A 57,671-nucleotide genomic window follows, 5' to 3' on the forward strand; every position below is an offset into this window, starting at 1 on the left:
TATATTGCTCGTGATGCAAGCGGGGCTCCGTAGTTGGCCCCGTTTTTTCATTGAAAGGTGAGTGGCCAAGCGATTGCTAACACAATGTTAGCCCGCTGGATGCGTTTATTGGTTCTATCGTCGTATCTATAGTGCTTCAGCTTTCGTTGGGGTATATATATTTTCTGTTTATCTTGCTGGTGCGTACGAAACATTCCTTTGAAAGTTCGCATGTCGTATAGCCGTCCGTTTATTATCGGCCTCTTAACTTCGAGCTCGCTTCATGCAGGCCAGGTGGCGATCGTTAACACGATTGGCGAACCAGGCTGTTGTCAAATTACGCGTGATCTTAGGACTTTCAAGGCGGATGCCAGGCAAGACTGCGCGAGGCAAGGACTTGCCTGATCGCTTTTCAGCCAGGGCAAACACTCGGATATACAGTTCGGTTTTTTCGAACCCATGTGTGTCGCCTCGCTCAAGGGCGTTCCGGATAGCCGTTTCACTCATGTCCAATTTGCTCGCCAGCGAGCGAACAGCCCGTTCGGTCTGGCCAGCTTTGCTGCTGCCATGAATGATCAGATCGCCGTCGAGTGCCAGTTTGGTGCCGCTAGCGCGGCTGACCGCATTCTGAAACGCAGCATTGCGGCTCGCATACCAGCCTGCGTTGAAGTCTGCGAAACGATACAGCGGTTCCGTATAACTGGCCGGATAGTCGAGCAGGTGGGCGATGCCGAAGTACATACCGCCACGCCGGGTGAAAACTTCGTCGCGGATCGTGCCCTTGCGCTCATAGGGATACTCCCATCGGCGGTCTTCGGCAAAGGCGATGCTGACCTGCATGGGCCCGCCGGTCTTGACCGGGTTCAGCGTGCCGAATAGCTGTTTGCCTAGCGGCATGATGCCGAGGAAGTCATCGAAGATCGCGCTCAGCTGTTCTTCAGTACGCACGGCTGCAAGCCGTTGGCTATAAGTCTTGCCGTTTGGCGACTTCACATCGAGTGCCGCATCCACAACGAAGCGCGGTACATGTAGCCGGGAGGCACGGCGGTAGATTTCCTCACGAGCGATCTTCGCCAGCCCCGGAACGGGCGGTGTCGCCTGGAACGTGGATTCCTGGACCGTTACTGCGAGTACCGAGCAGATATTTTCGTTGCTTGGGGGAATATCCAGTGCGTCGAATGCCGAATAGATATCGGTAGCCCAGCCTTGGCGATCGGGGATGGTGCTGGGTATCAACCTGACGATCTTCGCCCGAACCTCATCCGGCCGAGGCGCTGGGACGTCCGGCTGCTGAGTGCCGCAGCCAGCCAGCCCGAGCAGTAATGCGCTCAGCACTGCGGCGCCCATTGAGCGAGAGGCCGCGGTGCTGTTTGCTGCGTTGGGCGTAACCTTGAGTACCAGCGTCTGGAGATTTGATGTCTGAAAAATCATGAGGTCCCGAATGTCGTGGGCAAGTAGGCATCGGACATTAAAACAGACGAAGCCGTTCTACGGCGTGCGGAGCACGCAAGCGCTAAAGGTATGAAGTTGGCCTCGAACTTCTTATTAGCGTCGCTCGGCTGCTGGACATCGGATGCCCCGGTGCTTGCCCTGCGCAATAGGCATTACCGGAGCGAAACGCGGCTAGTTGAAGGGCAGATGTGGGGTGAAACACTCAAAGAACGCTAACCTTACCCCGTCAGGTATACGGCCAAGGTGCTGCCATGCGTCATCCAACGTCGATCGATCATCCCATTCGCGCTACGTCTCGCTTCTGGCGCGATGCTGCGTTGCCCTTTATCGAGGCGCGCACGGTGTTTGACGGCCGTCTCGTCTGTTATGCCCGGCACAGTCATGAGACCTTTTCCATCGGGGTGATCGACAGTGGCGTCAGCAGCTACATCAACGGCGATCATGAGTGCCGCATCGACGCGGGTACGCTGGTGCTGATGAACCCCGGCGACGTCCATGCCTGCAATCCGATCCAGAACCAGCAATGGGCATATCGCATGCTTTATGTCGACGCAGGCTGGCTGAGCGATCTGCAGGATAGTCTGGGCATGGCTGGCGCCGGCTTTCGACGTTTTTCCCCAATACTGACGCGTGATCCGCAGTTGCAGGCAGGCTTCAATCGCTTCCATTCGGTGCTCATCGACGAAGGAGCCGAATTACTGCAAAAGGAACGCGCGGCCGTATCCTTTTTCTCTCGCCTGCATGAGCGGCTGGGATTCGAAAAGGATGCCTCGGTAAGCGATGTGAAGCTGCAGCGCGCAGCCAGTTTCATCGCTGACAATTACCCACGCTCGCTCAAGCTGCATGAGATCAGCCATACGGCGGGCGTGTCGCCCTCAAGCCTGATTCGCGCGTTCAAGAAACACTTCGGTATGACCCCGCACGCTTATCTTATCAACCGACGCGTGCAGTTCGCGCGCGCCGAATTGCGTCGTGGTCAGCCCATCGCCGATGTCGCCCTGGCAGCAGGTTTTGCCGATCAAGCTCATCTGCAGCGTGCCTTCAAGCAATTGCTGGCGGCGACGCCGGGGCATTATCGGGACGCCCGACGCGACGGGCATCAGGTCATCAGCAAGTAAAGCGCACAGCCCGCCAGCAATGCAGCCATCAGCCGGTTGAAGAGCCGCAGCCGCGCAGGCTCCTGCAGGTGGTGTCGCAGAAAGGTGCCGGCATAGGCCCAGCACGCCAAAGATGCATAGCAGATGACGAAATAGATCACTGCAAAACGCCCCACAGACAGCACGTCACCAGCAGCAGCGAATAGGCCCATGCCTGCCACGGAAGCCAGCCATGCCTTCGGGTTGAGCCATTGCATCGCCGCACCATGAAGCCATGTAGGCGCGCGCGCGGGCACTTCAGTGTTCAACCGCCCGTCATCGGCCGCCAGGCGGTACGCCATGTAAAACAAGAACGCGACGCCTGCCAACCTGATGGACTCGGTAAGCCAGGGCCAGCGCTCCAGCAATTCGTTGAGCCCAAGGCCTATCAACAGCAACAGCACGGTAAAGCCGATGGTCGCACCGCTGACATGGCGCATGGCTGGACGCAGACCGAACTGCGCACCCGCGCTGAGCGCAACGATATTGACCGGGCCAGGCGTGATGGAAGAGGCCAGCGCGAAGGCAGCCATTGAAAGCAAGAGGCTCATCGGAACTCCTGAAACGTAAGCGGGGGACACTTGCGCGAAGATAGGAGTGGGGGCGGAATCGGTATTGAAGAAAATGCGCAGATCCCGGTGATGGGGCGCATCACTCTGTTAAGGATTGGGGCGCTGGGTGAGTCCTTTCTGCGCATAAAACTCAGCGCACCCGTTGCAGTCCAAGCCCTGCCTCCTTTCATGGAGTCACCGCGCAGCCACTGCGCATCAATCAATGGGAGACCTGATGGCCACAATCGATCTGCTGATCAGTGACTGCGACGGCGTGATCGTCGACAGTGAAATCATCAGCCACCGCGTGCTGTTCGAGGCTTTGAGCCTTCACGTCCCGGGCGAGCGGCTACACGAGGCGCTGGAGGGCACGTTTGGCCTGACCGTGCCGAGCATCATCGATCTGATAGAAAAGCGATTCGACCTGACCCTGCCGAAGACCTTTGACGAGGATCTGCGCAGGCAATCGGAAAAGGTCGTTGCCGATGAAGTCCAGGCGATACCGGGCGTTCGCGACGCGCTGCTGGCGATAGAACTGCCGCTAGCCGTGGCGTCCAACAGCCGGCTGCACAATGTCGAATCATCCTTGCGCCGGGCCGGCCTTACCGAGCGTGTCGCGGGCAACATCTTCTGCGCCGAGATGGTGCCTTCGCCCAAGCCTGCTCCGGATGTGTATCTCCTGGCCGCCGAACGAATGGGCGTTGCGCCCGGGCATTGCCTGGTGGTTGAAGACAGCCCGACCGGCGTATTGGCGGCACGAACCGCCGGCATGCAGGTTATCGGTTTCACCGGTGCAAGCCATATTCCGGCTGGCCATGACGTGGCCCTGCGCGAACTGGGCGTATCGGCCGTTATCAGCGACATGCGTGACCTGCCGAAGACGGTCGAGTGGTTTCTCTCACGTTGAGGAGGTGCGAAAGGTCGTTTATCCGCGGTTCTGTCGCTTACGTAGCTTCGCTGCGTAACCTTACTTTCCCTTTACGTACGCTACACACGAAGCTGACTTTCTTCGGCGTAGAGTCTGTATCAGGCTGATGGAACAGCCGGCTCCCTTGGGTGGGTTTGCCGCGAACAGGCTGTCGGCTATAGAGTCAGCTTTCGTGCACGCGGCAACCCGCTGCTTTTTTATCCGGATCGGCTGCGATACGAAACCGGTTGCTTCAACCCCAATTTTTCCATCGTGGAGAGACTCGTCACCATGATTCCTCGCAAGAACTTTCTGGCTGCAGTGGCCGGCCTGGCGCTGTTCGGACAGACGCTGATCGCCCATGCCGACCTGCCGGACTTCACCCCGTTGGTCGAAGATGCATCACCTGCGGTCGTGAATATCAGCACCAAACAGAACCAGCCCGTGCGTGGCGCGCAAGCGCAGATGCCCGATCTGGAAGGCATACCGCCGATGTTTCGCGAGTTTTTCGAACGCGGTATGCCCCAGCAGCCTGACCGGCGTCGCGAGGCACAGTCGCTTGGCTCTGGCTTCATCATCTCCGAAGACGGCTACGTTCTGACCAACAACCATGTTGTCGCAGACGCGGACGAAATCATCGTCCGCTTGCCCGATCGCAGCGAGATGCAGGCCAAGCTGGTCGGCGCCGACCCACGCAGCGACGTGGCCTTGTTGAAGATCGAGGGCGATGACCTGCCAATCGTCAAGATCGGCTCCTCCGAAGCGCTGAAGGCAGGCGAGTGGGTTGTAGCCATTGGCTCGCCGTTCGGCTTCGACCATACCGTGACGGCTGGTGTAGTCAGCGCAACGGGCCGCAGCCTGCCGAACGAGAGCTATGTGCCTTTCATTCAGACTGACGTGGCGATCAATCCCGGCAACTCGGGTGGCCCGTTGTTCAACCTCCAAGGTGAGGTCGTCGGGATCAACTCGCAGATTTTCACGCGTTCTGGTGGGTTCATGGGCCTCTCGTTCGCCATCCCGATCGACGTCGCCATGGACGTCGCCAATCAGCTGCGTGAAGACGGCAAGGTCAGCCGCGGTTGGCTCGGCGTCGTGATCCAGGAAGTGAACAAGGATCTGGCTGAATCGTTTGGTCTGGAGCGTCCTGCCGGTGCGCTGGTGGCACAGGTAATGGACGGCGGCCCGGCAGCCAAGGGCGGATTGCAGGTTGGCGACGTGATCCTGAATGTCGATGGTAAATCCATTGATATGTCGGGCGACTTGCCGCATCTGGTCGGTGCGATGAAGCCAGGCAGCAAAGCGAAGCTCGACGTGGTACGTGACGGCAAGCGCAAGACGCTGAACATCGAGATCGGTGCGCTGCCGGAGGATGGTGATCAAGTAGCTTCCGCTGGTGGTCCGAGCAGCAGCACGAAAAGCAATAACCGTCTGGGCGTTGCGGTGACCGAGCTGACCGACGCACAGCGCCAGGCGCTGGAAATCACTGGGGGTGTGGCAATCACCGAAGTCAGTCAAGGTCCGGCGGCAATGATCGGGATGCGCCCTGGCGACGTCATCACGCATCTGAACAACGAGGCGATCGACTCGGTGAAGAAATTCACCCAGGTGGTCAATGATCTGCCGAAGAACCGCTCGGTCTCGATGCGGGTACTTCGCGAAGGCCGCGCCAGCTTCATCACCTTCAAGTTACCGAAGTAACTTCGGCAAAAAGCAACAGAAGGCCCGCCATGCGCGGGCCTTCCTGGTTCTGGGAGCTGTGAAGTCTCGTTGCCTGGACGTCGAACGGCTCAGGCACAGTGAACGCGGCGGGCGGTCTGGTGAGGCCCTTTCATATAGAGCACCTGAATTCTGGTCTGCGGGATTGACATCACAATGCGGTCAATCGACCACGAACAGCTTTGCTCCCACCTTGGTTGACGAACGATGGGCTTCGGCATTGTCGGCTACCTGATAGCTCATGCCCGGGCTTAGCGTGAAGCTTCGGCCATCTTCCAGTTCAGTGTGCAGCTCGCCCTCCAGGCAGAACAGGATATGGCCTTTGCTGCACCAGTGATCAGCCAGGTAGCCGGGACTGTACTCGACGATTCGCACCCGAATGTCGCCGAACTGCCGACTGCGCCAGATCGCCGTACCGGTTTCGCCGGGGTGCTCGGTGGGCTCCACCGATTCCCAGTCGGTAATGCCGAAGGGGATATCGTTCAACTGCATGGTTTTCGCTCCGTTGGTTTGGCATCAGATTACAGCGTCACAGCCCTGCGGCTTGTAAACGCGGTTGATCGAGGGCGGGTTGTCCGCCAGCTTGGCGGCGGGACGGCGCGGCCGTGAGACAAGCTCACCTGCGCAGTTCGGGCAGACGAGCGCCAGTTTCGTGTTCGCGCAATGCGCGCAGAAGGTGCACTCGAACGAGCAAATCAATGCCTGATCGGAATCGGGAGGCAGATCGGTATCGCAGCATTCACAGCCTGGGCGGAGTTCCAGCATGCGGATGTCCTTCGTCATGTTTGGGGTGGATGAGCTTGGCAAGGCGCAACGTTGTCCGAACGTTGCCGCGACTGAACCCGGCCTGCTTCAGACTCTCCAAGTACGCATGTTTGTATCTTTCGGATCGCTTAAGCTAACGCCTTTCAGGCAACCCTGCATTCATTCCCATTCAGCAAGTTCACGACCGCTCTAGTCGGGTCGCGTGAGGTCATCTTGAACCAGGTAAACGGAGCCAAACCGCGCCGCTCGGTGCCGTTGCGTAGTCGGTTGCTGACGATTGCGATGGCCGGCATCTTGCCGCTGGCTCTGGTTGCCGGGCTTGGCATGGTCTCGATCGTCAATGAGCAGAAGGAGCTTGCCAAGCAGCGCAGCATTGAAGTCACCCGCCTGGCCGCAACGGCGGTCGAGGTCGAGTTGAGCAGATCCCTCAACGTACTACAGGCGCTGTCGCAATCGCCTCTGCTCGATGTCGACGATATAGATGGGTTCGCCGATATGGTTCGTCGCGTACTGCCTTCGGTACCTAGCTGGTATGCGTTGCTGATCATCAGCCCCGAGGGCGAGGTGCTGAGGCGTGTCTCGATGCACACCCCGCCGGCCTCAAGCGCGATGGCCGAGCCGCGGAGCTTTGCTGAGCTGATGCGCACTGGGACGCCTCAGATCGGCAGCATGAGTAAGGGGCCTGGAAACGTATGGGGCATCCCTCTACGCGTGCCGGTGCATCTCGAATCCGATACCCGCTACGTGCTTACCGCCGTACTCAAGCCGCAGGCCATTGCTGATGTGATCAGTAATCGCAGGCTTCCAGAAGGTTGGGTCAATACTGTGCTGGATGCCAATGGCGTGCGCATTGCCCGTTCGTTGCGCCACGAGGAAACGATGGGTGGCACGGCCGCGCCCATGCTTCAGAAAATGCTGCAAGAAAATCTCAGCGATGAGGGCAGCGGTCGCTCCGAATCTGTGGAGGGAAAGGCGCTCTACACTTCATTCGTGCGCTTGCAGCCCACGGGGTGGGTGGTTGCAACGGGCATTCCCAGTGACCTCGTGGAAGCGGGAGCCGCGCGGGCTTATACGCTCTACGGCGGCGGGCTTTTGCTGTCGTTGTTATTTGCCGTTGCGGCGGCGCTGTTCGCGACGCGCCGGATCAACGTACCAATGGAGCAGTTACGCAACGCGGCTCAGGATATTGGGGAGGGGCAGCTGGTTCAGGCGCCCGATAGCGAAATCGAGGAGATCCGCGATGTAGGCTGGGCACTGGCGGGCGCGGCACAGGCGCGCCGGACGAGTGAGGCTGAGCGCGACAGTATGCTGTCCCGTTTGGCACTGGCGCAGCAGGACCTGACTCAACAGGTCAGTGATCTTCAGCTGATACAGGAACTGAGCAATCGCCTGTTGCAGATGCCTACTCTCAACGAGCAGCTGCAGGCGATCATCGATGCCCTTTGCACACTGCATGGGGCCGAGCACGGATTGCTGGCGCTCAGTGACGGTACCCAGCCATTGCGCATCCATGCGTCAAGAGGTTTTTCCCTCGCCTCGCTGGCGATCATGGACAACGTTAAGCCGGGCCTGGGCGCGTGCGGAATAGCAGTTCAAGAGGGCGCGCGGGTGATCGTGGCGGATACCGAGACCGACGCCCGTTTCAGCGAATTCGTGATGGTGGCACGCAGCGAAGGCTTCCGCTCGGTTCATAGCACGCCCATCCGGCACAGCGATGACAGTGTTCTGGGAACTCTGACGGTGCAGCTCAAGGAGCCTCGGCCGCCGACCGAGCGAGAGATCCGTCTGGCAGATCTTGCCGCAGGCATTGCGGCGGTATTCATCGACCGAGCGCGAGCGCAGTCCAAGGTCGGCATGCTCGAACAGCGGCTGCAGGTTGCGCTGGATTCCTCGACCGTGCCTTTTGCAATCGTCTCTCCGCATCACGACGAGCGCGGTGAGCTGACCGATTTCATCCTCGAGTTCATCAACCCGACCGGGGCTGCCAGCCTTCGCGGAACAGCGACCAGTCTGGTTGGCCGCCGGCTGCGAGAGGTACTTGGCCCGAATGCCAATCCGCAAGCACTCAGTACTCTCGTGGAGGTGGTTCTGTTTCAGCAGCCCCGTGATCTGGAGATGCGCAGCACCGCCTTCGACAGGGAGCGATGGGTTCGCCTCATTGCCACGCCATTCGACTCGGCCGTAGCAGTCTGGTTTGCCGATGTCACGGACGCCAAGCATCAGGAGCAGGCGATACTCGAATCAGATCGTCGCAAGGACGAATTTCTTGCCACCCTGGCTCACGAATTGCGGAATCCTCTCGCGCCGATTCGTCTGGCCGCGGGTATTTTCGGCTCTGTCGCCGCCTCCGACGCGCAGAAGCAGCGCAGTCAGCAGATCATCGAACGTCAGGTACGGCACATGGCATTACTGCTTGATGACCTGTTCGACATTTCCCGCATCACGCTTGGCAAGCTGATCTTGCGCAAGGAGCAACTGGATCTGCGCAGCGTGGTGGAAGCAGCAATCGAAACCGCGCGGGCGAAAATCGAGGCGAAGCAACATGAACTGCAGGTCACTCTGCCGCCGGAGCCCATTCTGCTGGAGGGTGACCCGCTTCGGCTCGAACAGATTCTGACCAATCTTCTGAACAACGCGGCTAAGTTCACGCCGAACGGCGGGCGTATCCGGGTGACCGCTGAGCGCGATCAGGAATCCGCCACCGTTATCGTTGCGGATAACGGATTGGGCATTGCGCGGGAGAATCTTAAGCTGATCTTCGAGCGCTTCGCCCAGGTGCCGGTGGCGGGCACTCACGTCAACACTGGGCTTGGAATCGGGCTCGCCCTGGCCAAGGGTCTCGCGAAGCTGCATGACGCAGAATTGCGCGTGCAGAGCGAGGGGCTTGGGAAAGGTGCTGAGTTCAGCCTGTGCTTGCCTGTACTACCGGTGAGCGCGCCTGGAGAAAGTGGCGGGACAGACGAAAGTGTGACCCTTAACAAGCGACGCATTCTGGTGGCTGACGACAACCGCGACATCGCCGAAACCATGGCCGAAATACTGCGTCTCGAAGGCCATGAGGTGCACCTTGCGTTCGATGGGCTGGAGGCCTTCGAGCAATATCAGCAGCTAGATCCTGAAGTGGTTCTGCTGGACATCGGGATGCCCGGCCTGCGTGGGGATGAAGTGGCGCGAATGATCCGCGCGCACTCGTTGAATCCCAACATCAAGCTGGTCGCCATCACCGGATGGGGTCAGCCAAGCGACAAGGAAAACGCAATGGAGGCCGGTTTCGATATCCATATGACCAAGCCCGTCGATATAGGCCGGCTTATCGCTGTGGTGGGGGAGTAAGAGACGTATTCGACCATAGGCGGGCTTTCTTATGGCGCGAACATGGGGTAGAAACGTGCATCGTGCTGGTGCGTGTCCCGCAAGCGGGGCGCTGTTTTAGATCGAATTGAGAACGGCTGTCGCCGGATTAGCCTGCCCAGCGCTGGCGCGTTAACTGGCACGCTGTGTGCCTTTGATTCAACTGCCCTGAGCGATGCTCGTGGCAGTGATGTGATATCGGGAGAGACTGCAATGGCGTCGCCATCTGCAGCGCCGAAGGAGCAACCGCCCCGGAAACTCTCAGGCAAAAGGACCGATATCACCGGTGAACTCTGAAGAGCCGCCGGGTCGTTCGTCGCCCGTCGCACCGAAGGAGCAAGCGAGCCTCGCTCGTGAAACTCTCAGGTCCAGAACAGAGGGGGCGCCTGATCCGCATGCCGCGGACGGGCTCTAACCCTTGACGTTCTGGAGCGGCATCGTGAAAAAAACAATCGCTGTGGTCGGTGGTGGCATCACCGGCATTACTACCGCCTATGCGCTGGCTAAACGTGGCTTCGCTGTCACGCTGTTCGAAAAGCATCGCTACGCAGCCATGGAAACGTCTTTCGCCAATGGCGGCCAGTTGTCCGCATCCAATGCGGAGGTCTGGACGCACTGGTCGACGATCCTCAAGGGCATCAAGTGGATGCTCAAGAGCGACGCGCCGCTACTGGTCAATCCCAAGCCGAGTTGGCACAAATTGTCCTGGTTCGCTGAATTCATCGGCTCGATTCCCCAATACCGTCACAACACCATCGAAACCGCACGCATGGCCATCGCTGCACGTGAGCACCTGTTCGCCTGGGCCGAAGAGGAGGGTATCGACTTCGATCTCAAGAAAGCCGGCATCCTTCACATCTACCGCGACAAGGCGGGATTCGATCACGCGGGTACGGTGTCGACCCTGCTGGCCGAGGGCGGGTTGCCGCGACGCAGCGTGACGCCAGATGAGATGCGTGCCATCGAACCGACGCTTGCGGGTAAATACTACGGCGGTTATTACACCGAATGCGATTCCACCGGCGACATTCACTTGTTCACCAACGGCCTCGCTGCGGCGGCGATTCGCCTGGGCGTCGAGTGCCGCTACGGTCAGGAAGTAAAAGGCGTATCGACCGATGGTAAGCAGGCCCGCATCATCCTGGGCACACCGGGTGGCGACGAAACATTCCAGTTCGACGGAATGGTCATCTGCGCCGGCACGGCGAGCCGGGCATTGGCCTCGCAGCTCGGTGATCGCGTAAACATTTATCCGGTCAAGGGCTATTCCATTACGGTCAACCTCAATGATGAGGCCAGTCGCGCTGCTGCCCCCACGGTAAGCCTGCTGGACGACGAGACCAAGCTGGTGACCAGCCGTCTTGGTGATAGCCGACTGCGTGTGGCCGGCACCGCCGAGTTCAATGGCTACAACCGAGACATCCGTGCCGACCGGATTCGCCCGCTGGTGGACTGGGTTGCAGAGTGCTTCCCGGGCGTTAGCACTCAGAGCGTGGTGCCCTGGGCCGGACTTCGTCCGATGATGCCGAACATGATGCCCAAGGTCGGTCGCGGCAGCTCGCCCTGCGTGTTCTATAACACCGGACACGGGCATCTGGGCTGGACGCTCTGCGCCATCACCGCGGATATGGTGGGCGACGTGGTAAAGGAGTCGATGGGCACTACGACTTCAGTCGCGCCAGCAGCCGCCCAACCGGCTCACGCGTGAGGTTTGCGGCGGCTGCGACGAGCGTTGCAGCCGCTGCGATTACATTTAGGGATAGGGTCGACACTAAAGCTGTTCGGCAGCCATTTGCATTCGTCAGTCGCCGCGCGTCACCGCGACGATGGCTTCAATAAGGTCGGCCTGAGAAAAGGGTTTGGCCAGCAGCGGGATTTTTGTCGCAGCGGTACCCGCAGGAATTTCTGCGTACCCGCTGACGAGCAGAATCGGCAGATCAGGTTGCATGTTGCGCACTTCGAGCGCGAGCTGGGCGCCGGTCATCTTCGGCATCGCGTGGTCTGTGATCAGCAGGTCGAATCGGGAAGCTTGCAGCTGCTCCAGCGCCTGGGCAGCTGAATGCGCAGTGAATACCTGGTGGCCCTCGTCGCGCAGCATCTCCGCGGTGTTGAACAGCACCAGAACGTCGTCGTCCACGGCAAGAATGTTCAGTCGGCTTGGATCACGCGAGCGATGGCTATGCGTTGCTTCAGCCACTTGGGCAACAACGCTTTCCTGTATGGCCGGAAGCCATATCTGTGCTGTGGTGCCGATGCCAACACCACTGCGTAGCGCCAGCATTCCGCCCGACTGTTCTGCGAACCCATGGACAATGGAAAGGCCCAGTCCGGTGCCTTTCCCGACTCCCTTCGTGGTGTAGAAAGGCTCAGTGGCCCGCTGAAGGGTCGCTTCATCCATACCATCACCTTCATCGGTGACGGCAAGGCAGAGGTAGGTTCCGGGCGCCAGGCCTGGTTTGTCTTTTATTTGTTCACTGTGAGCGCTGATGACGATGCGGCCCTGGCCGTTGATCGCGTCACGCGCGTTGAGTGCGAGATTGAGGAGGGCGGTTTGCAGCTGATTGGGGTCGGCCTCGATGTTGGGCAGATTGGCTTCGATCTGCATTTCGATGATCACCGCCGGATCCAGCGAGCGCTCCAGCAGCTCGCTCATTTCATCGATCAATCGACCTGGCTGTATGCGTTCGGCCAGCAGGTCCTGTTTACGAGCAAAGGCCAGCATCCGCCGCGTCAGTGAAGCGCCACGCTCGGCGCCGATGCGGGCGTTGTCGATCAGCCGTAGCAAGGGCGAGTCTGCTGGCACACGTTTGCGCAGCAGTTCGAGATTGCCCATCACAGCGGTCAGCAGGTTGTTGAAGTCATGTGCGATTCCGCCGGTGAGGTTGCCCAGCGCTTCCATTTTCTGGGCTTGCTGCAAGGCTCGTTCGGCCTGCATTCGGGCAGTGCTGTCCACGGCCTCAGGCACGATGCCGACCACCGCCCCCGCCTCGTCGAGCACCGGCCGGATGGAAAAGTCGAACGAGCGTATAGCGTCTGGTAACTGCAGCTGCATGCTCAGGTTGTCGCTGCCGCCCGCTGCGGCTGTTGCGACACTGGCCTTGATGATTGAGAGCATTCCGGGCGTAGCGCTGAACCAGGGTGTCTCCCAGAAGGGGACGCCCAGTACTTTATCCAGCTGCGAGCCAGCACCAGCGAGTGATGTGGGATTGGCGTAGAGCAGCAGGCCGTCGGTGCCTAGCAGCCATTGATACAGGTGTGAACTGGCGGCCACGGTGCGAATCTGCGCTTCGCTCTGAGCGAGTGCGGCAGTCCGTTCGGCTACCTGTCGCTCCAGCTCCTCGCGGAAGCGTTGCTCAGCGAGCCGCACGGCCAATTCGGAGCGCACGCGCTCTATATGGGCCCATGAACGTTCCGTCACTTCAGTCAGTAACGCCAGCTCTTCGAGCTTCCATTTGCGCGGAACCCTGTCGTGGATCGCCATGAGCGCGGTAAGCTTGCCTTCCTTGATCAACGGCATGCAGATGGTGGCGGCCAGGCCTAGGCCAAGAAAGGTCGCCGCTTCATGGGCAGGCAACTGCTCCGCGTTGTCATCGAGGATCAGCGGCAGGCCGGCATGCAGGTTGTTCTGCGCGAGCTGGCCAAAGGCGGCGAGGCTGTAGTGGCCGACGATGCCGTTCGCACCGGGCGCCGCCCAGTTGCCGCGAATGGTGAAGCCGTCCTCGTCCGGGTCCATGTCGGCGTACGCGCACACGGTGACGCCCAGATGCTCGCCGAGCAACCGGGTCGTGATGCTCAGAATCGTATCGGCATCGGTGTTGGCTGCGGTCGCCTTGCCCAGAGCATCGAGAAAGCCGGTCCGCCGCTCCGCCTGCGCGCGCTGGGTGACGTCATGGCCCTGGATAAATATGCCGCCGACGTGACCTTGACTGTCGAAAACCGGCTGGAAAACGAAGTCGAGGATGTATGTCTCTTCGGGTCGACCGTGGATGCGCTGAATGTTCAACTCCACCGAGGTGCCCACATACGCAGTGCCGCTCTGATAGACCTCATCCAGCACTTCGATGAAGCCTTGGCGTGCGATTTCGGGAAGCGCATCGCGAACGGTAAGGCCGATCAATTGGCGGTCGCCGAGCAGATTGGCGTAAGCGGGGTTGGCCATCTCGAAGCGATGTTCGGGCCCGCTGAGCATTGCCATGATTCCCGGCGCCTGCTCGAACAGCTGAGTCAGACGATGCTTTTCAGCCAGCAAGTGGCGCTCGGCCCTGACGCGCTCGGTGGTTTCCACGACAAAAGCGATGACCCCGACGGGAATGCCTGTCTCGTCCAGCACGGGGGAGTAGTCGAGGTTCATCCAGACCTGTTCGGGCCGCCCGTTGCGGTGCAGCGTTAGCTCCTGATTCTTATAGGCGAGCGTGCCGCCAGCCAGGCACACACGCATGACGTGGTCGTTGAAATCCGCTACCTCCGGCCAGCCCTTGCGTACTTCCGAGCCAAGCAGCTGTGGATGCCTGCCAGCGGCAAACACCGAATAGGCATCGTTGTAGAGCATGATCCCCAGTTCGCCCCAAAGCAGCACGATGGGCACCGGCGATAACAGCAGCATGGAGGTTACCGTCTTCAGGCTCTGCGGCCAGTGCTCCGCTGGGCCTAGCGCCGTATCAGACCAGTCGTGCCCGCGTATGAGTTCGCCCAGCTCACCGCCTCCCATGGGGAACGCGGGTGGGCTAACGGCGTCGGGCGCCGAGGGTGCTTCTGCTGTCATCGAGAAATACTTACTGACTTGGATGAAACGAGTGATGGCAAATCGCCTGCAGTGTACGCGGTCGCCGATAAGTCCGCCCGGTCAACATGCTCGGCACCGGGGACTAACGATGCTTTGATTACAGTGACGCGACAAAGTTGGGCTGCAAGGCGCTGATCGTGCACTCCGTCACATCTAGTCGTCGCGGGTGAGTACTTCCAGCAGTTCGATCTCGAACAGAAGGTTCGAGTTCGGCTTGATGTACTCGCCGATCTGCCGCTCGCCGTACGCAAGATGAGCAGGGACGAAGAGCTTGCGCTTGCCGCCCACGCGCATGCCCATCAGGCCGATATCCCAGCCCTTGATGACGCGTCCGGTGCCGATCACGCACTGGAAAGGCTTGCCGCGCTCGTAAGACGAATCGAAGGTGGTGCCGTCTTCGAGCTGGCCACGGTATTGAGTGGTGATCAACGCGCCCTTGGACACGGCTTTGCCGTCGCCGAGCTGGATGTCGTCAATCTGCAGTTCGATGCTCATCTGTTCTCCATGTCATGTGTAAATGCGCCTAGACCAAAACCTGGCGGGTGCTGGCGATGAGGCGATGTACCTGTTTTTCCACGTGCGCCTTGGTCGGCGTTTCCGGACCTCGCCCACGGGGGCAGGGCAGAGTTGCGGTGGTTCCGAACAAACGGCATATCAGAGGCCGCTCTTCATAAGCCTCACAGCCGTTTGGTCCGAGATGCACGCAGTTCCAGTGCGCTAGCGCCGCGTCGTGCTGTGCAACGCTTTTACGTGGCAGGCGTGCCATTTCTTCGGACGAGGCGGTGACCGGGCCGCAACAGTCATGGCAGCCGGGTTCGCAGGCAAAGCCTGGAATCTGTCGTCGCAGGTGTTCGATCTTTCGCTGGGTACAGGTCATGCGGGGGTACTTGCTATCGGGGGCGGCATGGTACCTGTCTGCACGTGTAATGCCTGCCCCTGTCGCCGCGCTTATTGCGTATCGACGATGTCACTCCACTCGTCATGCTTCTTGACGTAAGCCGCGACGAATTCGCACTGAGGCACGATCCGCTTGCCGCGCTTGCGGACATCGGCCAGTGATTCACGGATCAGCTTGCTGCCCATGCCCTGGCCCTCGAGGCTCGGGTCGACTTCGGTATGAGTGAACACCTGCCGCTCGCCGTCTCTCTGGTAGCTGGCGACGCCGAGTGCCTTGCCGTCCACTTCAAGGACGTAGCGCTGCTGTTGTTCGTCATGTCGCACGGTCGCGTTCGTGGCGTTCATATCAATAGCCTCCGGATTGTCTGTGGGCGTGTCATCGCCGTGAATGGACGTCGTCTAGTGATGGAGCGAATCGACCAGGCCTCTGCCCAGAATGGTTCCGCGCTCAAGGGCATCGTCAAAGCTGCGGTAGTGCTGCGTCTGATCAACCTCTACCGGAACCACGATTTCGAGATCCTTGACGACCTCAGCGCCAACCGCCCATAGGGTCTCGCCGAAGGTTTCGTACTCATAGCCGGTGAGGTGCACGATCACGTCATGGTCACGGTAAACCAGGCGGTGGCTGTGCGGGATCTGATGATCACTGCCGCTGGGGATATGGGCAGGGGTGTCGAAGTAGGGCTGTTCGGCGTCCGGTTTGACTGCCTTGGTCATCTCTGGGCCTCCCGTGATTGGTTTAGCTTGGGCCTGGTAAGCGCGCGCATCGTTCCGTTGCGATTGGAGTCTGCGACGGGCGCATCTAACGCGTTCGTCATTGCGGCACGCATCGCGCGTGACCGGGCTAGCACTGAAGTACTGCTCTTTCACTGCGCAAGTGCAATGGTGGTGAGTTGTGCGCTGGATAGCATGGGTGCATTACAACAAGCCCTGAGGCGTCCATGACACGCACCGCCCGCCTATTGTCGCGCGTGCTAATGCTGATTATCGCGCTCATCAGCCCGACCCTCTTTGCTCGAACGCTGGACGCCCAGATCCAGCAGCTGTTCCCCAAGGCCACACGTATCGAGCCGAAGCAGGCGGATCCGCCTGTCCACAACGTGTATCAACTCGATGAACTGCTTGGTTATGCCTTCGAATCCACTGATTACTCGAATCTGCAGGGGTTCTCCGGCAAGCCGATTCGCCTGCTGATCGGTATGGATACCCAGGGCGTGCTCGCTGGGGTGACCGTTCTGGAGCACCACGAACCGGTGTTTCTTCACGGGCTTGGCGAGCAATCGCTGTTCGACTTTGTTGATCAATATCGGCACGTGACCATCAACAAGCCGATCCTGGTGGGAGGGCGGGAGGCCCGCGGAGGCGATGCGGATCCAGTCACCCGTATCGATGGCGTGAGCAAGGCGACGGTATCGGTGGTGATCCTCAATGAAACCGTGCTGTTGTCGGCGCTAAGCGTCGCCCGCAAGTTGCTCGAAGGTTTCAGTAGCAGCCCATTGGCGATCGCCAGGCCCGACCTTTACGAGGCACTGGATTGGTCGCAGCTCCTTGAGCGCGGTTACGTCCAACGCTGGATGATCGATCGCAACGAGGTGGAAGCAGCGCTTGGCGAATCGCTCGACGACCATCTGGACCTCGAGCCGGAGTACGACACCCAGCCATTCACCGAACTCTACTTCGCCTATTTGAATACCCCGACAACTGGCCGCAATTTGCTCGGCGAAGCGGGCTTCGCCCGGCTCAATGAGGAGCTGAAAGCTAACGAGCAGGCGGTGCTGGTGCTGTCATCCGGCATGTACCCTCATGTGCCGTCTGATTTTGTCCCGGCGACTTCGCCCGATCGGCTGGTGCTAATGCAGAACGGTCATGCCATCGAACTGCATGACATGAATTTTAACAACGGCGCGGCGATGGAATTGCTCGACGTGCCGCTGGATGGCTTCGAAGCCAATGTCTTTCGCATCAAGCCGCACAATGCTTTCAATCCCGCTGAGGCGGCTGATTTGCGCCTGAACGTAAAGCTGCGCCGCAACCATTTGGTGGAAAGCAACACATCGCTCGACCGGCGATTTCAGCTCGACGCAGATCTATTCAACATCGAGCAGGCGCGGGAAGTTGTCGAGCCGGTGCCGATCTGGCTTCGCATGTGGCAGGAACGCTGGTGGCAGATCAGTCTGCTCGGGGCGTCTCTGCTCCTGCTGGCCGGCGTGTTCATCTGGCAGCACCGTATCAGTCAGCATAGCCGGGGCTTTCATCTGTTTCGCGCGGGCTTTCTCGTGTTCACGCTGGTGTTCATCGGTCTGTACGCCCAGGGTCAGCTGTCTGTGGTGAACATCTTTACGCTGCTGCTGGCGCTCTGGAAGGACTTCGATATCCGGGTGTTCCTGATGGACCCGGTGATCTTCATCCTCTGGAGCTTTACCTTCCTCAGCCTGTTCATCTGGGGACGGGGCGTATTCTGCGGCTGGCTCTGTCCCTTCGGCGCGCTGCAGGAAATGCTCGGCTGGGTCGCCAAGCACCTGCGCATCCGCCAATGGAGGATCTCCGACCGCAACCATCAGCGTCTGCAGTGGGTGAAATATCTGATCCTCATCGGCCTGTTGCCGACCGCGTTCTACTCGCTGACATTGGCCGAGCGGCTTGCCGAGGTGGAGCCGTTCAAGACCAGCATCACCCTGTTCTTCATGCGCTCATGGCCTTTCGTACTTTACGCCGTGATCCTGCTAGGGCTCGGCCTGTTCGTGCACAAGTTCTATTGCCGCTACGTCTGCCCGCTGGGGGCGGGGCTGGCGATCCTGGGCAAGCTACGCCTGTTTTCCTGGCTCAAACGCATCGATGCCTGCGGCCAGCCCTGCCAACATTGCAAGAATCATTGCGAGATCGGTGCGATCAAGCGTGACGGCCGTGTCGACTATGACGAATGCATCCAGTGTCTGGAATGCATCGTCATCCTCAACAATGACGACCAATGCGTAGCGACCATCAGCGCGCGGAAGAAGGCCGGAAAAGGCGTGTGCCATGTCAGTGGCAAGCTGATCGTTACCGATGCGGCGGTTGAGCTGGGCATCGGCCTCATGAACGCCAAAAAATGACCGATGCGTTCTGCAGATATGCAGAGCGGGTGTGCGAGTTTTCGAGTTGTGCTTCGCGGTCATCCCGCTAGGATCGTGCCCACCTGCGCGGGCCAGCACCTCACGCGGCTCCGAAATCAGTAGAGAGAACTCCCATGGCAGAACGTGAAGTCGTCATCGTTGGCGCCGCCCGAACGGCAATCGGCTCCTTTGGCGGAGCGCTGAAAGACGTCGACCTGATCTCCCTGGCAACCACCGCCTGCCGCGGCGCGCTTGAGCGCTCCGGAACGCCGCCTGACGCCGTTGGGCATGTGGTGATGGGTAATGTGATCCCCACCGAACCGCGCGACGGGTATCTGGCTCGGGTCGCGGCGGTGGATGCGGGCATCCCGCTGGAGACCCCGGCGTTCAACGTCAACCGCTTGTGCGGTTCGGGGCTGCAGGCGGTGATTTCGGGGGCGCAATCCATCCTGCTCGGCGATACCGATGTGGCCATTGGCGGTGGCGCCGAAAGCATGAGCCGAGGGCCCTTCATCCTGCCCAACATGCGTTGGGGCGCGCGTCTGGGCGACAGCCAGGCGATCGACTATATGAACACCTTGCTGCACGACCCCTGGGGCAAATTCCACATGGGCGTGACCGCGGAGAATGTTGCAGAACGCTATGGCATCAGCCGCGAACGGCAGGACGCGCTGGCCCTGGAAAGCCAGCAGCGAGCGGCCCGAGCGTTGAAGCAGCGTTATTTCCGTGAGCAGATCGTTCCTGTGGAAATCAGCAGCCGTAAGGGCGTCAGCTATTTCGATACGGACGAGCACCTGCGTGCAGATCTCACCGCCGAGCGCCTTGCCGCCCTGAAGCCAGTATTCAAGAAGGAAAACGGCACCGTGACAGCCGGTAACGCGTCGGGCCTGAACGACGGTGCCGCTGCGCTGGTGCTGGCCGAAGCGGGGCGGGCAATGGCGCTTGGCTTGAAGCCTATGGCACGGCTGGTCGGGTACGCCCACGCTGGGGTAGATCCGGCATTCATGGGTATCGGTCCGGTGCCGGCGGTGCGCAAAGTGCTTGAGCGCACCGGCATCAGCCTGGAGCAGATCGACGTGATCGAAGCCAACGAAGCCTTCGCCGCACAAGCCTGCGCGGTGATGCAGGAGCTGGGTCTGGATCCAGCGAAGGTCAATCCCAATGGTTCGGGGATTTCACTCGGGCATCCGGTCGGCGCGACCGGCGCGATCATAACGGTCAAGGCGGTCCACGAATTGCAACGCATTCAGGGGCGCTACGCGCTGGTGACCATGTGCATTGGCGGCGGGCAGGGTATCGCGGCGATCTTCGAACGGTGTTGACTCGCCGGTGCGGTAATTCGTCGGAAGCCGTTCGAGCGACTGAAGATTCTGTCGCGCCAGCCGACAAGCTTTGGCGAGGGTGATATCTACGCTAAGAGACCGGCTTTCCCACAGGACTATTCATGAACAATGCATCCGCCACCGACGCCTTATCGCTACTGCTGTTCACGCTGCGCAGCGGCAAACAGATGGCGATCAACCTGCTGAAGGTCAGCGAGATCATCCCGACGCCTTCGCTGACGCGCCTGCCTGAATCGCACCCGCATGTGCGCGGTGTCGCCACCCTGCGTGGCCAGCCGTTATCGGTCATCGACCTGAGCATGGCCATCGGCATGGCTCCGTTGCTGGACCCGAAAGGGGGCTGCCTGATCGTCACGGAAATCAGCCGCTCCAAGCAGGGTTTGCATGTGCAGGCGGTGGTCAAGATCGTCCACATACAGTCTTCAAAGATTCTGCCTCCGCCTTACGGCGCGCGGAACAGTTCATTCATCACCGGCACCGCCGAGGTGGACGGCGAACTAATCCAGATCCTCGACGTGGAGAAGGTCATCCACAACATCTCGCCGGTTCCAGGTGAGGCCGACATTTCTCACCTCGATGACCAGGACGCACAACTGCTGACCGAAACCCGCGCACTGATCGTCGATGACAGCCAGGTAGCCATCCATATGTCGGTCTCGGCGCTGACCAAGATGGGTGTCACCTGTCATGCCGTGCGCAGTGCCCGCGAAGCTTTTGAAAAGCTCGATAGCCTCAAGGACAGTTACGAGGCGATCAACGTGGTGGTGTCTGATATCGAAATGCCGGAGATGGACGGCTATTCGTTCACCCAAGCGCTGCGCAAGCATCCGGACTACGCGTCCATCTACGTGCTGCTGCATACCTCCCTGGACAGCACCATCAGCACCGACAAGGCCAAGGCAGCCGGCGCCAACGACATCCTCACCAAGTTTTCTCCGCCGGAAATGGCCAAGTGCATGCTGCGTGCGGCGCGGGTGATTCACCTCGGCGAGGATGCCTCGGTTGCTTGAGCGATCAGCTGATCGAAAGACCGAGAGGCGGGGGCTGAATGAGCTTGTGCCGGCGAGCTTGCTCACTCTGCACCGGGAATCGTGCAGCGCCTGAGTGCAGTGGGAGGGCCTTGATCGCCAGCAAGCTGGCTCCTACGGAAAGCAGTTCGTGGTGGTTGAGGATCAATACCCCTGAATCTGCTCAGCCCCCGCCACGCTGCTATCGACGCTCAAGAAACCTGTAGGAGCGAGCGTGCTCGCGATCACCTCACCAAGTTTTTCCCCGCCGGAAATGGCCAGGTGCATGCTGCGCGCGGCGCGGGTGATTCACCTCGGCGAGGATGCCTCGGTCGCTTGAGCGATCCAGCTGATCGAAACGCACCAGAGGTGTGGGGCAGCTGAATGAGCCCGTGCTGGCGGGCTTGCTCACCCTGCACCTGGAACCGTGCAGCGCCTGAGTGCAATGGGCGGCCCTTGATCGCTAGCAAGCTGGCTCCTACGAAAAGCGGTTCGTGGTGGTTGAGGATCAATACCCCCGAAATTGCTCAGTCCCCGCCACGCTGCTATCGACGCTCAACAAACCTGTAGGAGCGAGCTTGCTCGCGATCGCTTTTAGTGCTGGGCAATCAAGCTGGCCCTTTGCCAAAACTCGCATCACGCGTGTTGACGTACAGCGCGTAAATCGAATGGCTGCTGGCCATGAACAGTCGGTTGCCTTTCGCGCCGCCGAAGCACAGGTTGGCGCAGCGTTCCGGCAGCCTGATCTTGCCGATTGCCTTGCCCTCCGGGTTGAAGACCAGCACGCCATCCAAATCGGCGGTCACCGCTTCGGGTGAGCCCGAGCTACCCCAGCCGCACCACAAGTTGCCGTCTGCGTCGCACTTGATTCCGTCGATTGCGCCGTGTGTTGGTGCTTCGATGTGCTTGCGGCGCTCGCCGAGGGTGCCATCGTCATTGACCGGATACGCCCAGATCAATCGGTTCGGTTTCGCGCGACCCTCGACGACGTAGAGCGTCTTCTGATCCGGCGAGAAGCACAGCCCGTTGGGGCCAGAGATCGAGTCGATCACTCGGGTCACAGCACCGTTCTCGCCATCGATGCGGTAGACCCCGTCGGACAGCTGCGTCTCGATCTTGTGGCCTTCATAGAAATTGCCGGTCTGGAAGGGCGGATCGGTGAACCAGATGGAACCGTCCTGGCGCACGGCCAGGTCGTTGGGTGAGTTGAAGCGTTTGCCGTCGAACTCATGGGCCAGCACGGTGATGCTGCCATCGGGTTCAGTGCGGGTAACGCGGCGGCCCAGATCGTTGGTAGTCGAGCCTTCGCACACCAGCAGCCGCCCCTGGAGATCGCGCGCGAGGCCGTTGGAGTGATTTGAATGCTCGCGATAGACGTCGAAGGAGCCGGTGATTTCGTCCCAGCGCATGATGCGATTTTCCGGAATATCACTGACCAGCAGATAGCGACCATCGCCCACCCAGACCGGACCTTCTGCCCAGCGCATGCCGGTTGCAAGCCGTTCGACGCTGGCATTGAACAGCCGGTACTGGGTGAAGCTCTCATCGAGAATTTCCACCAGCTCATCCGGATAGCGCTGGGTCAGTGGCTCGGCGATGGCGAGTCGGGACAACCCCAGGCCACCCATGGAGGCGACGCCAGCTGAAACCATCAGCGAATTCTTCAGAAAGGCACGTCTTGCGGCCTGTGGTTCTTCAGCGATTGGCGCATCGATATTGTTGTTCATCATGGAGCGTCCTTTTGGATAGCTGATCTTTCGGGCGAGCGAATCCGTTCCGCCTGGAACTTAGGCGGAGGAGAGGTGTAGCTGTCTCAGTGGGTCGATCGAGGCGGGCTGTGGGCTGGAGGCAAGGCTGACAGGGTGTGCGCGAGGCAAGGCCGTAGAGATCTGTACATGGCGTTATCCGTTGTTATTGTTGGTATGGTCATCGTACAACCGTGCTGAGTATTGTCAGCGTTTTGTAGGATGTCAAAGACGAATTCCCGCTGTTGCTGAGTTTCTGTTCCAGAGCTATAGCCATGGTCATCGTATGACGCGCGATTAACAGCCCGCCGCGCTTGCTAAGCCAATGCCACGTAGAATGGTCCGCTCGGGCATGGGCTGGACGGCAAGAACGGTGGAATTGCAGCAAGGGTTTGTTCTGACTCGGCATTGGCGCGACACCGCGGCTGGCACCGAGGTGGAGTTCTGGTTGGCGACCGACGCCGGGCCGCGTCGCCTTCGCGTGCCGTATCAACCCTCGGTTGCCTTTGTTCCGGCAGAGCAACGGTCGAAGGTCGAGCTGCTGCTCAAGGGCGAGCGCGACGTCGAACTGCGCCCGTTGGAGCTGACTGACTTCCGCCATCGGCCGGTACTCGGTCTGTATTGCAGTCAGCATCGCCAACTGATGAATCTGGAAAAGCGCCTGCGCGCTGCCGGGCTTGACGTTTACGAGGGCGACATCCGGCCGCCGGAGCGCTATCTGATGGAGCGTTTCATCACCGCGCCGGTCAGCTTCGCCGGCCAGGCAGACGCAGAGGGTGTGCTGGCCGGTGCGCAGATCAAGCCCGCGCCCGATTACCGACCACAACTGCGGCTGGTCTCGCTGGATATCGAAACCACCATGCGCGGTGAGCTGTATTCCATTGGCCTGGAAGGCTGTGGGCAACGTCAGGTGTACATGCTCGGGCCGGCCAATGGTGATGCTGAGACGGTAGATTTCCAGCTGGACTATTGTGACAGCCGCAAGCAGTTGATCGAGCGGCTCAATGACTGGATGGCGCTGCACGACCCCGACGCAATCATCGGCTGGAATGTGGTGCAGTTCGACCTGCGCGTGTTGCGCGATCAGGCGCAGCGCTATCAGGTGCCGTTGCGCCTGGGCCGGGGCGGCGAAGAGATGGCTTGGCGCGAGCATGGCAGCCGCGGCAATCACTTCTTCGCCGCGGCCGCGGGACGGCTGATCATCGATGGCATCGAAGCGCTGCGTTCGGCGACCTGGAGCTTTCCCTCGTTCAGCCTGGAAAACGTGGCTCAAACGCTCCTAGGTGAAGGCAAGGCGATCAGCACGCCATACCAGCGTATGGACGAGATCAACCGCATGTTCGCCGAGGACAAGCCGGCGCTGGCGCGCTACAACCTCAAGGATTGCGAGCTGGTCACACGGATCTTCCACAAGACCGAGCTGCTGACCTTTTTGCTCGAACGTGCCACGGTCACCGGGCTCCCGGCTGATCGTATGGGCGGCTCGGTGGCCGCTTTTGAACACCTCTACATTCCGCTAATGCACCGCCAGGGCTTCGTCGCGCCCAACCTCGGCGAGCGCCCACCCGAGGCGAGCCCCGGCGGCTTCGTGATGAACTCGCAGCCGGGCCTGTACGAATCCGTGCTGGTACTGGATTACAAGAGTCTCTACCCCTCGATCATCCGTACCTTTCTCATCGATCCGGTTGGGCTGGTCGAGGGTATGCGTCATCCCGACGATAAACATTCGGTGCCGGGTTTTCGGGGCGCGCGCTTCTCACGGACACGGCACTGTCTGCCGGCCATCGTCGAGCGCGTCTGGGAAGGCCGAGAGGCCGCCAAGCGTGAGGACAACAAGCCGCTGTCCCAGGCGCTGAAGATCATCATGAATGCGTTTTACGGCGTGCTCGGCTCCAGTGGTTGCCGCTTTTTCGATACGCGGCTGGCCTCATCGATTACGTTACGCGGCCACGAGATCATGCGCCGCACGCGCGAGTTGATCGAGGCCGAGGGCTACAGCGTGATCTACGGTGACACGGATTCGACTTTCGTCTGGCTCAAGCGCGCTCACAGTGATGAGGATGCAGCGCGTATCGGCAAGCGATTGGTGCAACAGATCAACCTGTGGTGGCGCGAGCAGCTGCAACAGGAGTTCGGCCTGCAGAGCGCACTGGAATTGCAGTACGAGAGTCACTTCAAGCGCTTCCTGATGCCTACCATCCGCGGCGCGGAAGAGGGTAGCAAGAAGCGCTACGCCGGACTGGTCACAAGGCCCGACGGCAGTGACGGCCTTGTCTTCAAGGGACTGGAAACGGTACGTACCGACTGGTCGCCATTGGCCCAGCAGTTCCAGCAGGAGCTGTACCGGCGCATCTTCAGCCGTGAACCCTATCGGGATTACGTGCGCGATTATGTGCGCCGAACCCTGGCCGGCGAACTGGACGAGCTGCTGATCCTGCGCAAGCGCCTTCGTCGTCGCCTGGATGATTACGAACGCAATGTCCCGCCACACGTGCGGGCCGCGCGCATCGCCGATGAGTACAACTTGCAGCAGGGCCGGCAGCGGCAATATCAGAATGGCGGCTGGATCAGCTACTTGATCACCGTCGCCGGCCCGGAGCCTCTCGAAGTGCGCCGCGCGCCGATCGATTACGACCACTACGTCAGCCGGCAGCTGCAGCCGATTGCGGATGCCATCCTGCCGTTCGTGAACGACAGTTTCAGCGCCCTGATCGATGAGCAGCTCGGGCTGTTTTGATTTATGTCCACGCCATCGCTCCGCTATCGACCTCAGGGAAGACATGAGGTAGTCGCGATCGCAAGCGCTTGCGGGCGTTGTGACGGGAGGGCTGCCGACATGGCATTCATTGATATAGGCCGGATAGGCACCTGGTATCAGCCGCATCAAACTTCTTATAGCGCGACCTACACTGATCATGCTAGTTCGTATATGAATTAAATACTTGAATATATACATATGCGGAGTAATCTATGGTTAGTTTAACTACCCAGCCGGAGTCCAAATGAAGCTCGAACAGGCGGTCAGCAAGCCCGACATAAACTCGCCCGATGCGGGCCGAGTGGCGCTGACGTTCTTCTTCAATCTCATGGGATTGTGGAAGTGCAGCGCCGAACAGCAGCGCGTACTTCTGGGGTCGGTTGGTAATACCACGTACTTCAAATACAAGAAGTTGCCGGAGGTGCGTTTACCGCGGGACACCCTGGAGCGCATCTCCTACCTGATGGGTATTCACAAAGCGCTGCGGATCATCTTCAGCAACCAGACCGAACGTGCCTACGAGTGGGTGCGTAAACCCAACGACGCCGCGCCCTTCAATGGCAAGAGTGCCCTCGACTACATGTTGGGTGGCCAGGTAGTGGATCTTGCAGATGTGCGTCGCTACCTGGATGGAGTGCGGGGCTGATGCCGCCGCAAGAGGTGCTGCCGGGGTGGCGAAAGGCGTATCGGCTGATCAACAGCTCATTTCCGCCGCTGGGCGTGTTCGAGGACACACTCGATCCGGATGATCTGGACATGGCATTCGCCATCGAGGCGATGACCAATGATCGCCTGCGCGAGGAGGCGGGCATGTTGCAGCGAGTGGCACCTGGAGATCGTGTGAGCGGGCCGGGGTCTACGGCGGTAATGGCCGCCTTCACCCATATCGGCAATCTCAGCCGCTTTACCGATGGCACCTATGGCGTCTACTACTGCGCCAGCTCGGTCGATGCCGCCATTGCCGAAACCAAGTTTCATCAGGAGCGATTTCTCGCCGCAACCCGCGAGGCGAACGTCGAGATCACCATGCGGGCTTATGTGAACAGAGTGGTCAAGCCGCTGCTGGACGTACGCGAAAGGCCGGAGCTTCATCAGCCCGATCTCACGACCTATGCCGTCAGCCAGGCCTTTGCGCGCGAGCAGCGCGACGGCAAGACCTGGGGGTTGCTCTACCGAAGCGTTCGGCTCGAAGGTCATGAATGCGTTGCGGCGTTTCGCCCCCAGGCGGTTTCACTGCCGGTACAGGGCGCTCATTTTCGTTACGTATGGGATGCCAAGGCGGGGGCCATCACTCATGTCATGGAACTTACCGAGGTGAAGGTCTGAGTCTTTCGGGTCGGTTGATCTTGAGTCTGATCAAGTTTATCGAGGGCGTCGGTGGTTAGCCTGAGAGCTCATTCACCACCAGACGTCCGAGGCCGCCATGGCCAAGAAATTTCCGCTGAATCCGCCACATCCTGAGCGCATCTGCTGGGGCTGCGATCGCTATTGTCCGGCCGACTCGCTGGCCTGCGGCAATGGTGCTGGCCGTACGCAGCATCCAGCAGAGATGATGGGGGATGACTGGTACGAGTACGGTGATTGGGGTGATCTGATCACCACCGACAAGGCAGCCAAAACCCGCGACTAAGCCTTGGAACGGGGCGTTTTAGTGCCCCGTCTCGCTAGACGCCTGGTCCAGCATCGCGCGGACTTTCACCAGCAGATCGTTGATCTGGAACGGTTTGACCACCATGTCCATCCCCTCGGCGAGAAATCGGTCGCGGCGGACGGCATTCTCGGCATAGCCGGTCATGAACAGCACCGGCAAGGCCGGGCGGTGCACCCGCGCCATGTCGGCTAGCTCTCGCCCGGAGAGTTGCGGCAGCCCTACGTCGGTCAGGAGCAAATCAACGCTGGGATCGTTCTGCAGCACGGTCAGTGCGGTGGCAACGTCGCCGGCCTCGCTGCAACGATAACCAGCTTCCCCCAGCATTTCGGCGACCAGCATGCGTACGGCGGGCATATCCTCGACGATCAAGATGTGCTCGCCGTTACCCAGTGGCAGGTCGCTAACCGTTGTCGAGACGGTGTCCAGGGCGAGCGCCGCTGGGAGCACCAGCGACACTTCGGTGCCCCGGCCGACCTCGCTGCTCAGCCTCGCTTCACCGCCTGACTGGCGGGCGAATCCGTATATCGACGACAGCCCAAGGCCCGTGCCTTGCCCAAGCGGTTTGGTTGTAAAGAAGGGGTCGAAAACCTTACTGAGTATCTCCGGGGGGATGCCGGCGCCGTCATCCTTCACAGTTAGCACCACATAGTTGCCGTCGGCCAGGTCCAGGTCACCTTGGGACTGCAGAGCAGCGGTGCTGATTGTGATGCTGCCGCCGCGGGGTAGGGCGTCTCGAGCGTTGATCACCAGATTGAGAATGGCGCTTTCGAGCTGGCTGGCATCCACCTGCGCAACGGCAGGCTCATCGCTGAGCCGCAGGTTCAATAAAATCTGCTCGCCGATGGTTCGCTGCAAAAGCTCTTCGAGCGAACGTACCTGCTCGTTGAGGTCAGCCGGGCGGGCATCCAGCGGCTGCTGGCGGGCGAACGCCAGTAGCCGATTGGTCATCGAAGCGGCGCTGCGCGCGGAATTCAGCGCGGTGTCGGCGAATCGCAGGACCGCATCGGTGCGGCCCTCGTGAACGCGCCTTTTGAGAAGTTCGATGCCGGTAATGATCCCGGTCAGCAGGTTGTTGAAATCGTGTGCGATGCCACCGGTCAACTTGCCCAGCGCATCCATCTTCTGGGCCTGCATCAGCTGCTCTTCGGTGCGGACGCGCTCTGCGACCTCGCGGGCGAGTTCGGTGTTCGCGTTGTCCAGCTGTTGCCGCTGCGAGCGTTCGCGCTGACGCTGCTCGGTGACGTCCTCGATCACTACCAGGCCGAGTTCAGCAGCGCGATAGGGCGATACCTGCCACTTGGTTTCACGCCGCTGGCCTGCGACTTTCATGATCAACATGCCCTGCCAACGAATGCCACTGGCAAGACTTTCACGCAGTGCGATCAGTTTGGCGTCCTGACCCTCCGCGAGGCTGGCGGTCAGCGCCGACGAGTCAGGCTGATCGCCCAGCAACAATGAAAGCGCAGGGTTTCGCTCGTGAATGCCGAGTTGTGGGTCGATCACGGCAATCGGTGCTGCAACCTGGGAAAAGATGTCACGAAAGCGCGCTTCGCTCTCACGCAGCGCGTGTTCGGTATCACGAACGCGCAACAGGGTTCGCAGCGTCGCGAGCAGAACATCCGGATCGACCGGATGGATCAGATAGGCGTCTGCGCCTGCGTCCAGGCCGGTGATGATGTCGCCGGTCTGGATCGATGCGGCCGATACGTGAATGACTGGCAGCAGGCGCGTGCTGTCGTCTCTACGCAGCTGGCGCACGATGTCGAACCCGCTCATGTCCGGCAGATTCACATCCAGAATCAGCGCGTCGATGTCCTCATTGGCGATCAGTCCCAACCCTTCGGTCCCGGTCCCGGCTTCAAGCGCCTCGTATCCGTGCCGCTCCAGCACCCGGCGAATTGCGTAACGGGTCGCGGCATTATCATCGACGATTAGCAGCCTGTTATTTGTCTCCATCAACCGGCTCCGTGGAAATGGCGACGGGAATGATCACAAAAAACGTCGAGCCGGAGCCCGGCGTACTCTCGACACCGACGCGGCCACCCAGCAACTCCGCGAAGCGTTTGCAGAGTGACAAGCCAAGCCCTGTCCCTCGCAGACGTTTCTGCAATGGGCTGTCGATCTGGACGAAGTCCTCGAACAGATTGCCGTGCAGCTCTTCGGGTATACCGATGCCGGTATCGGACACTGCGAAACGGACCTCCCCGCTGCCTTCGGGATGAACCGAGACACGAACCTCGCCCTGCTGGGTGAACTTGAGGGCGTTGGAGATGAAGTTTCGCAGAATTTGCGCGAGCTTCTTGTCGTCGGTGTAGAGCCGTGGCATGTCCTGCGGCTCTTCGAAGATCAGGTCGACCGCATTGCCATCGACGATGGGGCGAAACATGCCACGAAGCGCCGAGAACAGGTCCAGCATGTCGAACCAGGCCGGCGAGATCGTGATGCGCCCGGCCTCGATTTTCGCCAAATCGAGCAGGTCGTCGACCATGTCGCTGAGTTCACCGGCGGCACTGCTGATGAACAGGACCTGCTTGTGCTGCTCGGAACTGAGCGGGCCATCCAGCTCGTCACTGAGCAAGCGGGTGATGCTGCGAATCGAACCCAGCGGTGTGCGGAATTCGTGGCTCATGTACGACAGGAACCGGCTTTTCAGATCCGACGCCTGGCGCAGTTGCTCCGCCTGGGTATCGAGCTCGGCATAAAGGGCAAGCACGCCCTGATTGGTTTCATCGAGTTCGGCGCGCAGCGACTCGTTCTCACGGCGAAGCCGCTCCAGGTCGCTCAAGGTCGGATCAGTCACGAACTGTCTCCAGCGAAATCACCATTACGGTCACGTCATCGCGTCCGCGACAGAAATCGCGGTGCAGCAGGGTTGAAATAATCGCCGGGTGACGATGCACCAGGCCAGGGTAGTCGCGCAGGTTCCAGCGCGATTGCAGTCCATCGCTGTACATGATCAGCAACTGACCTTCCTCGACCAGATAATCGAATACCTGCGCCTTGCGAAATTGTGAGCCGACGATGCCGGGATGTGATGCGAGCCCGCGGCTCTTTTCGGCCGTAATCAGGCAGGCGCCGATATTGCCGATGCCTGCAAAACGCAGATTGCTCGATGCTGCATCGTAGAGTGCAATGGCTACCGCGCCGCCTCGGGTTCCGTTCATGGCCTGATGCATGTCTTGCAGACTGCTTGCGGGGTCGGCAAAGGGTTCGACTGCGAAGGCCGCAGCGCCCGCCAAGCCAGCACGTTCGGCATCCTCGCCATGTCCGATACCGTCTATGACCAGCGCGCTGAGCTGCGAGCCGTTGACGGCAAGGTGCCAGACATCCCCACAGGCGGGATCGTCTTTCAGCGAATGCTGGCTGACGCCGAAGCGAAGTGAGCAAGGCGAGACATGGCGCGGAAACAGCTGCGCCATTACCACAGCGCCTCTGCTATCGGAGTAGATGTCGAATACCTGTGACTGACGCGTCAGTGCGCCAAGGCCGGTTCCCGGAGTGCCGCCGGTAGAAAAGCCATCGGCGAGACAGCGTGCCGCGTCGAAGCCCGGCCCGCGATCCACAGCGATCAGTTCGATGCCGCTTCCGGTCTGCGCCGGTATTGCGCGCAGGTGCAAAGCCCCGTGACGAGCGTGCTTCAGCAGATTGGTCGACAGCTCCGTGGCGACAATCGCTACGCGCCCGGCATCGACCTCGCTGAAACCCAACTTCGATGCCAGCCCCAGGGCCACCCGGCGCGCATGGCCCACCTGACTGTCATCTTCGATGGCCAGCGCGGTGGTCATTGACCCGCTAAGATTCATGACCATTTGGTAATGCTGATTTGAGTGCCTACGCCGGGGGTACTGTCGAGTTCGAACTCATCGACCAGGCGCCGGGCTCCGGTCAGCCCAAGCCCGAGGCCGCCACCGGACGTCCAGCCATCGGTCAGCGCCAGTTTGATGTCGGCAATGCCGGGGCCCTGATCGCGGAACGTCAGGCGGATGCCAGTGCGTGGACCCTCGTCGATAACTTCCCAATCCATATCGCCGCCGCCGCCGTAGACCACGGTGTTGCGCGCCAGCTCACTGACTGCGGTGACCAGCTTGGTCTGATCGATCAGGCGCATGCCACCGTCCTGCGCCAGCTTGCGGACCGCCTGACGAGCAATCACCACATCCTGTTCGATGCGTACCGCAATGCTGCCGCTGGAGCGAATGGTCATTTAGCAGCCATCCGCTTGTGCAGCAGCTGCATACCACGCTCGACGTTCAGCGCGGTACTCACGCCCTGAAGTGTCAGGCCGAGTTCAACCAGTGTGATCGCGACAGCCGGCTGCATGCCAACGACCACGGTTTCGGCGTCCATGATGCTGGAGAGCCCGGAGATCGAGCTGATCATCCGGCCAATGAACGAATCGACCATGTCCAGCGCGGAAATGTCGATCAGCACGGCCCGAGCCGAAGTGGCGCTGATGCGCTCGGCCAGATCATCCTGCAGCGTCATTGCCAGTTGGTCGTGCATATCGACCTGAATGGTGACGAGTAGAAACTCGCCCATCTGCAATATGGGGATGCGCTCCATTACACGGCCTTGCTGACAGTCAGCCCCGAACGGCGCAGCGCGAGCGCCAGCGCGTCAGCCAGCGTGGCTTTGGTGACGATGCCCTGCAAATCGAGACCCAGATGCACGATGGTTTGCGCGATCTGTGGGCGTACGCCGCTGATGATGGCGTCTGCGCCCATCAGGCGGATTGCCGTGACGGTCTTGAGCAGGTGCTGGGCTACCAGGGTGTCGACGGTCGGCACGCCGGTGATGTCGATGATGGCGATTTCCGAACCCGTATCGACGATGCGCTGGAGCAGCGACTCCATCACCACCTGGGTACGCTGCGAGTCGAGTGTGCCGATCATCGGCAGTGCCAGAACGCCGTCCCAGAGTTTGACGACGGGCGTCGACAGTTCCAGCAGTTCTTCCTGCTGGCGCTTGATGACCGATTCCCGTGACTTCTGGAAGGCACGTACGGTCTCCAGGCCGAGTTGATCGATCAGTTCGGACAGCGCCCAGAGCTGTTCGGCCAGGATGGCCGGCTCATCGGCATATTCCTTCTGCAACATCAGCATCAGCGGACGCTTGACGGAGAAGATGAAGCCCGCTGTCTGCTGCGAGTCGAAGCCCAGCAACACGCGGCTGTGCGAGAGCTGGTCCAGGAACTGACGCATGTCGTCCCATGTTGTCGACCGGAGGTTGGTCGATTCCGTCTGGCTGGCACCGGAAACCAGCAGCCGGATGAAGTCAGCAGTCTGCTGGCGGAACTCATCGACCTTCACGTTACGGTACATACCGCTCGCTTCGAGCTCGCTGGACCAGTTGGCCAGTAGTTCCTGTTCATTATTTGCAATGACATTGAAAGTGCGTTGTTGCAATGAAGCCATTAGCGCTATTCCTTATGGCGATGCAGCGATAGTCGGATTTGATTCAGATTGCGTAGCGACGTTCCAGCCTGCCAACAAAAGTAACGCCGGCTAAAACTTACGAAATGGAGGGAAACGTGCCTTGACCATGATGGATGAGGTCAACACTGGTCTGCTTGCAGGATACGCCAAGGATCTCGGCTTGGCAGCCGTGATACGTGCGTCTCTTTTCAGGCTATCAGTGCTTTGATAAAGCGATGGCATTTCGCCTTAACTGATGGAAACGGTCAAGCACTGTTCCATCCGCGCCTCGTGCTCAATAGAGCGGCCTGCGGCACGCGAAAATCTCGCAACGGCGGCTCGCAGCTACGGCTCAAAACGCGCCTCTAGTTGGCACGTTGAGTGGGGATAAAAGCAAGTCAGCAGCGATGCGGCTTGCTACGCGTGACTTGGGAGGTACGCCATGGCAGTCCTGACGATCGCGTCAGTCCCGGCTGGAACTTTGAACAGGCTCGGCTGCGAGACGATTCTGGGCACAGGGCGCCCGCGCCATCGCATCCGACGCGCCTAGGGCAGGCGCAACCGGCGCATTCGACATTTCAACGCAAACAAGCCACCGCACAGGCGCGAGACGTTACCAGGCAGGCCTCAGAACCAGCGGTCGTTGCGCTTGCGGCCACGGGTCATGGCAGGAAGGATCAGGCCCGCCAGCAGGCCCGCACCGGCGATGCTGCCGCCGTAGACCATGTAGCGCATCAGCACCTGGTTGTTCTCATCGCCTAGCCGCGCTTCGGCGTCGCGCAGGTCCGATTCAGTGGCGGTCAGCGCTTCGTCCAGCGCTTTGCGACGTGCTTCCAGCTCATCGATCAACGCCTTGCGGGAGTCTAGAGTTTCCTGCATGCCCTGAACGCGCGCTTTCCAGCTGTCGTCGATGGTCTTCAGCTCTTCGCTCAACTCGGTGACCTGCTGCTCGAGCTGCGGCAGGCGCTCAGCCTGACCAGGCACTTCCTGTAGATCGCTACTGCGGATCCACACGCGATCTCCGTTCTCACCGCGCACCTGGCTGTAGTCGCCTTGGGTTTCGAGCAGTTCGACCTTCTGACCGGATATCAAGCTGCCAACGATGCGGTATCCGTCGGTGGGACCGCTGCGTACGTAAGTGCTCAAACTGTCGCTGACCCAGCGTTCGCTGGTCGCTTGCTGTGCCTGCGCCGGCACGATGACGGCCAACAAGGTGCCGAACAGGCCAGCACGAAAAGCGCTGCGCTGAGAGGAGGACCAGGAAAAACGGGATAAGAGGGCGACAAGGTGGCGAGATAAGGACATGGTGTTCTTCGCGTTGACTGGATGAAGGCCCAGATGAACGGGCCGAAACATAAGCGGATCCGGAGCTGGCGAATGCCAACAGCCTGCTGTAACTGACTCGAATGGCAGGCGCGCCGGATACGGCTGGTCGTGAGCGGGAGGATGTAATCTCCCTACAGCAGGCAAAAGGCCTGGGTGTTGTTGCAGATTGGAATGACAGCGCAAATGTGCCGGGGTTCATTAAATGTTCATTATTTTCTGAACCGCTGACCGGGTGCTCTGACGTCTCGCCCATCGTCCCGCATAGGTGAGTCCTGGCGGACGGGCTAAAGCGTCTCGACCTGCTGCGCACGGATCAATACCTGCTCCTGACGAAAACGGACTTCCAACGAAGTCCGATAGGCCTTCCACCATTCGCGATCGAGTGCCGGGGCCATTACCTCATGAATGATCAAGTCGTCGCGTACGGTCTGGTCATTGTCCTCGCACCAGAGCCCACGTGCCGGCGCGCGGGTGTAGGCGGTCAGGCCGCCGAACTGTTGGACCAGCTCATCACGAATCTCAGCGAACAAGCACTTCGGCAAAGCCGCTCCATCATTGTCATAAAGGGGGAGCAACAGCTGGATCAGATACATGGCAGATTCCTGCAAAGTCGAACGCTAGTAGATGGACCCTCAAGCGCGGCACTCATCGTCGCTGCGCGGATCAACGGCGCGGCGTAGTGGTTGATAGCAGAAGGTACTCGCCCCGAGTCCGGACAGACCGGCGATGGTGGTTCGGACTCATCGACCTGATGGGCCAGCGCGGTTCCGGTTGCGCCGTGGCTGCTGCATGGGTCAGCTGGCTCCCGCTCTGGCGAGCGCCTGGCTATCGCTTGGCGTGCTGTTGCCTGTCTGCTCCGCCAGTGTGGACCCCCAGCAGAGTGGCGCAGGACAGGCCTACGGCGCATGCACCTGCAATCGGCAACTGCCTACCAAGTGGATGATCCGTAATCCTGCCCACGATAAGGGCCGTCGAATGGATATGAACGTATACAAGCGATCCGGGGCGGGCGGCAGGCGCTCACGTCTGGCTTGCTGATCGGCGGAGGCGAATTCATAGACGCCGCCGAACTCAAATCCAGACAAGAACCCGCTGGAGGTAGTCCAAGATGGAAGCGTCGAATCCCACTATAAGCGCCCTGCAGAAAGCGCAGGACATCACCTCACGCTGGGCGGACGGTGAGATGGGTGCAGAGGAAGGGCAGCATGCGCTCAAGTCCGTATTCGATCAGTGGCACCCCGTCGAGCCAACGGCAGAGGCCGAGCAGGTGGCCAATACGGCGCTGGCCGCCGCACGAATCGCTTTTCAGGACTGGCTGCAGCGCGGGGAAAACTGCGAAGAGCTGGTGATTCAGTTGCGCTGGATTCTCGATCCTTCCAAAGATGGGATCACCGATCCTGCGCTCAACGTCTATGCGCCGCAGCGCCCGGACTGATCGCCGGCAGCGCTCAGCGAAGCATCAGCACGACCACCGCCACGGCCAGCACCAGCGACACACCTTTCCAGAACAGCACCGGGTTGCGCTCCATCAACGGCGGGCGTGCTTTGTTCAGAAAGGCCTGACTGGGCTGGCGCAATTCGAAGATGAACTCGGACAGGTCCTCATAGCGCTTGTAGGGATCGGCGTGCAGCGCCTTGCGCAATACGTCATCAATCCAGGCCGGGACGCCGCGGTCGTGCTCGCGCAGAGGCTGATAAATGAGCTTGTTTTGCGCCGCCCGGGTGCGACAGCGCACCACCTGGGTGCCGTAGGGTAGTTTCCCGGTGAGCATCTGGTAGGTGATAACCGCCAGCGAGAATTGGTCGGAGCGAGTGCTGCCGGCTTCCCCGATGAAGTATTCCGGCGCGGTGTACTGCGCCGTTCCAAGCAGATCGTTGCGCTCGATGGGTGATGCGATCTCCATGATGCCGGCGACGCGGGTGGAGCCGAAGTCGATGATCTTCACCGTGCCGGTGGCGTCGATCATGATGTTTTCGGGTCGCAGATCCTGATGCAGCATCTCCAGTCGGTGGAAGGCGCGCAGGCCCTTGGCGATCTGCTCGACGATGCCACGTACGGTTTCCAGATCCGGGCGCGGGTTGTCGATCATCCACTGGGTCAGCGTCTGACCTTCGATGAACTCGGTGACGCTGTATAGATAGTTGCGCTTACGGGTTTGCGCACACGGCTTCACGACATGCGCGCTGTTGATTCGCCGCGCGACCCATTCCTCGGTCAGGAAGCGCTCAAGGTATTGCACGTCGTGCTGCAGGTCGATCGAAGGCGTCTTGATGATCACTGGCGCCTGATTTTCATCGTCGGTGGCCAGATACACATGGCTGCGGCTGCTGGCATGCACTTCTCGCACGATGGTGAAGCCGTCGAACGCGGCACGGGCATCGAGAATAGGAGGGAAGGGCAGCTCGGTCATCTGCTGATAGAGCTCATCGGCGGCCTGCAGGGGCAACGCGTCGATGCGCAGGATCTGCACCGTAAGGTTGTCGCCGCTGCCCTGATCCAGCGCCTGGTCGATGATGGCCCGGGCTGCTGCATCGAGGTCATTCGGGTTGTGCGCAATGGCGCCGAGCATCGAAGACGCGCTGACGTACTCATAAACGCCGTCGGTGGCGAGAATGAAGGTGTCGCCGACCTCCACCGGCTCAGCGCGGTAATCCAGATCCAGCTGAGGATGGATGCCCATTGCGCGGCTCAGGTAGCTCTTGTCCTCGGAGACCCACATGCGGTGGTCGTTGGTCAGCTGTTCCAGCGCTGAGCCCTGCACGCGATAGATGCGCGAGTCGCCGGCATGGAAGAAGTGTGCAGTGGTTGACTTGATGACCATCGCGCTGAAGGTGCAAACGTAGCCGCGATCCGGATCGAAGCGGTAGGGGCTTTGCTGGCCCTGGGAATGGAGCCAGGAGTTGGTCGCCATCAGCACCCGCTGGGCGGAAGTCTTCACCGACCAGGCGTCGGAGGTGCAGTAGTAGTCGGCAAAGAATCCGGTGACGGCCGACTCGCTGGCGATGTGGCTGACGGCGCTACTGCTGATCCCGTCCGCCAGGGCAATGGCGATGCCCTTGCTGCTCAGTTGCGGTTCTTTTGGAATGTAGACGCCGTGGAAATCCTGATTGGTTTCCTTCGGCCCCTTGTCGGTGTGTTGGCCCACCGTAACCTTGAGTTGACTGCTCATTTGCTGTAGCCGGGCGGGCTCTCTGCGATTGGGTTGCTGAGGTTGGGCACATGGGCTGGATGGTGCTTCGGTTCTTGCCCGCAGGGAAGATCGCTGATCATCTAACTCCGAAGCCCCTCACCCCAGCCCTCTCCCGGAAGGAGAGGGGGCAGTCCAAGCTGGCTGAACCGGGTGTGGTTTTGCCCGCGTAAGGTGCAGGCGTTGCATCCGCGCGGTCGATGCCCGCCGTCTTTTCTGCTTGTTCCACCGAAGGCGCGGCGATTCGAGCTGGCTGAAGTGAGTGTGGCCGGGCCTGCGAAGGTAGAGGCGCTGAACTTTGCCCTTTCGGTGGCCGCGGTCCTCACTCCCTGTCCCCTTGGGGAGAGGGCTGGGGTGAGGGGGCGGCGCGCACTGGTGCTCGCCATCAACCACCTCTCTCCAAGCTCCCAACCTGACCCGTATGGCGACCGACTGTCTCAGCGCACCAGCGCACGCTTCGCGCCGGTCCGGACGTGGGTGGTGTATAGCGTGAGGCCGGTAAAGGCCAAACCACCCACCAGGTTGCCGAGCACTGTGGGGATTTCGTTCCAGACCATGTAATCCATGATCGAGAATTCACCGCCCAGCAGCATCCCCGACGGGAACAGGAACATGTTCACCACCGAGTGCTCGAAGGCCATGAAGAAGAACAGCATGATCGGCATCCACATGGCGATGACCTTGCCGCTCACCGAGGTGGAGATCATCGCCCCGACCACGCCCATCGATACCATCCAGTTGCACAGCATCCCGCGCAGAAAGATGGTGAACCAGCCGGCCAACCCGTACTGGGCATAACCCAGCGTCCGGTCTTCGCCAATGTGAGCGATGCGTTCGGCAACCGGTCCCGCCTCCTTGGAAAAGCCCATGGTGAAGACGAAGGCCATCATTAGCGCCACGGTGAGTGCGCCCCCAAAATTGCCGAGAAACACCAGGCCCCAGTTGCGCAAAATGCCGCCGACCGTGACCCCAGGGCGCTTGTCCAGCAGCGCCAGCGGTGTCAGCACGAAGACGCCGGTCAGCAGATCGAAGCCCATCAGGTAAAGCATGATGAAGCCCACCGGGAACAGCATTGCCCCGACCAGCGGGGAGCCGGTCTGCACGGTGACGGTCACGGCGAATACCGCGGCCAGCGACAGGATGGCGCCCGCCATGAATGCACGGATCAGGGTGTCACGGGTGGACATGAAGATTTTCGACTCACCCGCATCGACCATCTTTGTGACGAATTCCGAAGGTACGAGATAGGACATTTCTGATTCTCAATGTGTGGTGGCTGTTGGCCGATGATTTCGGCCTTAGAAATCCGCGTATGTAGTTCCGTAGGCCGAACGTGTTCGGCCGTCTGCCGCGCTGTTGGCCGAATGATCAGCCCGACAAATTCATGCCCCGTCCGCCGCGGCGATTTCCACCGCATCGCCATTGAAGCGCACGGGCCAGACTTGCAATTGCTGTTCCGGGTATTCCAGGCAGCTGCCGTCGGCCAGGCGAAAGTGCTGCTTGTACAGCGGTGAGGCGATGACCAGGTCGCCCTTGAGTTGCCCCAGAATGCCGCGCCCTATGACATTGGCGCCCGATTTCGGGTCCCTGTTGGCGATGGCGAAGACCTGCTCGCCCGTCTCGGTTTCGGGCAGGTGAAACAGTGCGACCTGTTCACCGTCTAGCCAAGCGACCACGCCAGAGTTGGCGACCAGGTCGCGGCGGCTGCACAGTGCCCGCCAGCTGACGGACTCATTCGGTTGCATGCGGACGGCGTTGGGCTGGCTCATCAGAGCACCTCCTCGGTGACGGGAATCAGGTGAAGTTCGGATGCGTGGGCGGGGCGGCGCTGGCCGCGCTCCTTGACGAAATGGATGTCCGGATCGCCGCGTTGGTCGTTGACGAAGGTGCGGAAGCGCTTGAGCTTTTCCGGATCCTTGATGGCGTTGGCCCACTCGCATTCGTACCGATCGACCACCAGCTGCATCTGCGCTTCAAGCTCGGCGGCGAGGTTCAGGCTGTCATCGATGATGACTTCCTTGAGGTAATCGAGGCCGCCCTCCAGAGATTCACGCCACACGGAGGTGCGTTGCAGCTTGTCGGCGGTGCGGATGTAGAACATCAGGAAGCGGTCGATGTAGCGGATCAGGGTTTCGTCATCCAGATCCGTGGCGAACAGTTCGGCGTGGCGCGGACGCATGCCGCCGTTACCAGCCACGTACAGGTTCCAGCCGTTCTCGGTGGCGATCACACCGATGTCCTTGCTCTGCGCCTCGGCGCACTCGCGGGTGCAGCCGGACACGCCGAACTTGATCTTGTGTGGCGAGCGCAGGCCCTTGTAGCGATCCTCCAGACGCAGCGCCATGCCGACACTGTCCTGCACGCCGTAGCGGCACCAGGTGCTACCGACGCAGGATTTCACCGTGCGCAGGGATTTGCCGTAGGCGTGGCCGGTTTCGAAGCCGGCCTCGATCAGCTCGCTCCAGATATCCGGTAGTTCATGCAGCTGCGCACCGAACAGGTCGATGCGCTGGCCGCCGGTGATCTTGGTGTAGAGGTCGTATTTCTTGGCGACGGCGCCGAGGGCGATCAGCTTGTCCGGCGTGATTTCACCGCCGGCGATGCGCGGCACCACCGAGTAGGTGCCGTTCTTCTGCATGTTCGCCATGAAGGTGTCGTTGGTGTCTTGCAGCGGAATCATCCCTGGATCGGTGATCGGCTGATTCCAGCAGGACGCGAGAATCGAGCCCACCGCTGGCTTGCAGATGTCGCAACCGGTGTGGCCGCGGCCGTGCTTGGCCAGCAGCTCGTTGAAACTGATGATGCCCTCGACGCGGACGATGCCGTAGAGCTCCTGGCGGGTGTGAGCGAAGTGTTCGCACAGACTCTTGTCGACTTCGACGCCACGGGCGGTCAGCTCATGTTCGAAGACCTGCTTGAGCAGCGCGTTGCAACCCCCGCAGCCGGTGCCGGCTTTGGTCGCGGCTTTCAGCTCGCCGAGGTCGGTGATGCCGGCGTCCACCTGGCAGCACACCGCGCCCTTGGTCACGTTATGGCAGGAGCAGATCGTGGCGGTGTCTGGCAGCGCGTCGGCGCCCAGGGTCGGTGCGCCATCGGACAGCGGCAGGATCAGGGCGGACGGATCGGCCGGCAGCTTGATGCCGTTCTGCGCGTACTGCAGCAGGGTGTCGTAGTAGCTGTTGTCGCCGATCAGCACGGCACCGATGACGCGCTTGCCATCTTCGGACAGCACCAGACGGCGGTAGCTGGCGTTGGCCTCGTCGATGAAGCGGTAGCTCTTCGCACCAGGCGTGGCGGCTTGGGCATCACCGATGGAGCCTACATCGACGCCGAGCAGCTTGAGCTTGGTGGACATGTCCGCGCCGCTGAATGGCTGGTGCGGCTCGCCGGTGAGCAGGGCGGCGACGTTTCGCGCCATGGTGTAGCCGGGCGCGACCAGGCCAAACACCATGCCGTTCCAGGATGCGCACTCGCCAATGGCGAAGATAGAGGAATCGCTGGTGCGGTAGTCGCCGTCGATCACCATGCCACCGCGAGGCGCTATTTCCAGACCGGCGCTGCGGCCCAGGGCATCCTGCGGGCGGATGCCTGCTGAGAAAACGATCAGATCGGTTTCCAAAAAGTCGCCATCATTGAATGCCATACGGTAGGCATATTCCTCGCCGATGACGATCTCCTGCGTGGCGCGGGACAGATGCACACCGACGCCCAACGCCTCGATCCGGGCCTTGAGCGCGGCGCCGCCTTCTTCATCCAGCTGAACGGGCATCAGGCGCGGCGCGAACTCGACCACATGGGCTTCAAGGCCAAGGGATTTGAGTGCGTTGGCCGCTTCCAGGCCGAGCAGACCACCGCCAACCACGACACCACGTTTGGCATTGCTGGCAGCGGCGCGGATGGCGTCCAGGTCATCCAGGGTGCGGTAGACCAGACGCGAATTGCCTTCGGCGCCCGGAATCGGCGGTACGAAGGGGTAGGAGCCGGTTGCCAGAATCAGCTTGTCGTAGGCCTGGCGGCCTTCACTGGTGACCACTTCCTTGCGCTCGCGGTCGATCTCCAGCACTTGCACTCCCAAGTGAATGTTCACGCCGTGGCTGGTGTAGTAATCGGCGTCGCACATGGCCAGGGAGTCAGCGTCGCGACCACCGAAATACTCGGAGAGATGCACGCGGTCGTAGGCGCGTTGGCGCTCTTCGCCGTAGACATGAAGCTGATACTGGCCCAATGCGCCGCGCTCGATCAGCTGTTCGACGCAGTGGTGACCCACCATGCCGTTGCCGATTACGACCAGCGTTTCACTCTTGATCGGGGTGACGATTGCGTTCATGCCTGGTCCTCCGTCGATGCCGAATTACGGCGTCGTCGTACAAAAACAAAAAAGGCGCCTGGAGCTGTCGGGCAGCTCCAGGCGCCTTTGCCTGGTACTTGAAATTTTTAAGGGGTGGTTATTCGAGCGACGTTGCCCGACGCACCCTGTCCCGTGCCGTTCGGCTGATGGTCGTCGATGACCCCGGGAGGCTCTGCCGATTCGGTCGGCAGGCGTTGCAGGTGACATAGCAGGTTGCATGCCAGCGGCGGGTGAGGGTGAATGTGAAGGGAATCGCTGCAAGATAATTGGTGGGCTGAAGCCCACCCTACACAAGCGGCGGCCTATCGCAGGGTGGGCTTCAGCCCACCAATGGCTCTCGTAGACATCCCGTGCGGTTCCGCCTGCAGAGGTGCGCCATTGACCCAGAAGGGTGCGGTGCAAGAGACCGGTTCCCTTATTTGGGGCGATATGGCAAACCTCTTGGCCTGTAGCCGAACATTGCGCTCCGGTAGTCGGTCAGTACACGACTTGCCGGTGCAGCGTGCTTATCTTGCTGCTGCCCTTACTAACTGACGAATCCTGGAGATCACTTGAACAAGGTCATCGAACAACCTCTATTGCTCGGCATGATGCGTCTGATGCAGTACGCCGAGCTGGCACAACCCCAGGACTTGCTGAGCTTTATCGAGCGTTGTGTCGAGCGCGGCCTGAGCGGCTTCGACCATGCCGATATCTACGGTGGCGGGGAGTGCGAAGCGCATTTCGGCGCTGCGCTGAAGCTGAACCCTGGCCTGCGCCAACAGATCCAGTTAATCGGCAAGGCCGATATCGTGCCTTCCGATCAGGATCGCTCGCGGTGGAAGGTCAAGCATTACAACACCGAGGCGACCCATCTCGTCGAAGCGGTCGAGGGCACGCTCACGCGACTTGGCGTCGAGCGTCTGGACGGCTTTCTGTTGCACCGGCCGGACCCCTTGCTGCGGGTACATGAAGTCGCACGGACCCTTGATGATCTGGTCAGCAGTGGCAAGGTCGGCTGGCTCGGCGTTTCCAATGCGGAGCTGCTGCAGTGTCAGGTCCTGGCACGTGAACTGCCGCTACGCTGCAACCAGATCGAGCTGTCTTTGCAGGCGCAAACCAGCGCATGGGACGGTCGCTTGCACGGCATGGAGAGTGAGGGATTGCAGGTGCTTGCATGGTCCCCGATGGCCGGGGGACGTTTCGCGCTAGCGTTGCAGACCGTGCTGAATGAAGTGGGTGAAGCGCTCGACGCGACAGCCAATCAGGTTGCGCTTGCCTGGGTGCGCAAGTTGCCGGGCAGTCCGGTCCCGATTCTTGGCAGCCTGCGCTGGGACCGCATCGATGAAGCACTGCAAGGGGCGCATCTGCAGCTGGACACGTCCACCTGGTTCCACCTTGCCGAAGCGGCCAGAGGTCATGAGGTCGCCTGAGCGGCGCAACCATGCGGCGATGGGGCCAGCGAAGCGGCGACAGCCTTCCGTCGGCTGGCTTGGCAAGCGCCATACTCCTGACACAGTCGGTTTCTAGGGTATCCGTCTGACGCCGCAGCACCGTGCGCATCGCGTGGTGCCGGCTCCACCGGATGGAGATCCTGCCCCATGCGATTCCCGAAGCCGCTCGTCCTGGCGATTGCCGCTGCAATCCTTCCACCCGTTTTCTCTGCGCCCGTCATGGCTGCCAGCAACATCCTGGTGGGTTGGGCGATGTTGCCTGCCGACACCTTCTCTGATGGTCCAACCTCGGGCCAGATGGCCAGCGCCAACCCCTACGGCACGTTTCAGCCGCCTTACGAAAATCTGCAGCCTGTGCAGGGGTTCTCCGCAGTGCTGCCGGGTGCTGACGAGAACAGCTTCGTGTTCATGACCGACAACGGCTTCGGTGCTCAGGGCAACTCCGCCGATACACTGTTGCGGCTCTATAGCGTGCGCCCGGATTTCCGTACCGCCACGGGCGGAAGCGGCAAGGTCAGCGCCAGCGACTACCTCAGCGGTGCAGCACTGGCACGCTTTACTCATACCTCGCGCCTTACCCTCAATGACATCAACCAGAAGCTCGATCTGCCGATCCAGGCCGACTACCGCTTCTATTACAACGATGGCTCCAAGCCCCGTGTCGCTAGCGACATCGAGTTTGGGCGACTGCTCACCGGCGCTGACCTGGACATCGAGTCGGTACGTCGCGACAAGAACTGCGCAATGTGGTTTGGCGACGAGTTTGGCCCCTATCTGCTCAAGACCGACGCGTCCGGCACGGTAACGCGCAGCGCCATTTCGTTGTCCGGCGTATACGCGCCGCAGCACAAGGATGTGGTGGCGGGGCGAGCGACCGCGAACCTCGGTGGCTCCGGCGGCTTCGAGGGGATGGCCATCAACCCGCGTGGTGATCGGCTCTATACCCTGCTGGAGAAAACGGTCAATGGCGATCCGGCCGGCACACTGCGCATCAACGAATTCGATATCGACCAGGAGCGCTACACCGGCAAGGTCTTTTTCTACCGTATGCAGGCACCGGAGCACGCCATCGGCGACATGACTGCAATAGACGAGACCCGCTTCCTGATCATCGAGCGCAACGGCGCGACCGCTACCAATGGCACTCCATTCAAGAAGATCTATTTGATCGACACACGCGGTGTCGCAAGCGGCGGGACCGTGCGCAAGACCGAAGTGGTGGACCTCATGCAGCTCGCCGATCCGGATGACCTGAACGGCGACGGCCAGCGCTCGTTTACCTTCCCCTACGTAACCATCGAAAGCGTGCTGCCGCTGGACTCGCGCACCTTGCTGGTGACCAACGACAACAACTTCCCTTATGGAGGAGGTCGTGGGCTCAACGCGGACGTAACAGAGTTCCTGAAAATCCGTCTCGCCAAGCCGATCCCCGGGGTTCGGCCACCGCATCTGCAGCAGGCCCGGGATGCGCGCCGGTGTGAGGTGTCAGGCGCATCAACCCAAGGCTAAACGCAGCTGCCAGGCAATAGCCTGGCAACGCGAGAATCGCCTGCTGCTCGCGAAGTGACGTCACGAGCAGCAGATAGGGGCGTGCGTCCGCACAAGCATGGGTTGGCTTGGCCGAATCAAGCCTCGCCTACCTGGACAACGACCTTTCCAAAGTTCTTGCCTTCGAGCAGGCCAATGAGTGCCTCGGGTGCATTTTCCAGGCCCTGGACGATCTGTTCGCGGTACTTGATCTTGCCCTCCGCGTACCACGCGCTCATGTCGCGGGCGAACTCGTCGTAGCGGTGGCCGTAGTCATTGAAGATGATGAAGCCCTGCATGCGCATGCGCTTCTTCAGCAGGGTGTCGAGCAGTAAGGGCAAGCGGTCCGGGCCATCCGGCAGGTCGGTGCTGTTGTATTGCGCGACTACGCCGCAGACCGGAACCCGGGCGCTGGTGTTGAGCAGTGGTAATACGGCGTCGAAGACCTTGCCGCCGACGTTTTCGAAATACACATCGATACCGTCCGGGCACTGCTTGGCCAATTGCGCTGGAAAATCGTCGGCACGGTGATCGATGCACGCGTCGAAGCCCAGTGTCTCCACCGCATGCCGGCATTTCTCCGAACCTCCAGCGATGCCCACTACGCGGCAACCTTTGAGCTTGCCGATCTGGCCGACGGTGGCGCCCACCGGCCCGGTTGCGGCGGCGACCACCAGCGTCTCACCGGCTTTGGGCTGACCGATGTCCAGCAGGCCCATGTAGGCAGTAAAGCCTGGCATTCCCAGCACCCCAAGTGCGTGCGAAGGATGCTTCATTTCAGCGCCGAGTTTGAGGAGGCCGTTGCCGTCGGACAGGGCGAAGTCCTGCCAGCCATTGCCGCTGAGTACCCATTCGCCTTCCTTATAGTCCGGGTGGCGTGACTCGACGACTTTACATACCGTGCCGCCGACCATTACGTCGTCGATTTCCAGCGGTGGCGCATAGGACGGCCCTGCGCTCATCCGGCCACGCATGTAAGGGTCGAGCGAGAGGTAGACGGTGCGAAGCAGGAGCTCGCCGTCGCCCGGGGTTGGTACCGGCCCGGTTTCAAGGCGGAAATTCTCGGCGGTGGGCGCGCCGTGCGGACGCGAAGCGAGGCGGATGCTGCGGTTGTGTTGCGCTTGCTGGGTCATTCGGTGTCTCCCGTGGGTCATCAAGACAGATGAGTGTGGGAGCGCGGTAAGCGTGGGGCGTTCAATAAATTGGAGCGAGGAGATTTACCGATGGCTGGGCTCTGTCGTGAATGCGCTCACCCTCTGCCCTGGATTAATACGAGATACCGAACTGCTGGCTCCCATTCGGCGGTTTGGAAGTAGCGCAGCCGAACCCTGGATGCGAAAAACCGGCTGTTTCATGCGTTCATACACGACTTAAGCACTGCTCAATATGCAGCTTCAGGCGATGCCGATGGCTTAGCCTGGTTCGGCTCGAGAGCCCGAAAACACTGCTCTGGAGGGCGATAAGAAGAGTTGTCATATTTCGTTGCAAGTTGCTGAACCCTTCCGAAGTTCCTCGGTCAGAGCAGTGCGTCATGGCCAATGCACATGACGGCCCATGTGGCGCGCTAGACGCGCTGCAGAGTTCAGGCACCTGACTGCCTGAGTGTATTCCCGCCTACCTGATCGAGTGCCGAGCGCCGCAATGGACCAGATATACGCAGTCGTACTGTCGTACAAACGCAAGGATTTGCTGAAGCGCTGCCTGGACGGGATAAACGCCCAGACGCGCCCCTGCGCCGGGATCATCGTTGTCGATAACGCCAGCAATGACGGCACCGAAGAGATGCTCCTGCAATCTCAGATCCCGAACCTGAAAGTGTACGTCCTGTCGCATAACACAGGTGCGTCGGGCGGCTTCAGTGCCGGCTTCCGGATTGCCTACCAGCAGGGCGCCGACTACATCTGGATGATGGACGACGACGTGATTCCGGAGCCGAATGCCCTGGAAGAACTGCTCAATGCTGGTGACAGGTTGCAGGCCAAGAGCCATCCGTATTCCTTCCTTCTATCTCGGGCCTATACCGAAGATGGCCTGCTGACCAACGTGCCTAGCGTCGATACACGTACGAATGAAGTCGATTACGAAAACTGGCCGCTGCTGCTCGATCTGGGTGTGATCCCGGTGCGTCCTGCAACCTACGTGTCGATCCTTGTTCCGCGATCTTCGCTGAAGCGCCATGGGCTGCCGCTGGCTCCGATGTTCATGTGGGGCGATGACACTGAGTACACGATGCGAATCAGTCAGGACGCACCCGGCTATCTGGTTGCGTCGAGTAAGGTTTGGCATCTGCGCAAGGTCAGTGGCTCGATCAGTATCCAGCGTGAGGTCGATCCGAATCGAACGGCTCTTCACCGTCATTTCGTGCGTAACGAGCTCTTCATCGCGCGTCGCTACCACAGCCGTCGGCGCGTGGTAACGGTGTTCCTGTCGCGTCTGATCCTTGCGGTACGGATGTTCAAAGCGGGGCAGACGCATAAATCCCGAATTGTTTTCAAAGGTCTGCTTGAGAGCTTCCGCTTCAAGCCGACTCCGGAGTCTGCGGACGCCCCAGTCGAAGCACTCGGTGTGACCTATCGGGTATTGAGCCCGGAGCCGTCGAGTCAGAAGCCTGATGATGCCGTTCAGGTGAAACCCGTCGAGACATCGCCAGCCGTGGAAGCGTCGACGCTTGAGGACAAGATCCCAAAGGCTGATCGCACCAATATGCGGGTGCTGGTTTGTGGTTCCGGTGGGCAAGTGGGTAACTGCATCCTCAACCAGGCTGCAAGCTTTGGCTTGGAAGCGATAGGGCTGACGAGGCAAGTGCTGGACATCACTTCGGCGACGCAGATTCGTGAGGCCATCGAGCATTACAAGCCCGCCCTGATTATCAACGCTGCGGCCTATACCAACCTGGATCACGCCGAAGCGGAAGTGGCGCAGGCCGAAGCGGTAAACCGCGACGGTGCCGCCAATCTGGCGATCGCTGCGAAGCAGTTCGGCATCCCGTTATTTCACCTGTCCAGCGAGTACGTTTTCTCCGGTGACGGGACAGCGCCCTATCGTGAGACCGATCAGCCGATGCCCAACAGCGTCTACGGCACGACCCGCCTGGCCGGCGAGGCGGCTATCAGCCAGACGCTGGACCGCTACCTGATCCTGCGGACCAGCTGGATCTACGGCGAGCGGGGCAACAACTTCGTCAGGACCATGCTGAATCTGGGAAGCAAGACCGAGCAAATTTCGGTTGTCAGCGATCAGGTCGGCTGCCCGACGCGTGCTCGCAGTGTCGCGCGGGTATTCATCGAGCTCGCGCTGCGCTATTGCCGCGACGGTGACCTTCGGTGGGGGCTGTACCACTACAGCGGTTCGTCCTGGTGCAGTTGGGCTGAGTTTGCGACCGAGATCTTCCGGGAGGCAGAGCAGGCTGGGCTTATCGACAAGGCTCCACGTGTTCTACCGGTTCCCAGTGAGCGACTGCCGCGCGCAGCCATGCGGCCTGCCTGGTCGGTGCTGGACTGCACATTGATCGAGACAACGTTCGGCATTCGCCCCAAGCACTGGCGTGAAGAGCTCAATCATGTGATCCGCCGTATGAGCGATGTGCCAACGGCGCCCTGTGGACCGGCGCCGAGCAGGGTTCCGTTCAGGGCTTACCCCTTCAGCATCGGAGACGAGTCGGCACAGCGGAACGTATCTCAAGCGGTTAGCCAGATCTGATTAGACCGAACGGTCGAGTCGTAAAATTTTTCTAAATGTTACGGTCTTAGGGCCACAACAGTACTAAGGGATTTAGTGATGACGGACGCAGTAATCAAGAGAGTCGGCGTGTCGGGTACAGGGATGATTTCGCACTGCTTTGTCCGCCTGATCATGCAGCACTACAAGGACATGGCAATCAGTCGCGTCCTTACCCGCAGACGCATCGACTCCATGCGCGACTTCCCGGCCAGGGATGCGTTGACCAATTCCATCGATGACCTGCTGGAGCATTCGGACATAATCGTCGAGTGCACGGGCGATGTGTTTTTCGGGACGGAAGTCATCGAGCGTGCGTTCGAAGCCGGGATTCCGGTCGTCACCATCAATGCCGAGCTTCAGATAACCACCGGCTCCTACCTTTCCGGCAAAGGCCTGCTGACCGAAGCAGAAGGCGATCAGCCGGGATCCCTGGCGGCGCTGCGTGAAGATGCGTTGCTCATGGGCTTCCAGCCGCTTGTCTACGGCAACATGAAGGGTTACCTGAACCACAACCCGAGCCGCGAAGACATGGCCTACTGGTCCAAGCGTCAGGGCACCAGTATTGAACAGACCACCTCGTTCACCGATGGCACCAAGGTGCAGATCGAGCAGGCTGTGGTGGGTAATGGATTCGGCGCGACGATCTCCAGGCGTGGCCTCGAAGGTGTCGCTTCGACGGATCTGAACGTCAGCGGCAACGCACTAGGCTTGATTGCCGAAGGGATCGGTCAGCCCATCGTCGATTATGTGTTGCCAAGCGGCTATTCGGCCGGCGGTGTATTTCTGGTCTGTCGACACGATGAGGATCAGGCGCCGGCAATCGAATACTTCAAGATGGGCGCTGGCCCTTACTATGTGCTGACCCGACCCTTCCACCTGTGCTCGCTCGAAGTCGGCAAGACGGTGCGTCGGGTGCTGGCCGGTGGCGGGGTGTTGTTGAACAACTCCGTGACGCCAACATTGGGTGTTGCCGCTATCGCCAAGCGTGAGATGAAAGCTGGCGACATGATCAGCCGTGGTATCGGTGGTTTCGACGTGCGTGGCGAAGCGGTCAGGCTAGTCGATGAACTCAACCATGTGCCCATCGGCCTGCTGAGAAATACCGTTTTGAAAAGGGCTGTCGAGCCGGGTCAGTTGCTCACCTTCGACGATATCGAAGTGCAGCCGAGTCGTGTGCTGGACATCATTATTCAGCAGCAGAAAATGATCCCGCGGATCGAGTCGATTCATTCAGGCAGCGGGATGCTTCAGCAGGCTCAGCAATAAGCCGTTGAAACAGAACTGAACATTGGTGCGGGGCTTGGGCTGTTTCAGTAGAGGGGCGCTGGCCACGCTCTAAACCAATGTGGCATGGGGCTTGATCAAGCACAGCTCCATTCAGAACAGAATATGTTCATGTCATCGACAGCCAGCGGATGCCGCGCCACTCGGCATCCATCTGGCTTGATCGCTGCGCTATACGAGCCGAGCGTTATCCCCGTTCGATACGAGTGCACCGGGTTCGCTTATGGTATTCCAAAGCGTTTTCGCCAATTGCACAACCGCACCGCCGAAGCCTAAGGCTTCGTTCTGAGCGTCCTGCTCGTTTTCAAATACCGCCAACACGCTGCCGTAGGAGTAGACGACTCCCCATTGCTCGGTGTTTTCGGTGTCTGCCTTTATGATGTCCATCGATGTTCTTCCTGAGGATGTTTCGAGGTGTGACAAAATCACGGCGCATTGATACCACGGAGTCAAATAAACGGCAATTGCCGTTCGGCGGCAGATTTGCGGGGTCAAGGCTGCAAGGCAGCAGAGCCGTCTAAAAGGGACCGGGATTGTTAACCGGATCCGGCGAATCGCTGGCTTCGCGCCTCAATCAAATGTTTGCTGTATGTTGTCTAAGGCTGCACTGCAGAGGCGGATCATGGCGCCTGAGTGCAGCCGTGTTTCAGCTTAAATGCGACGCTCACCGGGGTGGGTTTCATGACCCATGGGCGTCGCGTCTGGAAGGGTGACTTCAGGCTCGGAGAAGTCCGGGCTATGCACCTCGGAATCCATTGGCATGTGGCTGTAGCGCTGTTTGTCCGCCAGGTTCTGATGGTGCGCCTGCTGTTCGCCTTCGGTCAGGATGCGCTTGGCCTCACAGCGGCCGCTCATTTCGCGTGCTAACGCCATTCCGCCCATGGCTAGCTGCAACATGCCGCTGAGGCCGCCGCGGCGTAGGCCCTTGCCAAGTAGCATCAAGCCGCCGGCAACCGAAGCGGTGCGCTCCCAGCCATGTACGTTCTGTGGTGCAGTCTTGTCGAAAAGTCGATTCATGGTCGTCTACTCATCTATCTGTGTGGGAAGGGTGGTGAACGGCATTCAACCGAGCGGACTTTCGTCCAGGTCCTCGCGTTCATCGGTGCTTGAAGTATCAGCAGAATTTGGCTCGTCGCCGTATTCGTCATAATCCGGCGAAGTCATATCTTCGTCCGGTTTGGATTCGGTGCTGTTCATGGCTAACCTCACTGGTGTGTAAGGTTCGGCAACGGCGCTTGCTTGTTCGTTCTAGGTGACGGATGAACGGAATGGGCTCCGATAGCCCTTTATGGTTGGTTGCCGGTAAGCATCGCGGTCCTAGGGCAATGCTTGACACCGGAGAGGCACTCGCGCAAATTCCCCTAAACGTAATCTGATTACGCAAAAACAATAGCGCGCCGATCTTCGAGCGCGACATGACCTCAGCGTGGCAATGACGATGGAACAACTGGTCTTCCCCGGCTTCTGCTTATCCTTCCATGCACCTTCTCTCTGTGTGCATGCAGAAGCCCACGCCTATTCGCGCGGCTACGGTCAGGCCGTGTGAGCCGCTGACATGAAGACTCTTGGCTTTCGATTGACCCTTGGCGACCACCTCGGTCGCAGCGTCCGCGGGATTTCCTGTGCGCCGCCGAGTTGAGCATCGGTAACTGCTAACTCGTCTACGTACCGTTATTCCAAGGAGCCAATCATGGCCGACCTGTATGAAAACCCAATGGGCCTCATGGGCTTCGAGTTCATCGAATTCGCCTCGCCCACACCTAATGTCATCGAGCCCGTTCTGGAAAGCATGGGCTTCACCCACGTAGCCAACCACCGTTCGAAAGACGTCGCGCTGTATCGTCAGGGCGAGATCAACGCCATCGTCAACCGTGAAGCCAAAGGCCTGCCTGCCTACTTCGCCGCCGAACATGGGCCGTCCGTTTGTGGCATGGCGTTTCGTGTGAGGGATGCGCAGAAAGCCTATTCTCGCGCGCTGGAACTGGGCGCCCAGGCGATCGAACTGCCCACCGGGCCGATGGAACTACGGCTGCCCGCCATCAAGGGCATCGGCGGTGCACCGTTGTATCTGATCGATCGCTTCGGTGAAGGCAGCTCGATCTACGACATCGACTTTGTCTTCCTCGAAGGTGTCGACCGTCATCCTGTCGGCGCCGGGCTGAAGATCATCGATCACCTGACCCACAACGTGTACCGCGGGCGCATGGCCTACTGGGCGGACTTCTACGAGAAGCTGTTCAATTTCCGTGAGATCCGCTACTTCGATATCAAGGGCGAATACACCGGCTTGACGTCCAAGGCCATGACCGCCCCGGACGGCATGATCCGCATCCCGCTCAATGAGGAATCATCGAAAGGCGCTGGCCAGATCGAGGAGTTCCTTATGCAGTTCAACGGTGAGGGGATTCAGCACGTTGCCTTCCTCACCGACAACCTGATCGAGACCTGGGACAAGCTGAAGGCTGGCGGCACGGTATTCATGACTGCACCGCCCGAGACCTACTACGAAATGCTCGAGGGCCGGCTGCCCGGCCATGGCGAGCCAGTGGAAGAGTTAAAGTCGCGGGGCATTTTGCTGGACGGCGCGCTGGAAGACGGTGAGCAGCGCCTGCTGCTGCAGATCTTTTCCGGCACCGTGCTGGGCCCGGTCTTCTTCGAGTTCATTCAGCGCAAGGGCGATAGCGGATTTGGTGAAGGCAACTTCAAGGCGCTGTTCGAATCCATCGAGCGAGACCAGATCAAACGTGGCGTGCTAAGCACAGCGGAATAAGCCGTCGATAATCGCGGTGGTCGCAGGTCGGCCTCCGCGATTTCTGCCGATGCCGTTTCCGGCGGCGCCTGCATGCTAGGTTCGAGGCTTTCGCTTCAGCGCGCCTCGTTCAAACGCCAGTCATAGTCGAGAAACTCAAGCTCGACGCCATCGCGAATACGCTGCTGCTGAGCAGGATCGTCGCTTAACCATAGCGCCCGATCCGCCAGATAGCGCCAAACAGAACCCGCTTTGCGCTCGAAGTCCACTGCGTACCAGTCGAAGATTCTCGACACTTCAAGTCGATTGGCGCGAGGATCGAAGCGGTTGCGTTGGCGGTCTCTAAGGAAGCGTTCAAGGCTATCGTTCAGCTGTTCATCCAATTGCACTGCCGTCAAAGCGCTTGGGCGCAGGGCAGGGCAGCCCAGCGAGGCACAGTTGACGACGAAATGAATGCGCGGCTCATCGTAGCGGCCGGGTTGGCGGATCAGCCCATGTTCGACGTCGTCGAGACTTAGCGTCTCATCCAGTAGCGAAATGAAGCGACGCTTCCATGGCGAGCGGAACAGATTGCCGATCTCCTTGATCGACTCTATTGGGTAATGATCCAGAATCAGCTGCACGGTGAACGCGTTGTATGCATTGATCAGGAAGGCCAGACGTTCATCTCGTGACCATTGCTCGAACTGCGCTCGGCTGACCGAGGAGAGCTGCAGCAAATAGGCATCGAGCTCGGTGCGATCCTTTGCAAAGGCCGGGTAGTCGACTTCGCTGGTCACTCCACTCCGGGTCCACTGCACATGACGCTCCAGCAGGATGCTCCAGTCATGATGGCTATGATCGAACGACGCCGCTTGCGCCCAACCGCTCAGAGCAAGCAGCGTCCAGAGGAAGAGTGTTTTCATGGGCTTTTTTTCGCGGTGCCTTCGTCTGCAGATTTGGGCGAGCTGGACGATCCGCTGTAAAGCTTCGCCAGCCTGAAAGGCGAAATCTTGAGCATGAAGCCCACTGCAAGCAGGCGATTGCGCAGCGAGCGCCGCCACCAGCCATCGCGTTTCCAGCGGCGGGCGCTGACCCCTAGTCCGCTATCGACGCGGCACAACGGTCCCAGCCTGCGCAGACCTTTCACCAGTGGCACCTCCTCGAACAGCGGCCAGGCGGCGTGCTGCCCGGCATGGAAGTAGGCGTCGCGCCGGGCAAAGATGCCCTGGTCTCCGTAGGGCACGCCGACCCTGTTGCGTAAGGCGACCAGACGCTCGATCAACCGGCCCTGCCAGTCATGCGAGTCGATGAAACGAAAGGCGAAATAGCCACCGGCGGCGTTTGCATCGATAGCGCTGCGAATACCCGCCAGCGCATGGCGCTCGATGTGTGCATCGGCATGGAGAAACCAGAACACCTGATGTTCGGCCAGCGATGCGCCCTGACGCAGCTGATCTCCGCGTGAAGGAGTGGCGGGGGACCAGAGCGCGCCGAAGCGTTGGCACAGCAGCTGGCAGTGTTCACTGGGCGCAGCGTCTACCACGATGATCTGCAGTAACGCGTCCTCTTCCGTTTCGGCCTGGCGCAGGTTGGTGAGCAGTCGCTTCAGCGGGGCTTCATCCTTCCAGCAGGGAATGATCACGCTGACTTCGAATGCGACTGTCATACCGAGTGGTCGCCCTGCCTATCCAGCAACGCCATCAAGGCGCGACGGGCAGGGCGGGGATCGTCTGCAAGCTGCTGCCTCGCGAAAGAGAGGTCAGCCTGCTCGTCGATATCGAAGCATTGCCCGCACCATTCCACGGAGTGACCTTCACCAAGGCAGACGTTCGCAAGCGCGTCGCCGAGGCGGGGAGTACTCCACGGCAGGTCTGTCAGATCGGGCCAGGGGCGGTTGGAGGCCATCAAGGTCACTCCGCCGTCTCGTGCTCGGATCAGCACGGTGTCATAACTGTGCAGTGCGGTCCGCACGCGCTGGTAGTCAGCTTGCGTCAGGGCCGGCGCGTCACTGCCGATGAATGCCAGCGCGTGATGACCGCGATCACGCAGACCACGATCCAGCGCGTTCAAACGGTCCCCCAGGTTTCCGTTTTGTTGGGCCAGACAAAAGGCGTGCGGCGCCTGCTGCTGCGCCCAGCCACAAGCGTCAGGATGGTCTGGGGCAATCACGACAGCGCCGGGCCAGTCGTTGAGGTCTTCCAGGGCGCAATCGAGGAGGTGTTCAGCGATCTGCAGTGCCGACTCCGCCCCAACCTGAGCCGCCAGCCGTTGTTTGCCGTAGCCAAGTGCGGGCCGTTTGCAGACCAGCACCAAGGCGGGGTGATTCGACAGCTTCTGTTCTGCGCTCATCGTTTGGCTCGGTTGATGGTTTCGGACTGGCCGGTAGGCCGAGCGTCCAGGTAATGGATCATATGTCTCAAGCGGCCAGGGTCAGCCAAGGCGCCAACGATGAAAGCGCGCGACCCAGCTCAATAACCGGGCCGGGGCATGGGCCCGCTTCCACTCGCCTGCGGCGTATTTGTTCGCTTCAGCCAGCGTCGGATAGATGTGAATGGTGCCGAGGATCTTGTTCAAGCCCAGGCCGTGTTTTATTGCCGACACGTATTCGATGATCAGGTCGCCCGCATGCTCGCCGACGATGGTTACGCCGAGAATCCGGTCTTTCCCCGGAACAGTCAGTACCTTGATGTACCCTTGGGCGTTGTCGTCAGCGATGGCGCGATCAAGCTCATCCATGGCAAAGCGGGTCACTTCATAGGCGACGCCCTGTGCTTTGGCTTCGCGCTCGTTGAGGCCGACATCCGCCACTTCCGGGTCGGTAAAGGTCGCCCTGGGAATGACGCGGTAATCGACCTTGAAACGTTTGATACTGCCGAACAGGCCGTTGACCGCGCCATACCAGGCCTGATGCGCCGAAACATGAGTGAATTGGAACGGGCCAGTCACATCCCCCACGACGAAGACATTGGGGAAGCGGGTGGCTAGGGAATCGTCGCACGCAAGGGTGCCATTGCCCCGTACTTCCAGGCCCAGTTCCTGAACACCGAAACCCTCGACATTGGCGGTACGGCCCAGGGCCACTAGCACCTGATCGAAATCGAAGCCAACTTCAGCGTGATTAGCGAGGTCGTTGCAGACGAGCCGCCTCTGGCCATCGACCACCTCGAAGCGCGTGGCAGTGTGCTGCAAGCGCACGTCAACGCCATCTGCATGAAGCCCGGCTAGGACGGCTGCGCTGGCCTCATCGTCCTCTCGCGGCAGTAGCCGCTCGTTGCGCTGTATCAGAGTGACTACCGAGCCGAGCCGTTGAAAGGCCTGCGCCAGTTCGCAGCCAATCGGCCCGCCGCCTAGTACCAACAGACGCTTGGGTTGCTCGCGCAAGCCCCATAGGGTGTCCGAGGTCAGCGGCGCCACCCGATCGATTCCTGGGATGTCGGGCACTGTGGGACGGGCGCCGGTCGCGATCACGATGGCGCGTGTGGTCAGGCGTTGACCATTGACCTCCACCGACCACGGCGACGTGATGCGCGCTTCGCCCTCGATCACCTCGACGCCGAGTTTCGTATACCGCTCGACCGAGTCGTGCGGCTCGATCTTGGCTACTACCTGCTGAATGCGCTCCATCACTGCGGCGAAATCCACTTCTCCAGCGACTGCCCTGAAGCCCAGCCGCTCGGCTTTCTTCAGGTCATGGGCCAGCTTTGCCGAGCGGATCAGTGCTTTCGATGGGACGCAGCCCGTGTTCAGGCAATCGCCGCCCATCTTGTGCTTCTCGATCAGCGTGACCTTGGCTTTGACGGCTGCAGCAATATAAGCGCTGACCAGGCCACCAGACCCCGCGCCGATGACCACGAGATTGCGATCGAAGCGCCGCGGCTTTTTCCAGGCGCTGTAGACCTTGCGGGCCTTGACCCACTCCAGTGTCTTTCGCGAAAGGAATGGCAGCAGGCCCAGCATGACGAAGGCACCGATCAGGCCGGGTGAAAGAATGCCGCCCAGCGATTCCAACTGCCCTAATTCTCTGCCGGCATTCACATACACCAGCGTGCCCGGCAGCATGCCCAGCTGGCTGACCCACCAGAAAGTGCGCGCCGGTAGGCTGGTCAGGCCCATCGCCAGATTGATCAGGAAGAATGGAAATACCGGCACCAGCCGCAAGGCGAACAGATAACTGGGGCCTTCTCGCTCAACACCCTCGTCGATCCTGCCCAGGCGATGGCGGAAGCGCGACTGCACCCAGCCACGCAACAGGTAGCGACTGAGCAGCATGGCCAGCGTCGCGCCGAGGGTTGACGCGACGGATGCCAGCGCGGTCCCCCCGGCCAGACCGAACAGTGCACCACCCACGAGCGTCATCAGCGCCGCGCCGGGCAGTGAAAGTGCGGTAACCAGTACATAGACGACGAAGAAGACGCCCGCGGCGACCCACGGCTGCGCAGCCACTTGTGCATCGAGAGACGTTTGTTGCGACTTGATGGCGTCAAGATTGAAGTACTGGCCAATATCGAACAGGAAGAACGCGGCCAGCAGCACCAGTATCAGGATCACCAGCGCAATTTTTCGGCTATTCATCCGTGCAACTCCGTTGATAGAGGCGCATCCCCTCGGTTCGAGAAGTCGCCGGGAGCAGTGCATCCGCGCATATCAACAGGGTGCCCGCGGGCTGCGCCGCAGCAGATAACCGGGCAACAGATAACCCAGGGTGCAAAGCAGCAAACCGTAGAAGTTGGTACCCAGCAGAAGCGCGTATTTGCCGTCGCCGATGGCCCAGGCTTGCGGAATCCAGTCCAGTGTCAGCGCGATCCCGAGGCCAAGGCCGGTCCAGAAACTCAAGTGGAAGCCCAGGCGCGTCGCTTGCGTCAGGCCGTGAAGGATAAACACCGGAGCGAGCCCAATGACCATTGTGCCGCTGATGGTGGTGGCCGTGAGAATGTCCGTCCCGGCGATCATCGGCAGGTTGCCCAGCAGGGCGAACAGGATCATTGCGCCCATCCCCAGACCGATCGCCCGGGTCCCGAGATCGCGTCCGGCCAGCAAAGGCAACTCGCGACCAACCAGCTTCGCAAGGCTGGAAAATGTCGAGTCCAGCGTAGAGCCGGCCGCGGATACCATCACCACTGTCATCACCATCAGCGCGCCGATGCCCATGGTTTTCGCCAACGCAGCCGGAACGTTGTCCGACGCAGCCAGCCCGCTCAGCTGGGCATGCACGCCGATCAGGCTGAACGCGAGAATGGCGATAAAGCCCAGTACGCCGGCGACCAGGAATGCACGTCGCATTGTGCGCTCTTCGCTGATGAAGCCGCGATCAGTCAGTACCGGGTCGTGGAAGCCGTAGCTCAGCGCCTGCAAACCGGCAACAAGTAGCAGGTCGACACCGGCGTCCATCGACCAGCGACTGGTGCTCGCCAGTTCAGCTGCCGAGTGTTGTGGAAGCACCAGGCCCAGCACCCAGACCAGCGCCACGATGAAGATTGCCATCTGTGCCGCGTCGGTCAGGATCGAGCTGCGCAGGCCGCCGCGCAGGCTGTAGCCGAGCGTGACCAGGGTAAACAGCAAGGCAGCGC

At 60.4% G+C, this 57,671-nt stretch carries 49 protein-coding genes and 2 riboswitches (1 of these 51 running past the window's edge); of the genes, 18 read left to right on the plus strand and 31 right to left on the minus strand.

The window, feature by feature from the left end; all coding sequences use genetic code 11:
- Window positions 1-243: 243 nt before the first annotated feature.
- The gene (locus NA619_RS20720) at window positions 244-1,326 is read right to left on the minus strand and encodes a DUF1615 domain-containing protein (RefSeq protein WP_255963763.1); all 1,083 of its coding nucleotides are present in this window, start codon (window positions 1,324-1,326) and stop codon (window positions 244-246) included.
- A 356-nt stretch (window positions 1,327-1,682) separates the two neighbouring features.
- Here NA619_RS20720 and NA619_RS20725 point away from each other — a divergent pair, with 356 nt between their 5' ends.
- The gene (locus NA619_RS20725; RefSeq protein ID WP_255963707.1) at window positions 1,683-2,549 is read left to right on the plus strand and encodes a helix-turn-helix transcriptional regulator; all 867 of its coding nucleotides are present in this window, start codon (window positions 1,683-1,685) and stop codon (window positions 2,547-2,549) included.
- Here NA619_RS20725 and NA619_RS20730 read toward each other — a convergent pair.
- Window positions 2,531-3,118, minus strand: coding sequence for a LysE family translocator (locus NA619_RS20730; RefSeq protein WP_255963708.1), 588 nt, complete (start codon window positions 3,116-3,118; stop codon window positions 2,531-2,533). The two genes, NA619_RS20725 and NA619_RS20730, sit on opposite strands and share 19 nt — an antisense overlap.
- Before the next feature lie 235 nt (window positions 3,119-3,353).
- On the opposite strand from NA619_RS20730, the gene NA619_RS20735 reads away from it, so the two are divergent.
- Window positions 3,354-4,025 (plus strand): HAD family hydrolase, encoded by a 672-nt coding sequence (locus NA619_RS20735; RefSeq protein WP_423836857.1) that lies wholly within the window; start codon window positions 3,354-3,356, stop codon window positions 4,023-4,025.
- A gap of 291 nt (window positions 4,026-4,316) precedes the next feature.
- Window positions 4,317-5,723 (plus strand): DegQ family serine endoprotease, encoded by a 1,407-nt coding sequence (locus NA619_RS20740; protein ID WP_255963709.1) that lies wholly within the window; start codon window positions 4,317-4,319, stop codon window positions 5,721-5,723.
- Between the two features lie 180 nt (window positions 5,724-5,903).
- Here NA619_RS20740 and NA619_RS20745 read toward each other — a convergent pair whose 3' ends face one another.
- Both NA619_RS20745 and NA619_RS20750 read right to left on the minus strand, forming a co-directional pair.
- Window positions 5,904-6,233, minus strand: coding sequence for a DHCW motif cupin fold protein (locus tag NA619_RS20745; RefSeq protein WP_255963710.1), 330 nt, complete (start codon window positions 6,231-6,233; stop codon window positions 5,904-5,906).
- A 24-nt stretch (window positions 6,234-6,257) separates the two neighbouring features.
- A complete protein-coding gene (locus tag NA619_RS20750) occupies window positions 6,258-6,506 on the minus strand; it encodes a DUF1272 domain-containing protein (protein ID WP_255963711.1) in 249 nt (82 codons plus the stop codon).
- Between the two features lie 213 nt (window positions 6,507-6,719).
- On the opposite strand from NA619_RS20750, the gene NA619_RS20755 reads away from it, so the two are divergent.
- A complete protein-coding gene (locus tag NA619_RS20755; protein ID WP_255963712.1) occupies window positions 6,720-9,839 on the plus strand; it encodes an ATP-binding protein in 3,120 nt (1,039 codons plus the stop codon).
- 207 nt (window positions 9,840-10,046) lie between these two features.
- Window positions 10,047-10,144, plus strand: a riboswitch (glycine riboswitch).
- 4 nt (window positions 10,145-10,148) lie between these two features.
- Window positions 10,149-10,236: riboswitch (glycine riboswitch) on the plus strand.
- 57 nt (window positions 10,237-10,293) lie between these two features.
- A complete protein-coding gene (locus tag NA619_RS20760; RefSeq protein ID WP_255963765.1) occupies window positions 10,294-11,565 on the plus strand; it encodes a D-amino acid dehydrogenase in 1,272 nt (423 codons plus the stop codon).
- A gap of 93 nt (window positions 11,566-11,658) precedes the next feature.
- On the opposite strand, the gene NA619_RS20765 is transcribed toward NA619_RS20760, so the two are convergent.
- The 5 genes from NA619_RS20765 to NA619_RS20785 form a co-directional block, all read right to left on the minus strand.
- On the minus strand, window positions 11,659-14,619 hold the full coding sequence (locus NA619_RS20765; RefSeq protein ID WP_255963713.1) for a PAS domain-containing protein: 2,961 nt from the start codon (window positions 14,617-14,619) through the stop codon (window positions 11,659-11,661).
- 174 nt (window positions 14,620-14,793) lie between these two features.
- Window positions 14,794-15,135: an FKBP-type peptidyl-prolyl cis-trans isomerase gene (locus tag NA619_RS20770; RefSeq protein ID WP_255963714.1), complete on the minus strand. Its 342-nt coding sequence runs from the start codon at window positions 15,133-15,135 to the stop codon at window positions 14,794-14,796.
- A gap of 28 nt (window positions 15,136-15,163) precedes the next feature.
- Entirely contained in the window at window positions 15,164-15,517 is a 354-nt protein-coding gene (locus NA619_RS20775) for a YkgJ family cysteine cluster protein (protein WP_255963715.1), read from the minus strand.
- Window positions 15,518-15,588: 71 nt separating this feature from the next.
- Window positions 15,589-15,882 (minus strand): GNAT family N-acetyltransferase, encoded by a 294-nt coding sequence (locus tag NA619_RS20780; protein WP_255963716.1) that lies wholly within the window; start codon window positions 15,880-15,882, stop codon window positions 15,589-15,591.
- 54 nt (window positions 15,883-15,936) lie between these two features.
- Entirely contained in the window at window positions 15,937-16,254 is a 318-nt protein-coding gene (locus NA619_RS20785; protein ID WP_255963717.1) for a hypothetical protein, read from the minus strand.
- A gap of 224 nt (window positions 16,255-16,478) precedes the next feature.
- Here NA619_RS20785 and NA619_RS20790 point away from each other — a divergent pair, with 224 nt between their 5' ends.
- The 3 genes from NA619_RS20790 (at window position 16,479) to NA619_RS20800 (ending at window position 20,982) form a co-directional block, all read left to right on the plus strand.
- A complete protein-coding gene (locus NA619_RS20790) occupies window positions 16,479-18,629 on the plus strand; it encodes a NosR/NirI family protein (protein WP_255963718.1) in 2,151 nt (716 codons plus the stop codon).
- Window positions 18,630-18,763: 134 nt separating this feature from the next.
- The gene (locus tag NA619_RS20795) at window positions 18,764-19,951 is read left to right on the plus strand and encodes an acetyl-CoA C-acyltransferase family protein (protein ID WP_255963719.1); all 1,188 of its coding nucleotides are present in this window, start codon (window positions 18,764-18,766) and stop codon (window positions 19,949-19,951) included.
- Window positions 19,952-20,073: 122 nt separating this feature from the next.
- On the plus strand, window positions 20,074-20,982 hold the full coding sequence (locus tag NA619_RS20800; RefSeq protein WP_255963720.1) for a chemotaxis protein CheV: 909 nt from the start codon (window positions 20,074-20,076) through the stop codon (window positions 20,980-20,982).
- Window positions 20,983-21,587: 605 nt separating this feature from the next.
- On the opposite strand, the gene NA619_RS20805 is transcribed toward NA619_RS20800, so the two are convergent.
- The gene (locus NA619_RS20805) at window positions 21,588-22,706 is read right to left on the minus strand and encodes an SMP-30/gluconolactonase/LRE family protein (RefSeq protein WP_255963766.1); all 1,119 of its coding nucleotides are present in this window, start codon (window positions 22,704-22,706) and stop codon (window positions 21,588-21,590) included.
- Window positions 22,707-23,097: 391 nt separating this feature from the next.
- On the opposite strand from NA619_RS20805, the gene NA619_RS20810 reads away from it, so the two are divergent.
- The 4 genes from NA619_RS20810 to NA619_RS20825 all read left to right on the plus strand — a co-directional run bounded on the left by NA619_RS20810 (window position 23,098) and on the right by NA619_RS20825 (window position 27,112).
- Window positions 23,098-25,461, plus strand: a complete 2,364-nt coding sequence (locus NA619_RS20810; RefSeq protein WP_255963767.1) for a DNA polymerase II — start codon at window positions 23,098-23,100, stop codon at window positions 25,459-25,461.
- A 265-nt stretch (window positions 25,462-25,726) separates the two neighbouring features.
- Complete coding sequence (locus tag NA619_RS20815) at window positions 25,727-26,128, plus strand: MbcA/ParS/Xre antitoxin family protein (protein WP_255963721.1); 402 nt, start codon at window positions 25,727-25,729, stop codon at window positions 26,126-26,128.
- Window positions 26,128-26,808: an RES family NAD+ phosphorylase gene (locus tag NA619_RS20820; protein WP_255963722.1), complete on the plus strand. Its 681-nt coding sequence runs from the start codon at window positions 26,128-26,130 to the stop codon at window positions 26,806-26,808. The genes NA619_RS20815 and NA619_RS20820 overlap by 1 nt, the downstream gene beginning before the upstream one ends.
- Before the next feature lie 97 nt (window positions 26,809-26,905).
- Window positions 26,906-27,112 carry a DUF3079 domain-containing protein gene (locus NA619_RS20825; protein WP_255963723.1) on the plus strand — a complete coding sequence of 69 codons (207 nt, stop codon included), beginning with the start codon at window positions 26,906-26,908 and terminating at the stop codon, window positions 27,110-27,112.
- A gap of 18 nt (window positions 27,113-27,130) precedes the next feature.
- Here NA619_RS20825 and NA619_RS20830 read toward each other — a convergent pair whose 3' ends face one another.
- The 8 genes from NA619_RS20830 to NA619_RS20865 form a co-directional block, all read right to left on the minus strand.
- Window positions 27,131-29,089, minus strand: coding sequence for a response regulator (locus tag NA619_RS20830; protein ID WP_255963724.1), 1,959 nt, complete (start codon window positions 29,087-29,089; stop codon window positions 27,131-27,133).
- Window positions 29,076-29,933, minus strand: coding sequence for a sensor histidine kinase (locus NA619_RS20835; protein ID WP_255963725.1), 858 nt, complete (start codon window positions 29,931-29,933; stop codon window positions 29,076-29,078). Before NA619_RS20835 ends, NA619_RS20830 begins: the two co-directional genes overlap by 14 nt.
- On the minus strand, window positions 29,926-30,936 hold the full coding sequence (locus tag NA619_RS20840; RefSeq protein WP_255963768.1) for a SpoIIE family protein phosphatase: 1,011 nt from the start codon (window positions 30,934-30,936) through the stop codon (window positions 29,926-29,928). Before NA619_RS20840 ends, NA619_RS20835 begins: the two co-directional genes overlap by 8 nt.
- Window positions 30,933-31,337, minus strand: coding sequence for an anti-sigma regulatory factor (locus NA619_RS20845; RefSeq protein ID WP_255963726.1), 405 nt, complete (start codon window positions 31,335-31,337; stop codon window positions 30,933-30,935). Before NA619_RS20845 ends, NA619_RS20840 begins: the two co-directional genes overlap by 4 nt.
- Entirely contained in the window at window positions 31,334-31,696 is a 363-nt protein-coding gene (locus NA619_RS20850) for an STAS domain-containing protein (protein WP_122163893.1), read from the minus strand. The genes NA619_RS20845 and NA619_RS20850 overlap by 4 nt, the downstream gene beginning before the upstream one ends.
- On the minus strand, window positions 31,696-32,547 hold the full coding sequence (locus tag NA619_RS20855) for an STAS domain-containing protein (protein WP_255963727.1): 852 nt from the start codon (window positions 32,545-32,547) through the stop codon (window positions 31,696-31,698). Before NA619_RS20855 ends, NA619_RS20850 begins: the two co-directional genes overlap by 1 nt.
- A 627-nt stretch (window positions 32,548-33,174) precedes the next feature.
- Window positions 33,175-33,852 carry a TIGR04211 family SH3 domain-containing protein gene (locus NA619_RS20860; RefSeq protein ID WP_255963728.1) on the minus strand — a complete coding sequence of 226 codons (678 nt, stop codon included), beginning with the start codon at window positions 33,850-33,852 and terminating at the stop codon, window positions 33,175-33,177.
- 305 nt (window positions 33,853-34,157) lie between these two features.
- Window positions 34,158-34,466 (minus strand): hypothetical protein, encoded by a 309-nt coding sequence (locus tag NA619_RS20865; protein WP_255963729.1) that lies wholly within the window; start codon window positions 34,464-34,466, stop codon window positions 34,158-34,160.
- A gap of 515 nt (window positions 34,467-34,981) precedes the next feature.
- Between NA619_RS20865 and NA619_RS20870 the strand changes: the two genes are divergently transcribed.
- Window positions 34,982-35,308 carry a hypothetical protein gene (locus NA619_RS20870; protein WP_255963730.1) on the plus strand — a complete coding sequence of 109 codons (327 nt, stop codon included), beginning with the start codon at window positions 34,982-34,984 and terminating at the stop codon, window positions 35,306-35,308.
- Window positions 35,309-35,321: 13 nt separating this feature from the next.
- On the opposite strand, the gene NA619_RS20875 is transcribed toward NA619_RS20870, so the two are convergent.
- The 4 genes from NA619_RS20875 to nirB form a co-directional block, all read right to left on the minus strand.
- Window positions 35,322-37,043, minus strand: a complete 1,722-nt coding sequence (locus NA619_RS20875) for a bifunctional protein-serine/threonine kinase/phosphatase (RefSeq protein ID WP_255963731.1) — start codon at window positions 37,041-37,043, stop codon at window positions 35,322-35,324.
- Window positions 37,044-37,498: 455 nt separating this feature from the next.
- Complete coding sequence (locus NA619_RS20880; protein ID WP_255963732.1) at window positions 37,499-38,314, minus strand: formate/nitrite transporter family protein; 816 nt, start codon at window positions 38,312-38,314, stop codon at window positions 37,499-37,501.
- 129 nt (window positions 38,315-38,443) lie between these two features.
- Complete coding sequence (gene nirD / locus NA619_RS20885) at window positions 38,444-38,830, minus strand: nitrite reductase small subunit NirD (RefSeq protein WP_255963733.1); 387 nt, start codon at window positions 38,828-38,830, stop codon at window positions 38,444-38,446.
- Complete coding sequence (nirB, locus tag NA619_RS20890) at window positions 38,830-41,388, minus strand: nitrite reductase large subunit NirB (RefSeq protein ID WP_255963734.1); 2,559 nt, start codon at window positions 41,386-41,388, stop codon at window positions 38,830-38,832. Before nirB ends, nirD begins: the two co-directional genes overlap by 1 nt.
- A gap of 608 nt (window positions 41,389-41,996) precedes the next feature.
- Between nirB and NA619_RS20895 the strand changes: the two genes are divergently transcribed.
- Together NA619_RS20895 and NA619_RS20900 are read left to right on the plus strand one after the other, a co-directional pair.
- Complete coding sequence (locus tag NA619_RS20895) at window positions 41,997-42,821, plus strand: aldo/keto reductase (protein WP_336605474.1); 825 nt, start codon at window positions 41,997-41,999, stop codon at window positions 42,819-42,821.
- A 168-nt stretch (window positions 42,822-42,989) separates the two neighbouring features.
- Window positions 42,990-44,351: an esterase-like activity of phytase family protein gene (locus NA619_RS20900; RefSeq protein WP_255963736.1), complete on the plus strand. Its 1,362-nt coding sequence runs from the start codon at window positions 42,990-42,992 to the stop codon at window positions 44,349-44,351.
- A 116-nt stretch (window positions 44,352-44,467) separates the two neighbouring features.
- Here NA619_RS20900 and NA619_RS20905 read toward each other — a convergent pair whose 3' ends face one another.
- Window positions 44,468-45,502 (minus strand): NADP-dependent oxidoreductase, encoded by a 1,035-nt coding sequence (locus NA619_RS20905; RefSeq protein ID WP_255963737.1) that lies wholly within the window; start codon window positions 45,500-45,502, stop codon window positions 44,468-44,470.
- Between the two features lie 508 nt (window positions 45,503-46,010).
- Here NA619_RS20905 and rfbD point away from each other — a divergent pair.
- Window positions 46,011-48,068, plus strand: a complete 2,058-nt coding sequence (gene rfbD / locus NA619_RS20910) for a dTDP-4-dehydrorhamnose reductase (protein ID WP_255963738.1) — start codon at window positions 46,011-46,013, stop codon at window positions 48,066-48,068.
- Between the two features lie 123 nt (window positions 48,069-48,191).
- Window positions 48,192-49,355, plus strand: a complete 1,164-nt coding sequence (locus tag NA619_RS20915; RefSeq protein ID WP_255963769.1) for an NAD(P)-dependent oxidoreductase — start codon at window positions 48,192-48,194, stop codon at window positions 49,353-49,355.
- A gap of 189 nt (window positions 49,356-49,544) precedes the next feature.
- Here NA619_RS20915 and NA619_RS20920 read toward each other — a convergent pair whose 3' ends face one another.
- From NA619_RS20920 to NA619_RS20930, 3 genes are all read right to left on the minus strand, one after another.
- On the minus strand, window positions 49,545-49,760 hold the full coding sequence (locus NA619_RS20920; RefSeq protein ID WP_255963739.1) for a hypothetical protein: 216 nt from the start codon (window positions 49,758-49,760) through the stop codon (window positions 49,545-49,547).
- 264 nt (window positions 49,761-50,024) lie between these two features.
- Window positions 50,025-50,390 (minus strand): hypothetical protein, encoded by a 366-nt coding sequence (locus tag NA619_RS20925; RefSeq protein ID WP_255963740.1) that lies wholly within the window; start codon window positions 50,388-50,390, stop codon window positions 50,025-50,027.
- A gap of 45 nt (window positions 50,391-50,435) precedes the next feature.
- Complete coding sequence (locus NA619_RS20930; RefSeq protein WP_255963741.1) at window positions 50,436-50,570, minus strand: hypothetical protein; 135 nt, start codon at window positions 50,568-50,570, stop codon at window positions 50,436-50,438.
- 493 nt (window positions 50,571-51,063) lie between these two features.
- On the opposite strand from NA619_RS20930, the gene hppD reads away from it, so the two are divergent.
- Entirely contained in the window at window positions 51,064-52,143 is a 1,080-nt protein-coding gene (gene hppD, locus NA619_RS20935) for a 4-hydroxyphenylpyruvate dioxygenase (protein ID WP_255963742.1), read from the plus strand.
- A 95-nt stretch (window positions 52,144-52,238) separates the two neighbouring features.
- Here hppD and NA619_RS20940 read toward each other — a convergent pair whose 3' ends face one another.
- The 5 genes from NA619_RS20940 to NA619_RS20960 all read right to left on the minus strand — a co-directional run.
- Window positions 52,239-53,027 (minus strand): DUF547 domain-containing protein, encoded by a 789-nt coding sequence (locus tag NA619_RS20940; protein ID WP_255963743.1) that lies wholly within the window; start codon window positions 53,025-53,027, stop codon window positions 52,239-52,241.
- On the minus strand, window positions 53,024-53,770 hold the full coding sequence (locus NA619_RS20945; RefSeq protein WP_255963744.1) for a glycosyltransferase: 747 nt from the start codon (window positions 53,768-53,770) through the stop codon (window positions 53,024-53,026). The genes NA619_RS20940 and NA619_RS20945 overlap by 4 nt, the downstream gene beginning before the upstream one ends.
- Complete coding sequence (locus NA619_RS20950) at window positions 53,767-54,453, minus strand: DUF2064 domain-containing protein (protein ID WP_255963745.1); 687 nt, start codon at window positions 54,451-54,453, stop codon at window positions 53,767-53,769. Before NA619_RS20950 ends, NA619_RS20945 begins: the two co-directional genes overlap by 4 nt.
- A gap of 81 nt (window positions 54,454-54,534) precedes the next feature.
- Complete coding sequence (locus tag NA619_RS20955; protein ID WP_255963746.1) at window positions 54,535-56,676, minus strand: FAD-dependent oxidoreductase; 2,142 nt, start codon at window positions 56,674-56,676, stop codon at window positions 54,535-54,537.
- A 72-nt stretch (window positions 56,677-56,748) separates the two neighbouring features.
- On the minus strand, window positions 56,749-57,671 hold the 3' portion of the coding sequence (locus tag NA619_RS20960; protein WP_255963747.1) for a sodium:solute symporter. Its footprint extends 472 nt past the window's final position; only the last 923 of its 1,395 coding nucleotides appear in the window; its start codon lies off the right edge, out of view; it ends in the stop codon at window positions 56,749-56,751.

This window comes from Stutzerimonas stutzeri (assembly GCF_024448895.1).
Classification (GTDB): Bacteria; Pseudomonadota; Gammaproteobacteria; order Pseudomonadales; family Pseudomonadaceae; genus Stutzerimonas; species Stutzerimonas stutzeri_Q.

Bases quoted from the DNA above. Each gene is read 5' to 3' on its own strand.
- NA619_RS20845 (WP_255963726.1), bottom strand. From the start codon at position 31,337: ATGACCATTCGCTCCAGCGGCAGCATTGCGGTACGCATCGAACAGGAT.
- NA619_RS20945 (WP_255963744.1), bottom strand. From the start codon at position 53,770: ATGACAGTCGCATTCGAAGTCAGCGTGATCATTCCCTGCTGGAAGGAT.
- NA619_RS20735 (WP_423836857.1), top strand. From the start codon at position 3,354: ATGGCCACAATCGATCTGCTGATCAGTGACTGCGACGGCGTGATCGTC.
- NA619_RS20780 (WP_255963716.1), bottom strand. From the start codon at position 15,882: ATGAACGCCACGAACGCGACCGTGCGACATGACGAACAACAGCAGCGC.
- NA619_RS20790 (WP_255963718.1), top strand. From the start codon at position 16,479: ATGACACGCACCGCCCGCCTATTGTCGCGCGTGCTAATGCTGATTATC.
- nirB (WP_255963734.1), bottom strand. From the start codon at position 41,388: ATGAACGCAATCGTCACCCCGATCAAGAGTGAAACGCTGGTCGTAATC.
- NA619_RS20915 (WP_255963769.1), top strand. From the start codon at position 48,192: ATGATTTCGCACTGCTTTGTCCGCCTGATCATGCAGCACTACAAGGAC.
- NA619_RS20950 (WP_255963745.1), bottom strand. From the start codon at position 54,453: ATGAGCGCAGAACAGAAGCTGTCGAATCACCCCGCCTTGGTGCTGGTC.
- NA619_RS20860 (WP_255963728.1), bottom strand. From the start codon at position 33,852: ATGTCCTTATCTCGCCACCTTGTCGCCCTCTTATCCCGTTTTTCCTGG.
- NA619_RS20880 (WP_255963732.1), bottom strand. From the start codon at position 38,314: ATGTCCTATCTCGTACCTTCGGAATTCGTCACAAAGATGGTCGATGCG.
- NA619_RS20940 (WP_255963743.1), bottom strand. From the start codon at position 53,027: ATGAAAACACTCTTCCTCTGGACGCTGCTTGCTCTGAGCGGTTGGGCG.
- NA619_RS20745 (WP_255963710.1), bottom strand. From the start codon at position 6,233: ATGCAGTTGAACGATATCCCCTTCGGCATTACCGACTGGGAATCGGTG.
- NA619_RS20750 (WP_255963711.1), bottom strand. From the start codon at position 6,506: ATGCTGGAACTCCGCCCAGGCTGTGAATGCTGCGATACCGATCTGCCT.
- rfbD (WP_255963738.1), top strand. From the start codon at position 46,011: ATGGACCAGATATACGCAGTCGTACTGTCGTACAAACGCAAGGATTTG.
- NA619_RS20805 (WP_255963766.1), bottom strand. From the start codon at position 22,706: ATGAACAACAATATCGATGCGCCAATCGCTGAAGAACCACAGGCCGCA.
- NA619_RS20815 (WP_255963721.1), top strand. From the start codon at position 25,727: ATGAAGCTCGAACAGGCGGTCAGCAAGCCCGACATAAACTCGCCCGAT.
- hppD (WP_255963742.1), top strand. From the start codon at position 51,064: ATGGCCGACCTGTATGAAAACCCAATGGGCCTCATGGGCTTCGAGTTC.
- NA619_RS20895 (WP_336605474.1), top strand. From the start codon at position 41,997: ATGATGCGTCTGATGCAGTACGCCGAGCTGGCACAACCCCAGGACTTG.
- NA619_RS20820 (WP_255963722.1), top strand. From the start codon at position 26,128: ATGCCGCCGCAAGAGGTGCTGCCGGGGTGGCGAAAGGCGTATCGGCTG.
- NA619_RS20740 (WP_255963709.1), top strand. From the start codon at position 4,317: ATGATTCCTCGCAAGAACTTTCTGGCTGCAGTGGCCGGCCTGGCGCTG.
- NA619_RS20920 (WP_255963739.1), bottom strand. From the start codon at position 49,760: ATGGACATCATAAAGGCAGACACCGAAAACACCGAGCAATGGGGAGTC.
- NA619_RS20800 (WP_255963720.1), top strand. From the start codon at position 20,074: ATGAACAATGCATCCGCCACCGACGCCTTATCGCTACTGCTGTTCACG.
- NA619_RS20830 (WP_255963724.1), bottom strand. From the start codon at position 29,089: ATGGAGACAAATAACAGGCTGCTAATCGTCGATGATAATGCCGCGACC.
- NA619_RS20825 (WP_255963723.1), top strand. From the start codon at position 26,906: ATGGCCAAGAAATTTCCGCTGAATCCGCCACATCCTGAGCGCATCTGC.
- NA619_RS20900 (WP_255963736.1), top strand. From the start codon at position 42,990: ATGCGATTCCCGAAGCCGCTCGTCCTGGCGATTGCCGCTGCAATCCTT.
- NA619_RS20785 (WP_255963717.1), bottom strand. From the start codon at position 16,254: ATGACCAAGGCAGTCAAACCGGACGCCGAACAGCCCTACTTCGACACC.
- NA619_RS20850 (WP_122163893.1), bottom strand. From the start codon at position 31,696: ATGGAGCGCATCCCCATATTGCAGATGGGCGAGTTTCTACTCGTCACC.
- NA619_RS20720 (WP_255963763.1), bottom strand. From the start codon at position 1,326: ATGGGCGCCGCAGTGCTGAGCGCATTACTGCTCGGGCTGGCTGGCTGC.
- NA619_RS20925 (WP_255963740.1), bottom strand. From the start codon at position 50,390: ATGAATCGACTTTTCGACAAGACTGCACCACAGAACGTACATGGCTGG.
- NA619_RS20730 (WP_255963708.1), bottom strand. From the start codon at position 3,118: ATGAGCCTCTTGCTTTCAATGGCTGCCTTCGCGCTGGCCTCTTCCATC.
- NA619_RS20840 (WP_255963768.1), bottom strand. From the start codon at position 30,936: ATGAATCTTAGCGGGTCAATGACCACCGCGCTGGCCATCGAAGATGAC.
- NA619_RS20855 (WP_255963727.1), bottom strand. From the start codon at position 32,547: ATGGCTTCATTGCAACAACGCACTTTCAATGTCATTGCAAATAATGAA.
- NA619_RS20905 (WP_255963737.1), bottom strand. From the start codon at position 45,502: ATGACCCAGCAAGCGCAACACAACCGCAGCATCCGCCTCGCTTCGCGT.
- NA619_RS20930 (WP_255963741.1), bottom strand. From the start codon at position 50,570: ATGAACAGCACCGAATCCAAACCGGACGAAGATATGACTTCGCCGGAT.
- nirD (WP_255963733.1), bottom strand. From the start codon at position 38,830: ATGAGCCAGCCCAACGCCGTCCGCATGCAACCGAATGAGTCCGTCAGC.
- NA619_RS20725 (WP_255963707.1), top strand. From the start codon at position 1,683: ATGCGTCATCCAACGTCGATCGATCATCCCATTCGCGCTACGTCTCGC.
- NA619_RS20865 (WP_255963729.1), bottom strand. From the start codon at position 34,466: ATGTATCTGATCCAGCTGTTGCTCCCCCTTTATGACAATGATGGAGCG.
- NA619_RS20955 (WP_255963746.1), bottom strand. From the start codon at position 56,676: ATGAATAGCCGAAAAATTGCGCTGGTGATCCTGATACTGGTGCTGCTG.
- NA619_RS20765 (WP_255963713.1), bottom strand. From the start codon at position 14,619: ATGACAGCAGAAGCACCCTCGGCGCCCGACGCCGTTAGCCCACCCGCG.
- NA619_RS20875 (WP_255963731.1), bottom strand. From the start codon at position 37,043: ATGAGCAGTCAACTCAAGGTTACGGTGGGCCAACACACCGACAAGGGG.
- NA619_RS20870 (WP_255963730.1), top strand. From the start codon at position 34,982: ATGGAAGCGTCGAATCCCACTATAAGCGCCCTGCAGAAAGCGCAGGAC.
- NA619_RS20775 (WP_255963715.1), bottom strand. From the start codon at position 15,517: ATGACCTGTACCCAGCGAAAGATCGAACACCTGCGACGACAGATTCCA.
- NA619_RS20770 (WP_255963714.1), bottom strand. From the start codon at position 15,135: ATGAGCATCGAACTGCAGATTGACGACATCCAGCTCGGCGACGGCAAA.
- NA619_RS20795 (WP_255963719.1), top strand. From the start codon at position 18,764: ATGGCAGAACGTGAAGTCGTCATCGTTGGCGCCGCCCGAACGGCAATC.